Origin of the sequence: Paraburkholderia sp. GAS42 (assembly GCF_050436565.1) — a bacterium.
Taxonomy (GTDB): Bacteria; Pseudomonadota; Gammaproteobacteria; order Burkholderiales; family Burkholderiaceae; genus Paraburkholderia.
Map to the genome: position 1 here is coordinate 57672 of NZ_JBNDML010000008.1, position 55590 is coordinate 113261.

Genomic DNA, 55590 nt, shown 5'->3' on the forward strand with positions numbered 1-55590 from the left:
AGGTGCGCAGTTGTACGGTCTGATTGACGGTGTGCTGACGACGCGCACCGAGCTGCAGAGGGATGTGAAGCACAGCGAGATGTGACGGGCCGGCTGGCGGGTTTCGGGCGCACCCGTGTGCGGCCCGAAGCGTCTGTCGCCTTTACCGCTTACGCGAGCCGCGATTCCAGATACGACGCCACGACCTGTTTGTATTCGACGAGCAGCAGCTTGCGCTCTTTGGGTTTCGCGACGGCGTACAGCGGATTCATACTTTTCACCACCTGAAGCGTGACCTCAGCGATGCGAAAGGCCTCGTCGCCTGAAAGCGCCGGCTGATAACGCTGGAACAGTTCGGCGAAACGGCCGCGCAGCCGGTTGCGCGCTGCCGCATCGCGTTTGAAATTCAGCGAAACCGACAGCAGTGGAATATAGGCGGGACGGGTCGCCATGAACGCCGCCATCATCTCGAACAGGCTGCCGACCAGTTCCGGCACCGTCATCCCTTCAGCCGCGACGCTGAGCGCGGTCCAGCGCTCTTCCATCTCGTTGGCATAACGCGTGCGCAGCGCGAACACGAGCGCTTCCTTGTTCGGAAAGTACTGATACACGGCACCGATCGACGCGCCCGCGCGCTCCGCGATGGCGGTCATGGTCGCGGCGTCGAAACCGCGCTCGGCAATTACCGCGCCCGCCGCTTCGAGCAGCGCATCGACGCGCCGCGCGGCGCGCTCCTGTTGCGGCACCCGCCGCGCGGTTCCAGACAGAGCTGAGGACATTCTCACATTCTGAGCGTATGATTATATGAGGCCATCCTCACATAAAGGCGACATATGACGCAAGCACTTTCACTCGATCCGAAGACCACCGCGCTGGTTCTGATCGACCTCCAGCATGGCATCGTCGGCCGCGAACTGGCGCCGTATCCGGGCAGCCAGGTCGTCGAAAATTCGGTGCGTCTTGCCGAGGCAACGCGCGCCGCGGGCGGCACCGTCGTATTCGTGCGCGTGCTGCTGACAGAACTGCTGCAGCGCTTGACGGACGCCGCGCCGCAGGCGCCGAACACCCCGCCGCCGCCCGCGATTGCATCTGAGCTGGTGCCGGAAGCCGGCGTACAGCCTGGCGATCTGGTGGTGACGAAGCGCCAATGGGGCGCGTTCTACGGCACCGATCTCGAACTGCACCTGCGTCGCCGTGGCATTCGCACGGTCGTCATGGCCGGCATCGCGACGAATTTCGGCGTCGAGTCGACGGCGCGCGCGGCGTTCGACCAGGGCTACGACCTTGTCTTTATCGAAGACGCCATGTCGAGCATGAGCGCCGAGGCGCACAAATCCAGTACCGAAGGCGTGTTCCGGGTGATGGGCCGCGTGCGCTCCACGGCTGGATATGTCGAAGCGCTGGGTCAGGCGTCGTAACAGGCCTCGAGCCGGCTGTTTCGGCAGCCGGAGCCGGCACGCGCCATGGAGGAAGCTCGCGAACGAAAAACCGCAGGGCGAAATTCAGGAAAGAACCTTGTCGACAAAAGTCTGTACCGCGCCATTGAACAGTCCGGGCCTTTGCAGCGGCGCGAAATGACTCACGCCAGGCAGCAGGACGAGTTCCGCACCGGGGATGCTCCGCGCGAGATATTCGGCGTGTTCCGGCTTGATGAATTCATCGTGCTCGCTCTGCACGATCGCGACGGGCACACGGATCGCAGCCAGCTCGTGCGCGGAATAGTTGGGTTGCGTCCGCATCATCTCGCTGACCGCGCCAACAAACGCATCGAACTGATCCGGTGTGGCGGACAGCTGTTCGTAGTCTCTGCGATGTCGTCCGAAACACCGGTCGATGAGCGGCGTGGGCACGAATGCCTTTGTGCCGCTCGGGTCCATGTTGCATCCAAAGAAGAAGACGCCCGCAACGCGTTCGGGCGCTTTCATCCCGAGGATCAACGCAGTGCATGCGCCGTCGCTCCATCCCACCACGGCGGCTTTTTCGAGCTGTAACGTGTCCATCACGGCGAGCACGTCGGACGCCATCCGTTCGTACAGGAAGGGCTTTGAATCGCGCGTGCTACGGCCGTGGCCGCGGCTGTCGATGATTACGACGCGATGGCCCGCGCCGACCAGCGCCGGCACCTGATAGCCCCAGTTGCCGCTATGGCCGAGGCCACCGTGCAGCAGGATCATCGGTGAGCCGGCACCGTACGTCGCGTACCAGATTCGGGCGCCGTCGTTGTCTACGTAGCCTTGATCGCGCGTGACGGGCAGCGGCGCTGCGCCGTGCGCTTCGAAGTGCTTGAGGTCGTCGTCTTGAGGTTCCATGTTGATCTGGCTCGAAGTACGGGTGGACGTTGCGTTGAAGTCTGGGCAGGCTCGCCGCGAACCGCAGAATGCCACCGCTTTTGCGAACGTGCATGGCTTCAGGCGACAAACTGAAAGGTTTTATCCGCTCGCCGCCGTTCCGGCCCGCGCAGATCGCGACGTGACGCGACGCGACATGATGGCCGCAGCGGATCCGACGCCCAGAAAACAGAAAGCCCTCACACAGGAGGGCTTTCATTTCAACTTCGATTCGCGAACCGCTTACGCGAAATTCTTCGAAGCAAATTCCCAGTTCACGATGTTCCAGTACGCTTCGACAAACTTCGGACGCGCATTGCGATAGTCGATGTAGTACGCGTGTTCCCACACGTCGATCGTCAGCAGCGGCTTCGCATCGGTGGTCAGCGGCGTTGCAGCGTTGCTGGTCGAAACCAGATCGAGCGAGCCGTCGGTCTTCTTCACGAGCCATGCCCAGCCCGAGCCGAACGTGCCGACTGCGACCTTCGTGAATTCTTCCTTGAACTTGTCGTAGGAGCCCCACTTCGCGTTGATCGCGTCAGCGAGCTTGCCAGTCGGCGCGCCACCACCTTGCGGCGACAGGCTGTTCCAGAAGAACGTGTGATTCCAGATTTGCGCTGCGTTGTTGAACACACCGCCCGACGACTTCTTGACGATCTCTTCCAGCGACAGGTTCTCGAACTCGGTGCCAGGAATCAGCTTGTTCAGGTTGGTCACATAGGTCTGATGATGCTTGCCGTAGTGAAACTCGAGCGTCTCTTCCGACATGTGCGGAGCGAGCGCGTTCTTCGCGAACGGCAGCGGCGGGAGCGTATGTTCCATGATTGCGTTCCTTGTATCGTGTTATGGGGAGTCTGCGGATAACGCTGTAGAGCACTCGATTGTAGGCGACCCGGAATAACCGTGCAAACCGCCGGTCTTTATGACGGGGATCGTGCAAACGCGCTGCACCTGCAGCGTAAAAGATGCTCGTGCAACCCGTGTGACGAGGTCAAAAGTACGGAATCAAAAGCCTTCAGTGAGACGCGGCTGCACGTCGGAAAGCGCGATATCGGCCGAGCCTTCAGCGAGATGAACGGTGAGACGGCGGCCCGGTTTCAGCGCTGACGGCGCGCGCACCGCACGACCGTTCTGCGCATCGAGCAACGCAGCATAGCCGCGCTCAAGCGTGCGCTGCGGGCTCAATACTTCGAGGCGCGCGGTGAGTGTCGCAACGCGCGCCGTCTGCCGCTCATGCAGACGTTGCTGCGCGCGCTCGAGCCGTTCAGCGAGCGCATCTACCTTCGCGTGATGCGCGATGAGATCGGGACGCCAGCGCTGCCAGCGCATCTGCAGCAACGAGAAGCGCCCCCTCGCGTCGCGAACCGGACGCGCACCCGCCGACGCCAGCCTTACAGAAAGCTGATGCAGATGCGTGCGCTGTCGCGCGAGCCGTTCGGCAGGCGAAACGAGGCGGCGCGCGAGCCAGTCGAGTTGTTGCGCGCGACGTTCCATCATGCGGCCGAAGCCACGTGCGAGCGTGGCGTGCCGATGATCGAGATCGCGCAGCAGCAGCACGCGTTGCGGGCTGACGAGTTCGGCGGCGCCGGTCGGCGTCGGCGCGCGCACGTCGGCGGCGAAGTCGGCGATCGTGAAGTCGGTTTCGTGCCCCACGCCGCTCACCACCGGCACCGCGCTTTCAGCGATCGCGCGTGCGAGCACTTCTTCGTTGAACGCCCACAGGTCTTCAATCGAACCGCCGCCGCGACACACGATCAGCACATCGATTTCGCGCCGTGCGCTGGCCGTCTCGACCATCGCCGCGAGCTTCGCGCTGACGCCCGCGCCCTGCACCGGCGCCGGATAAATGATCACCGGAATATGCGGCGCGCGACGCTGGAGCGTCGTCAGCACGTCGCGCAACGCGGCGGCCTGTAGCGATGTGACGATGCCGATCGCACGCGGATGCACCGGAAGCGCGCGTTTGCGTTCGGGCGCGAACAGGCCTTCGGCTTCGAGTTGCGCCTTCAGCTTCAGGAACGCTTCGTAAAGACGGCCCTGGCCCGTGCGGCGCACCGCTTCGACGTTCAGTTGCAGTTCGCCGCGCGGCTCGTACATCGTGACCAGCGCGCGCACCTCGATGCGATCGCCTTCGCGCGGCGTGAATTCGGCGTACTGCGCGCGACCGCGGAACATCACACAGCGCATCTGCGCCTGGGCGTCCTTGATCGAGAAATACCAGTGGCCGCTCGCCGCGCGCGTGAAATTGGACACTTCGCCGGCCACCCAGACGAGCGGAAACGAGCGTTCGAGCATCGAGCCGATCGCACGATTCAATGCCGACACCGGCACGACGACCTCGCCGCCGGGCTCGCCGGACGACGCAAAAGGACTTTCGGAATTCATGCGAGGAATGGGTTTTGACAGGCAGGACAGACGATAGACCGACTGGCCATTCGCGTCCAGCGCACCGCGCAGAATATGGGAAGTGTCCACATTGGCGCACTATCGTGCGGACGACCCGATTAGCATCGTCGGGAAGGCCGTAAGTTCGTAGCATGTATTTGATTTTTATGGATTTTGCATTTCCAAAAGCGTGAGCTACGCCGACGCGCAGCGAGCCAGGCGGCCCTTTGCGGGCAACGGCAGGCAGGTTCTCCACAAAGTTATCCACAGGCATGGATGCACCGTTTTGACGATCTTCGTGGGCACGTTTTGCGCTAGCCGACTTGCGGCGCACGCCGCCCGCGCGCTAGAGTGCCGGCTTCCCGAAGCGCTCAGGCGCCGACCGGTTTCGCGTCATTTTCAGGTCGTCGTCGCCCTGCGCGGCGTCCGGCTCGACCGGCCGATTGCCGTTGCCCATTCACCGCCCGGAGAATCTGCGTTGCTGCCTGCCCTGCCCGCCCTGTCTGTCCTCCGCGCCTTCCTCGTCCTGCATGCCCTTCGCGCCCTGGGTGTACGTCGTGGGTTTTGTTCCGCGCCCGTCGTGCTGTCCGTCCCGGCATTCCCATCATGAGCGGACTGAAATCCCGGATCGAAGCGCGTCTGGCGCAGGAATGGCAACGCCGCGGCCCGCTCGCGTGGGCGCTGACGCCGTTTGCCTGCCTGTTCGGCGCAATCGCCGCGTCGCGTCGCGCCGCGTTCGCGCTTGGCTGGATGAAGAGCGTGCGCGTGCCGGTGCCCGTCGTGGTGGTCGGCAACGTCACGGTCGGCGGAACGGGCAAGACGCCGACCGTGATCGCGCTCGTCGACGCGCTGCGTTCAGCAGGCTTCACGCCAGGCATCGTGTCGCGCGGCTACGGCGCGAAAATTTCGCGCCCGACGGCGGTCACACCGGCGTCGTCGGCGAATGTGGCCGGCGACGAGCCGCTCCTCATCGCGCGCCGCACGGGCGCACCGGTCTGGGTCTGTCCCAACCGCGTCGCCGCAGCGGAGGCGCTGTGCGCGGCGCACACCGATGTCGACATCATCGTCAGCGACGACGGCCTGCAGCACTACCGGCTTGCGCGCAATGTCGAACTGGTGGTCTTCGATCACCGGCTGGGCGGCAATGGTTTCCTGCTGCCTGCCGGGCCGTTGCGCGAGCCGTTGTCCCGTCAGCGTGACGCGACGCTGATCAACAATCCGTACGACCGCGCGCTGCCGCCGTGGCCCAATACGTTCGCGCTCGCGCTCACGCCGGGCGATGCATGGCATCTCGACCAGCCGGCGCTGCGCCGTCCGCTCGCGCAGTTCGCCGGTGAACGCGTGCTGGCCGCCGCCGGCATCGGCGCGCCGGAACGGTTTTTCGCGACGCTGCGCGCGGCCGGCCTTTCGCCCGCGACCCGCGCGCTGCCCGACCATTACGCGTACACCACCAATCCTTTCGCCGACGTCGAGGCCGACGCCATCCTGATAACCGAAAAGGATGCGGTAAAATTGGGGCCCTGGCATGATGCGCGGATCTGGGTTGTCCCGGTCGAAGCCGCGCTGGATCACCGCCTTATCGCTTTAGTCGTGGAGAAAGTCCGTGGACGCTCGCCTGCTTGAAATTCTCGTCTGCCCGATCTGCAAGGGCCCGCTTAGCTACGATCGCGCCGCGCAGGAACTGATCTGCAATGCCGACAAGCTGGCCTACCCGATCCGTGACGGCATCCCGGTGATGCTTGTCGACGAGGCGCGTCAGACTGTCGAAGGCACGCTGGTCGAGCCGTTGAATCCGCCGTCGGGCGCGTAACGTTCGTGCGCCTGCGGGGCCTCCGGCTCCGCTTTCTTCGCTTCAGCCTTTGCGCGTTCGCTGTCGAGCCAGCAGTTTCGAGTATCGAACATCGAACGCGCGTCCACGGTTCTCATCCGCTGTCCGCCCTTCCGATGACCCAATCCGCACCTCCTGCCGCCCAGCCGTTCATTGCCGTCGTTCCGGCACGGCTTGCCTCAACGCGTCTGCCGAATAAACCGCTCGCGGACATCGGCGGCAAGCCGATGGTCGTGCGCGTGGCCGAGCGTGCGCTCGAGTCGGGTGCACAGCAGGTGTTGATTGCGTCGGACGCGCAATCGGTGCTCGACGTCGCCCGCGCACATGGCCTCGAAGCGGTGCTGACGCGCGCCGACCATCCGTCGGGCACGGACCGGCTTGCCGAAGTCGCTGCGCATTTCGGCTGGAGCGACGACACGATCGTCGTCAACGTACAAGGCGACGAACCCCTGATCGACCCGGCACTCGTGCGCGGCGTTGCAGCGCATCTTGCAGCCAGCAGTGGCTGCGCAATCGCCACCGCGGCGCACCCGATCACCGATCCCGCCGAAGTCTTCAATCCGAACGTCGTGAAGGTCGTACTCGACGCAAAGGGCGTCGCGCTCTACTTTTCGCGCGCCCCCATTCCGTGGGCACGCGACGCGTATCAGGCGCACTGGCCCGACGTCGCGACAATGCCCTCGCCACCCGCGCCTGCGACGGTCTACCGGCACATCGGCCTCTATGCCTATCGCGCGAAATTCCTGCGCACGTATCCGACGCTGACGCTCTCGCCGATCGAACAGGCCGAAGCGCTCGAACAGTTGCGCGCGATGTGGCATGGCGAGCGCATTGCAGTGCTCGTCACGCAGGACGCGCCGTTGCCAGGCGTCGATACCCCTGCTGATCTCGCTCGCGTACAGGCGTTATTCGGGTCGCGAGCGTAAAAACCCATGGCATAATCGAACGGTTGCGCGAGCCGCCCGGAGCCATTCTTCATCAGGGTTTCCCCCCGTTTGTGCCGCTGGCTGCCTTGCAGCGCCGTCGTTGAAGACGTGCTGCGCGAGGTACGCCGCTGCATTGCGCGCGGGTTTCAGAAACGCACTGAGCGAAGTTGTGCCGATATTCCGTCTGCCTCGCGCCGCCACAGAATTCACATAGATCTGGAGATATCACCATGCGTTTGATCCTGTTGGGCGCCCCCGGCGCGGGAAAGGGCACCCAGGCAAACTTCATCAAGGAAAAGTTCGGCATCCCGCAGATTTCGACGGGTGACATGCTGCGCGCGGCCGTCAAGGCCGGCACGCCGCTCGGCCTCGAAGCAAAGCGCTTCATGGATGCAGGCGAACTCGTCACAGACGAACTCATCATCAACCTCGTGAAGGAACGTCTGTGCGAGCCGGATTGCGCGAACGGTTATCTGTTCGACGGTTTTCCGCGCACGCTGCCGCAAGCTGAAGCGATGAAGCAGGCCGGCGTCGCGATCGATTACGTGCTGGAAATCGATGTGCCGTTCGACGAGATCATCGTGCGCATGAGCGGCCGCCGCATGCATCCGGCGTCGGGCCGCACGTATCACGTGAAGTTCAACCCGCCAAAAGTCGACAACGTTGACGACGTCACCGGCGAACCGCTGATCCAGCGCGACGACGACAAGGAAGAAACCGTCAAGAAGCGTCTGGACGTGTACGTCGCGCAAACCAGGCCGCTGATCCAGTACTACAACGACTGGGCAGCTCGCGGCGACGAAAACGGTTTGAAGGCGCCGCAGTATCGCCGCATTTCGGGCCTGGGTCTGGTCGATGAAATCCGCGCGCGTGTGTTCGATGCGCTGAAGTAAGCACATTCGAATGCCACCAGAAAACCCGCCGACATGGCGGGTTTTTTGTTTCCCCTCTGGATATGCCAGCAGGCGTAGCCACCCCACCCGGGTTGTTGCGGCGGAATTTCCAGCCGTTACAATCATCGATCAAGTGAATATCGAAACGCGACCGGTCGACGACCGATACAACAGGAGCAGTCATGGAGATTCGCGACAACGTATTTCTCATCACCGGCGGTGCATCGGGTCTGGGCGCGGCCACTGCACGCCTCGTCGTTGAAAACGGCGGCAAGGTCGTGCTCGCCGACCTGAACGTGGACGCCGGCAACGCGCTCGCGAACGAGCTAAGCGGCGTGTTCGTGAAATGCGACGTCAGCCGTGAAGACGACGCGACGCACGCAGTCGTTGCCGCCACGAAGCTCGGCACCCTGCGCGGCCTGATCAACTGCGCGGGGGTCGCGCCGGCGATCAAGACCGTCGGCAAGGACGGCCCCCATCCGCTCGATTCCTTCGTCAAAACCATCTCGATCAACCTGATCGGCACCTTCAACATGATCCGCCTCGCCGCCGCGGCGATGTCGAAGAACGAGCCGAACGCGAATGGCGAGCGTGGCGTGATCGTCAACACGGCGTCGGTGGCTGCGTTTGACGGGCAGATTGGTCAGGCGGCGTACGCGGCGTCGAAGAGCGGCGTCGTCGGCATGACGCTGCCCATCGCGCGCGATCTGTCGCGCAACGCGATCCGCGTGATGACGATTGCACCGGGTATCTTCGAGACGCCGATGCTGCTCGGCATGCCGCAGGAGGTGCAGGACGCGCTCGGCGCAATGGTGCCGTTCCCGCCGCGTCTCGGCAAACCGGCGGAATACGCGATGCTCGTTAAACAGATTCTCGACAATCCGATGCTGAATGGCGAAGTGATCCGGCTGGATGGTGCGATCCGGATGCAGCCGAAGTAGGGTTTTATCGGCGTGAGGCTGTGCGTTGCGTGATGACGCGATCCGTTGCGTCGCTTTCGGAGCGTCGCGTTGCATCGGATTACGACACGTGCCGTGAAAAAAAGAACGCCTGCGATTTGAGTCGCAGGCGTTTTGTTATGTCATGTGGGAATGTGCGAACCGGGCGAACCGGGCGAACCAGAAGGATTCAATCCCGATCGTCATGCTGCGTGCGTTGCCGCAACTCATGCAGTTGCGATTCGACAACCGTCGCATCCTCCGCATCCGGACGATCGCCAAGATAACGTTCAAGATCTTCCAGCGCCGGGCGCAGGTAATCGAGTCGCGCATAAGCAAAGCCGCGATCACGCACCTCTTCGATGCTATCCGGCAGCAGGATCACCAGACGCTGTTGCACTGCAAGCAGCCGCTGCCAGCGTTCCGTCTGCAGATACGTGCTCTTCAGGTTGCGCAGCATGCGCGCGATGATTTCGCGGCGCGTGGCGGGTTGCAGCAGCATGCGCAACGCGCGCCCCACCGATTCTCCGGCTTTCGCGACGTAAGGCTCCAGCATCTCCACCATTTCCGATTCGGACAGCGAATGTCCGGTGGTCGGATCGAGCATCACGTCGCCATCTGGCATTGTCACGCGCAGCAGGAAGTGCCCGGGGAACGACACGCCGCGCACCGGCACGTCGATCTGGCTCGCCATCTCCAGATACAGCACCGCCAGCGAAATCGGAATGCCGCGACGACGCCTCAACACCATATTCAGATGACTGTTGTCGGGATCGTAATAGTCATTGAGATTGCTGGCGAAACCCAGTTCGCGGAAGAAAAAGCGGTTCAGGATGCCGACTTTCTGCTTGAGGTCCGCATCTTCCGGCATGCGACGTCGCAGACGCAGCACCAGTTCGTCGATCTCGGCGAGCGTGCCCGTCAGATCAAGATCCGGGTAGGCATCCTGAGCGAGCGACAGCGCCGCCTCGGTGAGCGGCAGGCTGTCGTCTTCGGCTACAAGCGTGCTGAAATAGTCGAGAACCCGCGTCGTCGTGATCACTTCACCCGCCTTCTGAAATACGCGTACTTGAACCCCATCAGCCAGAGCATACCGAAATATAGCGCGGCGAACAGTACGAGACACGCGGCCAGCAACGCGATGCGCCGCACCGGCTCAGCGTGCATGCCGATCCAGTCGAAGCTGATCGCGAACCAGTGCATGACACCCGCCATCACGAGACACGCGCCGAGCAGCTGCACGAAGAAACGCGTCCAGCCGCTCGACGGCATGTAAATGCCGCGGCGGCGCAACATCACGAACAGAAGCCCCGCGTTCACGCACGAACCCAGCCCGATACTCAACGTGAGCCCCGCGTGCGCAAAAATCGGCACGAACACGTAGTTGCTCATCTGCGTGATGATCAGCACGCCAACCGCGATCTTCACCGGCGTCTTGATGTCCTGCTTCGCGTAGAAACCAGGCGCCAGGATCTTGATGAGAATCAGCCCGATCAACCCGACCCCATACGCCGACAGCGCGCGACCGACCATCACGACCGAATTGCCGTCGAACTTGCCGTAGTGGAAGAGCGTGGCCGTCAGCGGCTCGGCAAAGAAAAACAGCGCGATCGCGCTCGGCGCGGCGAGCAGGAACGTAACGCGCAGCCCCCAGTCGAGCAGCGACGAATATTCGTGCGGGTCCGCATCGACGTGCGCCTTCGAGAGGCTCGGCAGCAGGATCGTGCCGAGCGCCACGCCGAGGAGCGCGGTCGGGAATTCCATCAGCCGGTCGGCGTAATTGATCCACGAGACCGCGCCCGGCCCGATATGCGACGCGATGTTCGTGTTGATGATGAGACTGATCTGCGACGCGGAGACCGCGAACATCGCCGGTACCATCTTCGCGAGCACGCGCTTGACGCCGCGATGCCGGAGCGCCCGGACCGGGTTCAGCCCGATGCGCGGCATCATGTCGATCTTCTTCAGGCCCGGCAGTTGCACGACAAACTGCAGCACGCCGCCCGCGATCACGGCCCACGCGAGCGCATAGACCGGCGTTTTCATGTGCGGCGCGACGAACACGGCCGCGACGATGAACGCGACGTTCAGCAGCACCGGCGCGAACGCGGGCAGCGAAAAGTTCTTGTACGTATTGAGCACCGCCGACGCGAGCGACGTCAGCGAGATGAAAATGATGTACGGGAACATGATCCGCGTCATCGCGACGGCGAGCGGATACGCCTGCCCGTCCGCCCTCAGACCGGATGCGACCACGAAGACGACGAACGACGCACCCGCGATGCCCAGCGCCGACAGCACCACGAGCGCCCAGGCGAGCACCGTCGACGTGGCGTCGACGAGCGCCTTGGTGGCGTCGTGGCCCTGCTGGTTCTTGAACTCGGCAAGGATCGGCACGAAGGCCTGCGAAAACGCGCCTTCGGCGGAAATGCGGCGCAGCAGGTTCGGGATACGGAAGGCGACGTAGAACGCGTCGGTGTATTGGCTGGCACCGAACGCACGGGCGATCAGCGTCTCGCGGGCCAGGCCGGTCACGCGCGACAGCAGCGTGAATCCGCTGACCGTCAGCAGGGCTCGGAATAGATTCATGGGGCGCTTATTATACGGGTGCCGCTCGCGTGAGCGGGCGGACGGGACGAGCCGGAACGCGAGTCGGACCGTTTCCGGCGATGGACGTTCGCGAAATTTTCGTCGGATGCGTGGTTTGTTGCAGTGGGCCGCCGACACGTTTGCGACCTGCCTGTGCGATCCTGCACGCCCGACCGCAGCTCACCCGCCAGAGCGCCCATACTGCGCGGCATCGGGCCCGGCGGGCTATTTCCGTTGCCACGTGTCTGATTTTGTTGCTATAATCGCCGGTTTCGAGGCTCGCTCGGCCGTCAGATCACGTCCTCGCAGGTATAGAGGCAGAGTGAAACAGACGGTAGGCAGGTGAAAAGCGGGCGAAAAGCAGACGAAGGGCAGACTGAATCAGGCACGCTTTTGCGTATCGTTTGCCTGGCGTTTTGCCTCTCAGTCGGCTTCGAAGTCAGACCCAATCGAACTCTTTTGCGCCTCTGGGCAATCGCTCTCAGAGGTTCGGATCAAAGCAGCGCCGGCCCACTTGAAGGGCGGGCTCTGGAAACAGGAACAGGATAAGGAACCGTCATGGCAAATACCGCACAAGCACGCAAGCGCGCCCGCCAGGCCGCCAAGGCCAACTCGCACAACTCGGCGCTGCGCTCGAAGTTCCGCACCGCGATCAAGGCAGTCCGCAAGGCGATCGACGCCGGCGACCAGGCCAAGGCCGCTGAACTCTTCAAGGCATCGTCGAAGACAATCGACATCATCGCCGACAAGAAAATCGTTCACAAGAACAAGGCAGCTCGCCATAAAAGCCGCCTCGCTGCAGCCATCAAGGGTCTGCAAGCGCCCGCAGCGCAGTAAATCCGGTCAGCCCGCTACGGCGGGCTACCTCCTGTTTCCGCTGCGTCATGAAAGCCCGCTTTGGCGGGCTTTTTTGTTTTTGCGCGCCGTCCGCATGCCGCCTGTTCCCACGCGGTTTTTCTCACCAGACGCGGGCACAAAAAAACCCGCTCCTGCGGGTTTTTGTTCGCTCGGGCGTTGCGCCTGCCTGCTGCCTCGTATCACCGCGCCAGCGAGGCCTGGGGTCCTGCCCGTTACGCCTTCTCTGTGATCTTCTGTTGCGTGCCGTGATTCGCGGGCAGTTCACACGCCTCGGTCACGACGAGATCGTTATCTTTCGCGAAGTTCATGACGAAGTCGAAAGCCATCGGCTCGATGTCACGCAGCCGCGAATCAAGAATGACCACCTTGAGATCGCCGAGCAAGGTCGGGCGTACGTAGAGCGAGTATTGAAGACGGGCGTTCGGCCCTTTCGCGCCCGGACCAAAACACGACATGACGCCGGCAAGCCGTTCCGACCAGTCGCTCGGACGGAACTTCCTTCCTTTCGACGTGATGCCCTGAATGAAATACTCGGTTGGAGGTGCTTCGGCCATGTAGGGATACCTGTATGACTGCCCTGGAAAGTGCGTGCCCTGTGCGGACCCTGCGTGGACTCATGAGGCTGCCTGAAGATCCGGAACAACGGGCGCAGACCGCGCTGCGACGCCCTGAAACACGCCGCCAGGCGGCGAGCACAGCACGCCACAGGAACTGCATGACTCCACGCGCGCGAGCCGTGTCCCGAAAGCTCGGCGCATGCCTGCCGGGCTTGGGAAAACCCTGAGATTATAGCGCAGCAGGTGTCTTTCCGCATTGCACACAGGGCCAGAGACACGCACGCAAGCAATGCCGCGCGCGGCATGACAGGCCTGTGTCAGGCGCGCGCCTGGCCATCCGGCCGACTCGTCAAACCAGGCAAAATCCTTTATGCTGCATTGAGTTACCACAAACGACGGCGGCGCCGTCCGGCAATTCTGCCGGGTGAGACCGCCGTATTTGTTTCATGACCGCCAAGAAAATTCGTCATTATTTGCAGTTCAAGGATTTCTCGCTCGAAGACTACGAGTACGTGCTTGAGCGCGCCCGCATTCTGAAGCGCAAATTCAAGAACTACGAGACTTACCACCCGCTGCACGACCGCACGCTCGCGATGATCTTCGAGAAAAACTCGACGCGCACGCGCCTGTCGTTCGAAGCGGGCATCTTCCAGCTCGGTGGCCACGCCGTGTTCATGAGCACGCGCGATACACAGCTCGGCCGCGGCGAGCCGATCGAAGACGCGGCGCAGGTCATCTCGCGCATGGTCGACATCATCATGATCCGTACGTTCGGCCAGGACATCATCCAGCGCTTTGCCGATAACTCGCGCGTGCCGGTCATCAATGGTCTGACGAACGAATATCATCCGTGCCAGGTGCTGGCAGATATTTTCACGTACTTCGAGCACCGCGGGCCGATTCGCGACAAGACGGTCGCGTGGGTCGGTGACGCGAACAACATGCTCTACACGTGGATCGAAGCCGCCCACATCCTCGGATTCAAACTGCGCATCTCCACGCCGCCCGGCTACAAGCTCGATCACGCACTCGTCGCGCCGGAAAGCGCGACCAGCTGGCAGGAATTCGACGACCCGAACGAAGCCTGCGCGGGCGCCGATCTCGTCACCACCGATGTGTGGACGAGCATGGGCTTCGAGGCCGAAAACGAAGCGCGCAAGCAGGCCTTTGCTGACTGGTGCGTCGACGCCGACATGATGGCGCGCGCGAATCCGGACGCGCTGTTCATGCATTGCCTGCCCGCGCATCGCGGCGAAGAAGTGAGCGCAGAAGTGATCGACGGGCCACAAAGCGTCGTGTGGGACGAAGCGGAAAACCGTCTGCATGTGCAAAAGGCGCTGATGGAATTCCTGCTGCTCGGTAAGCTCAACCACTGAGCGTTCAGACCCAAAACCGCGGGTCTGCCCGCGGTTTAGTGTCAAAATAGCGTTTTTACGTGCCCGGATCAGCCGGCGCGCCTTGTCTTCCAGCATTTTTCCAGCTACGAGTTCACCATGAGCGATATCAAGAAAGTCGTGCTCGCCTATTCGGGCGGCCTCGACACCTCCGTCATCCTGAAATGGTTGCAGGACAACTACGACGCCGAAGTCGTCACGTTCACGGCCGACATCGGCCAGGGCGAAGAGCTGGAACCGGCGCGCAAGAAAGCCCTGCAACTCGGCATCAAGCAGGACAACATCTTCATCGAAGACCTGCGTGAAGAATTCGTCCGCGATTACGTGTTCCCGATGTTCCGCGCGAACACGATTTACGAAGGCGAATATTTGCTGGGTACGTCGATCGCGCGTCCGCTGATCGCAAAGCGCCAGATCGAGATCGCGCGCGCCACCGGTGCGCAGGCCGTCTCGCACGGTGCGACTGGCAAGGGCAACGATCAGGTTCGCTTCGAACTCGGCTACTACGCGCTCGAACCGGGCATCAAGGTGATCGCGCCGTGGCGTGAATGGGATCTGCTGTCGCGCGAAAAGCTGCTCGCGTACGCCGAACAGGCCGGCATTCCGATCGAAATGAAGCACAAGCAGGGCGGCGCGCCTTATTCGATGGACGCGAACCTGCTGCACATCTCGTTCGAAGGCCGCCACCTCGAAGATCCGAAGGCCGAAGCCGAACCGGATATGTGGCGCTGGACCGTCTCGCCGGAAGAAGCGCCGGATGAGGCAGAGTACCTCGATATCGAATATGAACACGGCGATCCGGTCGCGCTGAATGGCAAGCGCCTTTCGCCGGCTGAAATGCTGACCGAACTGAACCGCCTGGGTGGCAAGCACGGCATCGGCCGTCTGGATCTGGTCGAGAACCGTTACGTCGGCATGAAGTCGCGTGGCTGCTATGAAACGCCGGGCGGCACGATCATGCTGAAGGCGCACCGTGGCATCGAGTCGATCACGCTGGATCGCGAAGTCGCACATCTGAAAGACGACCTGATGGCGCGTTACGCTTCGCTGATTTACAACGGCTACTGGTGGGCGCCGGAGCGTCGTGCGATCCAGGTGCTGATCGACCATACGCAGGAAAAGGTCAACGGCTGGACGCGTGTGAAGCTCTATAAGGGCAGCGTGTCGGTGGTGGCACGCGATTCGAAGGAAACGCTGTTCGACAAGACCATCGCGACGTTCGACGACGACGGCGGCGCCTACAACCAGGCGGACGCTGGCGGCTTCATCAAGCTGAACGCGCTGCGTATGCGCATCGCCGAGAACGCGCGTCGCAAGCGGGGTTGATGCTGGCGTTCTGCGGTGGTTGACTTCGCGCAAGCGACGTTAACTGCCGCAGACGCTCATCTCGCGAGCGGGCCAGCGGCCATTCGCGCTACAAACAAACCGGCTCCGGCTCCAGTTCCACCCCAAACCGCGCAACCACGTCCGCCTGAATGGCCCGCGCGAGCGCAAGAATGTCCGCGCCCGTCGCGCCGCCGCGATTCACCAGCACCAGCGCCTGCCTGTCGTGGACAGCCGCCGCGCCGATCGCGCGCCCTTTCCAGCCGCACTGGTCGATCAGCCAGCCCGCCGCGAGTTTCACGCTGCCATCCGGCTGACGATAAGACACGACGTCCGGCTCGCGCTGCTGCAACGCCTCGAACCGCGCGCCATCGATCACCGGATTCTTGAAGAAACTCCCCGCATTGCCGAGCATCATCGGATCGGGCAGCTTTGCGCGCCGCACGGCGACGACTGCAGAGAAGATCGCCTGCGCATCCGCTGCAGCGTCACCCAGACCGCGCGCCGCCAGTTCACGCGCAATATCCGCGTACCCGGCCCGCGGCGCCCACGCTTTCGGCAGACGGAACGTCACCGACGTGATCACGAAGCGATCACGCCCTTCCCGCTTGAAGAAGCTGTCGCGGTAACCGAAGCGGCACGCGCTGGCGTCAAGCTCGACGACTTCGCCCGTCGCCAGCTCCACCGCGCGCAGCGATGCGAAGCGCTCGCACATTTCGAGGCCATACGCGCCGATGTTCTGGATCGGCGCCGCGCCGACCGTCCCAGGGATCAGCGCCAGGTTCTCCAACCCCGGGAAACCCTGCGCGAGCGTCCACGCGACGAACTCATGCCAGTTCTCACCCGCGGCCGCTTCGACGTACCATGCGTCGTCGTCCTCGCGCGCGAGACGCCGGCCGCGCAACGCGACCAGCAGTACGAGACCGTCGAAATCGCCCGTCAGCACGACGTTGCTGCCGCCGCCCAGCACCAGCCGCCGCAACCCCGCCACGCGCGGATCGTTTACCGCATCCGCCAGTTGCGTCTCCTGCTCGATGCTGCAGGCATAGCGCGCCGCCACGTCGAAGCCAAACGTGTTGTGCGCCTTGAGCGAAAAATGCGAAACGAACGAAGCAGGAGCGGCGTGAGGCATCAGGATTGCTGGAGAGTTTGCTGCATAAGCCTGTCGCATAAGGTCACCCGACAGGCAGGATCTTCAGGACCGCGCCGCGCACTATCGCGCAACAGCCTTGGGCAAATGGGAGCGGCGTCGGTAAAATGACGTCCGGTTCGTGATTATAGCGAGTGCGTCACGCGCGGCCTGCCGGTCGCGTCCGCCTCGCAGCACTATTGGGAGAACGCAATGCCATCGTTTGACGTTGTCAGCGAAGCCAACATGATCGAAGTCAAGAACGCGATCGAGCAGTCCAACAAGGAAATTTCCACCCGCTTCGACTTCAAGGGCTCGGACGCCCGCGTCGAGCAGAAGGAGCGCGAGCTCACCGCCTACGCCGACGACGATTTCAAGCTCACGCAGGTCAAGGACGTGCTGCTGTCGAAGATGGCGAAGCGCAATGTCGACGTGCGTTTCCTCGACTACGGCAAGATCGAGAAGATCGGCGGCGACAAGGTCAAGCAGGTCATCACGGTGAAGAAAGGCGTCTCAGGCGATCTGGCGAAGAAGATCGTCAAGCTCGTGAAGGACAGCAAGATCAAGGTTCAGGCGAGCATTCAGGGCGACGCGGTACGCGTGACAGGCACCAAGCGCGACGATCTTCAGAGCACGATCGCGATGCTGCGAAAGGACGTCACCGATACGCCGCTCGACTTCAACAACTTCCGCGATTAAACGGCCCGACGCGCCGCGGCGCCACTGAGCAAGCGGTCACGCAACCGAACGCAAGGCGGCGCATCAGGACGCATCCTGAAGCTCAATGCGCCTTGCCCGCTGGGGGCGGCGCGTTGCGCTTTTTCTTCTCACCGATACGACTCTCCTGGCCGGCGAGCAGTTTCGCGATGTTCGCGCGGTGACGCCAGATCAGCAGCGCGCTCATCGCCAGCACGGCCAGCGCGACGATATTCGCACCGAACAGAAACACGTCGAACAACGGCGCGAATACCGCGGCCACCAGCGCCGCCAGCGACGAATAGCGGGAGAAGAACGCGATGATGAGCCATGTCAGCGCAGTCGCGATGCCAAGCACCGGGTGAATCGCGAGCAGCACGCCGGCTGCCGTCGCCACGCCCTTGCCGCCCTTGAAGCGGAAGAACACCGGATACAGATGGCCGAGAAATACGGCGATGGCCGCGAGCCCGATCGCAGGATCATCGAGGCCGTAGCGCGGGCCGAAGTGGCTGGTGAGCCACACGGCAAGCCAGCCCTTGAACGCGTCGCCGAGCAGCGTGAGGATCGCCGCGAGCTTGTTGCCGCTGCGCAGCACGTTGGTGGCGCCCGGATTCTTCGAGCCGTACGAGCGCGGGTCGGCGAGCCCCATCGCGTGGCTCACGATCACGGCGAACGATACCGAGCCGATCAGGTAGGCCACAACGGCGACGATCAGGTTTTCCATGCTGGGGAACTCTTTTTGTAATGCGCCGGAAAGGCGAAGGGGTTACGAAAGCAAAGCCGTCAATGCAGCACAAACAGGAAGGCGCATATTCTACCGAACGCCGTCAGCGAAACCCGCACCCGCGCCCGTTACCATCAGGTTGCCCGCGTATTGCCATCAATCGACGCTCGCGCACTGCACCGGTCTGGCAGCGAGCAGATCCGTCACCACCTTCGGCGCGATGCTGACCAGAAACCCGCGACGTCCGCCATTCAGCCAGATCTGGTCGAGTTCGAGAATCGATGATTCGATGTACACCGGCATCGCCTTCTTCGTGCCGAACGGCGACGTGCCGCCAATCAGATACCCTGAATGGCGGTTCGCGACTTCCGGCTTGCATGGCTCGACGCGCTTCGCGCCGATCTGCCGCGCGAGATTCTTCGTCGATACCGTGCGGTCACCATGCATCAGCACGATGAGCGGTTTCGCGTGTTCGTCTTCCATCACGAGCGTCTTGACGACCTGATGCTCGTCGACGCCCAGTTGACGCGCCGATTCCGCCGTGCCGCCATGGTCTACATAATCATAGGGATGCTCGCCGAACGCGACGCCGTGACGTCGCAGAAACTGCGTCGCGGGCGTTTCGGAAACGTGTCTGGATTTGCTCATCGGCGCATTGTAATGGCGTCGCCGCGCGACAGCTATTTGCTCAAACCTGAATTGTGCGCGCCAGTTGAATGTGGCACGATCGTTCGAGAATATCCCGCCGCCGCGCCACGCGACGCATCCAGGAGACAGCCGTGACGGCCGACACCGCCCAGCATGCCCACGCATTCGATATCCCCGCGCTGCTTGCCGCGTTGCCGCGACGCATCGCCGATATTCCGGCGCTGTCCGCCGCGCGCGACCCAGAGCGCGTCTCGTTGATCGAAGACGCGCGTCAGCTCACCCGCCAGCAACTCGTCGATGCAGTGGATCAAACCGCCGCACAGTTGCGCGAGATGGGCGTGCGGGCGGGCGATCGCGTGATGATCGTCGCGGAAAACAGCGTCGTGCAGGTGGTGCTGCTGTTCGCGACGGCGAAGCTCGATGCGTGGGCGCTCGTATCGAACGCGCGGCTTTCCGCGGCGGAACTCGACGCGATCCGTGCGCATGCAGCGCCGCGCGTGATTGCGTACGCGGTCGAAACCTCGCCCGATGCGCGCGAACATGCCCAGCGACACGGCGCGCAGCCGGCGCCCGCATCGGCAATCGATATCGGCGCGTGGTCGTGGCTCGCCGATGCAACCGTGAGCGCCGAACCCGTCGAATCCGCCAGCGAAAAGCAGTGCGCCGCACTGATCTACACGACGGGCACAACGGGCACGCCAAAAGGCGTGATGCTCTCGCATCGCAACCTGATGTTCATCGCAACGATTTCCAGCACGCTGCGGCGCGTCGGTCCTGATGACGTCGTGTATGCCGTGCTGCCCATTTCGCACGTGTACGGGCTTGCGTCGGTGTGCCTCGGCAGCCTGCACGCGGGCGCCACGCTGCGGCTCGCGTCGCGGTTTTCGCCGGAAGCGGTGCGCCGCGCGCTTGCCGAAGAAAACGTGTCCATCTTCCAGGGCGTGCCCGCGATGCACGCAAAGCTGCTCGAACATCTGCAGACGCATGGCCACGCGTGGTCGGCGCCGCGTCTGCGGTTCGCCTATTCGGGCGGCTCGCCGCTCGACGCCGCGCTGAAAGCGCGCGTCGAAGGCGTCTACGGCGTGGCGCTGCACAACGGCTACGGCATGACCGAAAGCAGCCCGACCATATCGCAGACGATGCTTGACGCACCGCGCGCCGACGTGTCCGTCGGACAGGTGATTCCGGGCGTCGAAGTGCGTTTCGTCGGGCTCGATGGCGTCGGGGTGGCGCGCGGCGAGATCGGCGAGCTGTGGGTGCGCGGGCCGAACGTGATGCTCGGCTACTACCGCAGCCCGGAACAGACCCGCGCGACCGTCACTGAAGATGGCTGGCTCAAGACCGGCGATCTGGCACGCGAGGAAGCGGATGGCGCGCTTTCGATCGTCGGACGCAGCAAGGAACTGATCATCCGTTCGGGCTTCAACGTCTATCCGGCCGAGGTCGAGCACGCGTTAAATGCGCATCCCGAGGTCGTGCAGTCGGCTGTCATCGGACGTGCGGTCGAGGGCAACGAGGAAGTGGTCGCGTTCGTCGAACTCGCGGCCGGTGCGAAGGTAACGCCGGCTGAGTTGATCGAATGGTGTGGCGCGCGTCTCGCGCCTTACAAGCGCCCGGCAAAAGTGCGCGTGCTGGCGGCGTTACCGGCAGCGTCGACGGGCAAGATCCTCAAGCATCGTCTTCGCGATCTGATCTGATCCGGCCTCAACGCTCACCGATCGCGCCGGGCATCACCCGCGCGGATGATGCACCGCGTGCAGCGACTTCAGCCGCTCGCGCGCGACGTGCGTGTAGATCTGCGTCGTCGAGATATCGGTGTGACCGAGCAGCAGTTGCACGACGCGCAAATCGGCGCCGTGATTCAGCAAATGCGTGGCAAAGGCATGCCGCAGCGTATGAGGTGACAGCGGCGCGCGCACATCCGCGGCGGCGGCGTGGCGCTTGATGATGTTCCAGAACTGCTGACGCGTCATGCCTTCCGCACGTGACGTCACGAAGAGCGCATCGGCCGCACGCGCGCCGAGCAAAGCGGGCCGCGCTTCACGCAAATAACGCTCGATCCAGCCGTGCGCCTCCTCACCGAACGGAATCAGCCGCTCCTTCGAGCCCTTCCCCATCACACGCACAACACCTTCGTTTAAACCTACCTCCACCGTTTTCAGCGTGACGAGCTCCGTCACACGCAGCCCGCTTGCGTACATCAGTTCGAGCATCGTGCGATCGCGCAGACCGAGCGGCGTGTCGATATCCGGCGCGCCAAGCAGTGCTTCGACCTGCGCTTCGGTGAGCGTCGAAGGAAAACGCGGCGGCTGTTTGGCAGAACGGATGCGCAGCGTCGGATCCGCCAACGCGCGATGCTCGCGCACGGCCCATCCGTAATAACGGCGAAATACCGAAAGACGCCGGTTCGCGGACGTGGATTTGTCCTTCTGCCGCACCGCGCTGTACGCGTTCAGATCGGCTTCGCTTGCGGTATCGAGCGAGCCGTTGCGCGTGCTCGCGAGCCATCCGGCAAAGAGCTTGAGGTCACGGCGATACGCATCGAGCGTATTGCGCGACAGGCCGTGTTCGAGCCAGAGCGCGTCGCAGAATGCGTCGATGGACGCGTTACTCGCGATGAATAGCGGCGACCCGGCGGGTGCATCTTCCAGGACGGTTTCACTCATGCCGGTCGTGCGATTCATGCGTAGGGGACGCCTTCGTGTGCGAGCAGCCAGCGTTTGACCTTGCGGAAATAGCCGTCGTCGTCGTGATTCGCAAAGCCGCCGATGCCGCCCGACGCCACTACACGATGGCACGGAATCACCAGTGGAAAATAATTCGCGCCGCACGCCTGACCGACCGCGCGCGGCGCGCTGCCGATCTGCTTCGCGACCTGCCCATAAGTACGCACGACGCCCGGCGGAATATCGCTGATCGCCTGCCACACGCGACGCTGAAACGCGCTGCCAACGTCAGCCAGCGGCAGATCGAAGGTCGCCGACGCACGTTCGAAATAGCGTTCGATCTGCTCGACGGCTTCTTTTGCGAGCGGCGAATCGGGTTCGACGTTGCGCACCGAATCGGGCAGATAGACGATCTCGAGCACAGCGTTCGCTTCGATCCGGATGCCGACCTTGCCGAACGGCGCATCCATGACTGCGTTGAACATGATTGCCTCCTTGACGGTGCAGGTACGGTTTCCGCATTGATTGACCAAACAGCGCGGCACGATGCACATGCCACGCCGGAATCCCGCTACTTTACGCTGCTTCGAGCGCCCATTCCACGTGCTCACGGACCAGCGCCGACGCATCGTCAGCGCGAGCACGCAACGCTTCGACAATCGCCGCGCGCGCATCGACCGAAAGACTCGCACGGTCCGCACGCAACGCGTTGCCCATGCCGACCGCCAGATTGCGCAGCCAGCATTCGTAACCGATACGGCGGATCGCGCTGCCCTGCATGCGCGTGTCGAAATCTCCGGCGCTCCAGGCAAACAGCTCAACGAGCGTCGCGCGATCGAGTCCGTGCCGCACATCGAAATCCGCGACCGGCGCCGCTTGCGCGAACTTGTTCCATGGACACACGGTCTGGCAATCGTCGCAACCATACACACGATTACCGATCAGCGGCCGCAAGTCCTGGGGAATACTGCCTTTCAGTTCGATCGTCAGATAGGAAATGCAGCGGCGCGCGTCGACCTTATACGGCTCGACGATCGCGCCCGTCGGACATACATCGATGCAGCGCGTACAGCTGCCGCAATGCGCGCCGGGCGTTTCGGGTGCGCGTTCAGGTGTCGTTTCAGCGTCGGTCGGCAACGGAATGTCGACGTAGATCTCGCCGAGAAAAAACAGCGAGCCGGCGTCGCGCTGAAGTAGCAACGTATGCTTGCCGCGCCAGCCGATGCCCGCCTTCTGCGCGAGTTCGATTTCGAGCACCGGCGCGGAATCGGTAAACACGCGAAAGCCGAATGCACCGATCTCCGCTTCGATCTTTTCCGCGAGTTGTTGCAAACGGTTACGCATCACCTTGTGATAGTCGCGGCCGCGCGCATAGATCGACACAACGGCCGCCGACGGGTCCGCGAGCCGCTGATGCTCGACCGCCCGCCAGTCGTACGGGCCTGCCTGTGCGGCGCTTTCAGCGAGTTTCGACGTGTTATCGGTATTGCTTTCGTCGCGCTTTCCGGCCATCGTTCCGGCGGGCAGATAGGCGATTCGCGCGGTAATCACGCGTCGCGTGCCGGCCACAAGCCCGGCCGGCCTCGCGCGTTTCATACCGTGTTTCGCCATATAATCCATCTCGCCGTGGCAGCCCGCTTCGAGCCATGCGGCGAGCCCCGCCTCGGCAGCCGTGAGGTCGGTATCGCTGATGCCGATCGCACTGAAACCGAGTTCGCGGCCCCACGTTTTGATGCGCTGCGCGAGCGCTTCCAGCGCCGCTTCATCGAAATGACGCATGGCACGCGCATCGTCGTGAGACGCAGGCGTGCAGGATTCAGGGGACTCCGGACTTCGGTTCATCACGCCATTTTACGAGAATGCCCGACCAGCCTGATCAAGTCACCACGCCCGCTGCTCCCGTCCTGCTCGAACGCCACTTCGCGCTCGCGGACGAAGCCGCCACAAACGCCTTCGGCGCGCGCTTCGCCAGCGCCATCGGAGGCGTGCGCGCAGCCGCCGCTGAAGCCGGCGGCACGCGTGCATTCCAGGGCTTGCAGGTGCAGTTGGCGGGCGATCTCGGCGCCGGCAAAACCACACTGGTTCGCGCGACACTGCGCGCGCTCGGTCACACCGGACGCGTACGCAGCCCCACCTACACGCTCGTCGAACCCTACGCGGTCGAACGGCCGGATGGGGAACTTGAGCTGTATCACTTCGATCTCTACCGTTTTACCGATCCGGCTGAATGGGCCGACGCGGGCTTTCGCGAATATTTCGACAGCGGCGCGATCTGCCTCGTCGAATGGCCTCAACGCGCGGGCGCGCTGCTGGGCGTGCCGGATCTCGTCTTCTCGCTCGATGTGGAGGGCGAAGGACGCCTTCTCGTCGCGCGCGCATTCAGCGAATCAGGAAAGGCATGCCTCGAAAGATGTTGATCAAACCGTTCCGCTCGATCGAATCGGCGGCGACCGCCACGCATAACTGGCGTCGCCGGCAGATTCTGCGCGCGGGTGCGTCGACGCTCGTGCTCGGACTCGTCGCGCCGCGTCTTGCGTTCGCGAGCTCGGTGCTCGGCGTGCGCGTCTGGCCGGCACGCGATTACACACGCGTCACGATCGAATCGGACCAGCCACTGGAGAATGCGCAGCATTTGCTGCAAGGTCCAGACCGGCTCGTCGTCGATCTGAACGGACTCGATCTCGACCAGGCGCTGCGCGATCTCGTCTCGAAGATCACGCCAAACGATCCGCAGATCCAGTCGGTGCGCGTTGGGCAGTATCAGCCGCATGTGGTGCGGATGGTGTTCGACCTGAAGGGTTCGGTGAAGCCGCAGGTGTTCACGCTGCCGCCGGTCGGCACGTATAAATACCGCCTCGTGTTCGATCTGTATCCGGCCGTAGCACCTGATCCGCTGATGGATCTGCTCGCGCAGACCGAACGCAAGGAGCAGAAGCTCAACGAAAACAGCGCGCCGCCCGCCACGCTCAGCGGCCCGGCCGCGACCACGCCGACGCCCGGCGACAGCGACGCGTTCTTTCAGCGTTACGCGCAGGACAACGGGCCGTCGACGCCATCGCCGGACGTGCCGCGGCCGCCTGCGCACATCACGCCGACGCCTGTGCCGCGACCCGCTGTACCGAAGCCGACGCAGCCGCCCACCGCCATCGCAGGCAACGACGATGACGACGGCGCCGACGATACCTACAGGTTCACCGCGCCGAAGTCCGGCAAGGGCGGCACCGTTCGTCTTCTGACGGTCGCGATCGATCCGGGACACGGCGGCGAAGATCCAGGCGCGATCGGTGGCGGCGGCACGTACGAAAAACACATCGCGCTCGACGTCGCGAAGAAACTGCGCGCGAAGATCGACGCGCAGCCGAACATGCGCGCGATGATGACCCGCGACGCCGACTTCTTCGTGCCGCTCAATGTGCGCGTGCAGAAGGCGCGTCGCGTTGGCGCGGACCTGTTCGTGTCGATTCATGCCGATGCGTTCACCGATCCTTCCGCACGCGGCTCGTCGGTGTTTGCGCTGTCGGAGCATGGCGCATCGAGCGCGGCCGCGCGCTGGATGGCGAACAAGGAAAACGCATCGGACCAGATCGGCGGCATCAACATCAAGTCGGCGGATGCCAGCGTGAACCGTGCGCTGTTCGATATGTCGACGACCGCGCAAATTCGCGATTCGATGCGTTACGGCAACTTCGTGCTGAAGGAAATCGGCGACATCAACAAGCTGCACAAGGGATCGGTCGAACAGGCGGGGTTTGCCGTGCTGAAGGCGCCGGATATTCCGTCGATCCTCGTCGAGACCGCGTTCATCAGCAACCCGGACGAAGAGAAGCGCCTGAACGACGACGCCTATCGCGACCGGATGGCCGACGCGATCATGACGGGCATCAAGCGTTACTTCGCCGCGAATCCGCCGCTGGCGAAGAACCGGATGACGTAGGGCGTTCGGTCTACTACCGCGCGTTGTGTGGAAACGGCTGCTCTGCGCAGCCGTTTTTTTTGCAGTACGCCTGCGCACGATGGAGCATCGAACGTGCGAGCGTGGGTTCGCCTGTTAGCCCGTCAGCGTGCTGATGCAAAGCGCTGCACGACCCATCCGCCGAACACATTCACCGCAAGTCCGGCCATCACCAGCGCGGCGCCCGCAATCTGCGCCGACGACAGATGCTCATCGAGAAGCAGCGACGCCGACGCCAGCCCGATGATCGGCACGAGCAGCGAGAACGGCGCGACCTGGCTCGCCGGATAGCGCGACAGCAAACGGCTCCACAGCCCGTAGCCGAGCAGCGTCGCGATGAACGCGAGATATACGATGGCAAAGATCGACGCGCCGCCGATGCCCGTCAGCGCGGCGGCAATCCGCTGCGGACCTTCGATGACATACGACAGCACGAAAAACGGCACGGGCGGAATCAGGCTGGCCCACACGACAAGCCCGACCAGATCGACCTTGCCGACTTTCTTCGTCACGATATTCCCGAGGGCCCACGACACCGCTGCACACAGCGTGAGCAGGAAACCCGCGACGGTCATCGAATGGCCGCCCTGCAGGCCGATCAGCGCAAGGCCACCGGCGGCGATCAACAGTCCGATAAGGTTCTGCGCGCGCAAGCGCTCGTGCAGGAACATCACCGCGAACAGCAGCGTGAAAAACGCCTGCGCCTGCAGCACGAGCGAAGCCAGCCCGGCCGGCATGCCGACATACATCGCGGTGAACAGAAACGCGAACTGCCCGAACGAAATCGTCGCGCCGTAAGCGAGCAGCCAGCGCAGCGGCAACCTCGGACGTTTGACGAAGAACACGGCGGGCACGGCGGCCAGCAGGAAACGCAACGCACCGAGTAGCATCGGCGGCACACCGTGCAGACCGACCTTGATCACGACGAAGTTGACGCCCCACGCCACGACGACGACGAGCGCCAGTAACAGATCCTTCGGCGACATACCTGCCCTCCTTCTTGTTCTGAGCCTCGAAGTGTAGCGGAGCATTCGCCGGAAATCGCCTGCTGGCGCCGGGCTCGCATGTCCATTCCTGCGCTTTTTAAAGGGTCGCGTGGCACGCGCCAGGGCGCGCGTTCCCTCCAGCCGGCATTCGACGCGGGCGGGCGTTAAAATGACCTGTCCCCTCAACCGCACCCGCCAGGAACCTACTCCATGTCTTCCTCGATCAAAGCGGTTCTCAAGCCCCATCTGCGCGACGTCGGCAACCTCACCGTGCGGCGCGTGCTGCCCGCGATGGCCGCGCGTCTCATCGGGCCGTTCATCTTCTTCGATCACATGGGTCCGGCGACGCTCGCGCCCGGCGTCGGGCTCGACGTGCGCCCGCATCCGCATATCGGCCTCGCGACCGTCACCTATCTGTTCGAAGGCGCGATCATGCATCGCGACAGTCTCGGCTCCGAGCAGAAGATCGTCCCCGGCGACGTGAACTGGATGACCGCCGGCCGCGGCATCGTCCACTCGGAACGCACACCCGAGGAGGATCGCGCCCGCGAACAGACGATGCATGGCATCCAGACGTGGGTCGCCATGCCGCTCGCGCACGAAGACGACGAACCGTCGTTCGAGCATCACGCAGCGTCCACGTTGCCGGAGATCGAACGCAATGGCGTCACGCTGCGTGTGATCGCCGGCACGGCATTCGGTCACGCTTCGCCCACGACGACCTTTTCGGGCACGCTCTATGTCGCCGCGAGCTTCACGCCCGGCAGCGCGTTCGCGCTCGAACCGGAACACGATGAACGCGGCGTGTATCTGGTCGAAGGCGATCTGCAGATCGACGGCGAGACGCTCGAAGCCGGACAGATGGCTGTGCTCACACCCGGCGAAACCGTGACGCTCGCTAGCACGGGCGGCGCGACCGTCATGCTGCTGGGCGGCGAAAAACTCGACGGCGAGCGCTTCATCGAATGGAATTTCGTCGCGAGTTCGCGTGAGAAGATCGAGCGCGCGAAAACAGCGTGGACGAATCAGGAAATGGGTCACGTGCCGGGCGAGACCGAATGGATACCGCTGCCCGAACGCAAGGCGCACTGACCCTGCATTGAATTCGGGATAAACGCCCCCAATTTCTCCCGAGACAGTTTTTCCGACGAGGATGCAATGGACACCACGCTAGCCACATTCGAAAAAGACGTGATCGCGGGCTCGACGCTTGCACCGGTGCTGGTCGATTTCTGGGCGCCGTGGTGCGGCCCGTGCAAGTCGCTCGGGCCGATGCTCGAGAAGCTCGAAGCCGAGTACGCCGGCAAATGGAAGCTCGTGAAGGTGAACGTCGATGAGAATCAGGAACTCGCCGCACACTTTCAGGTGCGCAGCATTCCGCACGTGATCGCGTTCGCAGATGGCCGCCCGATCGACCAGTTCGTCGGTGTGCTGCCCGAAGGCCAGCTGCGCGAGTTTCTCGATCGTCTCGTTCCCGATTCCGCCGACGCTGAGCGCGACAACGCGCAGATCGCGATCGCCGAAGGACGGCTCGACGACGCGCACGATCATCTGAAAGCCGCGCTCGCATTCGATCCGGGTTACGACGACGCGCGCATGGACCTGATCGAACTGCTGCTGTCGCAGAATCGCTTCGACGAAGCGCGCAACGAGGTCGATCTGCTGTCGCCGAAAACGACGCAAGGTAGCGACGCACGCTTCAATGCAATCAAGACGAGGCTCGATGCTGTCGATGCCGCCGCCGACCTGCCGCCCACCGATGCACTGGAAGCGAAAGTCGCCGGCAATCCAGACGATCTGGAAGCGCGCTTTGATCTGGCGAGCGCATTCATCGCGCGACGCAAGTACGCCGAAGCGCTGGAGCATCTGCTGGCGATCGTTCAGCGCGACCGCGCGTTCCGCGAGGATATCGGCCGCAAGACGATGCTGTCGGTGTTCGATCTGGCGGCGCATCAGCCGGAACTCGTCGCGCAGTGGCGACGCAAGCTGAGCGCGGCGTTGAACTGAGCGCCTGAACTGAACTGGGTTCGACTGACCGGATGAAAAAACGCGGCCTGATTTAATGGCCGCGTTTTTTTCGCCCTTGCTTCGCGGCGGAAACTACTTCGCCTTCGTCTGCTGCGCCAGCGCGCGCAGCACATGCGCGACCGCGGCGAATCCAAAGCTCGCCGTCACGCACACGCTGGATCCAAAACCCGCGCAATTGAGCCCGACCGGGCCCGTGTGACCTGGCGACGTCGTGACGTGCTCCGCTTCCTCGTCGATATCGCAGACGGCGGCTTCCGGATAGATGAGCGGCTCATCGGAATAGACTGCGCTCACCTTGAACTTCGCCTTCGGTCCGCGTGGAAAACCGTGCTGCTTGCGCAGCTGCCCGCGCACCTTCGACAGCAGCGGATCCTGGATCGTCAGCGCGAGATCATCGATGCGGATACGCGTCGGATCCAGCTGACCGCCCGCGCCGCCGACGGTAATCAGCGGCAGCTTCTGCTCGACGCACCAGGCGATCAGCGCGGTCTTCGTGCGCACGCTGTCGATCGCATCGACGACGTAGTCGAAATCATCGCCGCCCAGCACCGAAGCGAAATTATCCGGCTCGATAAAATCTTCGACGAGACGCACATCGCACTGCGGATTGATCAGCTTGATACGTTCGGCCATCGCTTCGACTTTCGGTTTGCCGAAGTTGCCGTCGAGCGCGTGGATCTGCCGGTTCGTGTTGCTTTCGGCGACGTTGTCGAGATCGATCAGCGTCAGCGCACCGATGGCGCTACGGGCGAGCGCCTCGGCCGCCCACGACCCGACACCGCCAATGCCGATCACCGCAATGTGCGCCCGCTCGAACGCAGCCAGCGCCGGCGCGCCGTACAGCCGCGCGATGCCGCCGAAGCGCCGCGCGCGGTCGGCGGATTCACTCCCGTCAATGCCGGTAGTAACATCGGACAAGGCGTCGGAAGAAGCGGTGGCGTGCGGCGTGGACATGATCGGGGACCTGGCGATAACTGGCTGGGACGGGCTGAAACGGCTTGGGACCGGCTGCAACGGGTTGGACAGCGAAGCCCGTATTCTGCCTGAACATGTGCTTACAGGTCGGACGCTGGCTGACCGCTTCACGCGGCTACGGCACGGCTATGGCACGGCTATGACTCCGTAGCCCGTTGACGCTGCACAACGCAGAAATTTCGTTCCTTCGCTATACTGGCCTCACTGTAGCGCTCGCATAAGAATATGACGACCCTCGCCGAACTCCGGAAGAATTACTCGCTCGGTTCGCTGGACGAAGCCGATGTCGATCGCGACCCGATCCGGCAATTCGACACCTGGTTCGCACAGGCGGTCGACGCAAAGCTCCCCGAACCGAACACAATGACACTCGCGACCGTCGACGGTCGCGGCCGGCCTTCGGCACGCATCGTTCTGATCAAGGGCGTAGACGAGCGCGGCTTCACCTTCTTTACCAATTACGAAAGCCGCAAGGGCCGCGCGCTCGCGGAGAACCCGCACGCCAGCCTTCTCTTTTACTGGATCGAACTCGAACGACAGGTGCGCATCGAGGGCACCGTCGTCAAAACGAGCGAAGCAGAAAGCGATGCGTACTTCGCGTCGCGTCCAGCCAGCTCGCGCATCGGTGCCTGGGCATCCGAACAAAGTCAGGTAATTGAAAGCCGCGCAGTGCTCGAAGCACGCGAACGCGATTTCAGCGCACGCTTTGGCGATGACCCGCCGCGTCCGCCGCATTGGGGCGGTTACCGGCTTGTGCCGGACGCCATCGAATTCTGGCAGGGCCGGCCGTCGCGACTGCACGACCGTCTGCTATACACGCGCACACCCGGCGGCGACTGGCAGATCGCGCGGTTGTCGCCTTAACTCTATATTGAACGCCGGTGCGCGGAACGCCTTGCTGGCGGCCGCGTCGACCGGCCGGATCGCGTCGCCATTCAGGCGTCGGAGTAACGCCGCGGCACGCAGCGATCCACAGGCTTTGCTTTGATTTCATTGGACACGGAGAAATCACATGTTCTGGGAGAAGAAGCTGGCGCAGTGGGTAGAAGATGTAAGAAGCACGGCCAACCTGCCCGCACGTCTCGTGCTGTGGGACGGCCAGCAACACGACTTCGGGCAGTTCGCCGCGCCCGCAGTGACGCTGCACGTGAAGAGCGCGACAGCGTTACCGTATCTGCTTGAACCGAGCCTCGACAATCTGGGCGAGGCGTACGTGAAGGGCAAGATCGACATCGAAGGCAAGCTGTCGGACATCATCAACGTCAGCTATTCGCTGGCGCGCAATACCGTCACGAGTGCCGGCAAGCTTGCGCGGGTACGCCGTTATTTCAATCACTCGAAGACGTCGGACAAGAAGGCCATCCAGTATCACTACGACGTCTCGAACGAGTTCTACAGGCTGTGGCTCGACGAGAACATGGTGTACTCGTGCGCGTACTTCGAGAACGGCGATGAAGACCTCGCCACCGCGCAGATCAAGAAGATCGATCACATCCTGACGAAGATCCAGTTGCAGCCGGGGCAGCGTCTGCTCGATATCGGCTGCGGCTGGGGCGCGCTCGTGCTGCGTGCCGCGCAGAAGTTCGGCGCGAAGTGCACGGGCGTGACGCTGTCGCAAAACCAGTTCGATCTCGCCACGGCGCGCGTGAAAGCGGCCGGACTCGAAGGTCAGATCGAGATTCGTCTGCAGGATTACCGCGACATCGCAGGCCAGTTCGACCGCATCACGAGCGTCGGGATGTTCGAGCACGTCGGGCGCAAGAATCTGCCGGGCTACTTCCAGAAGATCCACGATCTGCTCGTCGACGACGGCGTCGCGATGAATCACGGCATCACCTCGACCGACTACAACAGCGGCGAGACGGCGCTGGGCGGCGGCGAGTTCATCGACCGCTATGTGTTCCCGGACGGCGAGCTGCCGCACATCAGCCTCGCGCTCGAAGCGATGCAGCGCAGCGGCCTGGAGGCGGTTGACGTCGAAAGCCTGCGGCGGCACTATGCGCGCACGCTCGATATCTGGGCAGAGAACTTCGAAGCGCATGCGGAAGCCGCACGCAGTCTCGTCGATGACGAGAAATTCCGCATCTGGCGCGTGTATCTGGCGGGTTGCGCGTACGCTTTCGAGAACGACGACGTATCGATCTATCAGGTAGTCTGCCGCAAGGCCGGACGCAGCGCGAAAACGCTGCCGTGGTCGCGGCGCTTTATGTACGACAGGCCGCGGTGATGCGGTGACGCCGGGCGGTGCGCGGGCGCTTCCGTGGCGGGCAGCCGCAGCGCACCGCGCCTGTCCGGTGAAACAATCGTATCGCTACAGCAACCAGGTGCAGGAATCGATGGACGAGGGCGAAACCGGCGAAGTCCACGAGGCGCCGCAGGCGAATGACGACGAAACCGGCGCCGGGCAGTTCGATCTGTTTGGGATGCCGGTTGTGGTGCCTTCCGCCGCGCCTTCGCCTGCCACGAAGCCAGAACCCAAAACCCGACGCCGCACCCGCGATGTGCTCGCCGCGGAGCCCTCCGCGGACGTGCTCGCCATAGCCGGCGCGCTGCCCTCGCATGTGCATCTCGGCACGTCGTCGTGGTCATTTCCGGGCTGGCGCGGCATCGTCTACGGCGACGACTACAGCAACAGCAAGCTGTCCCGCGACGGCCTTACCGCCTACGGCGCGCATCCGCTGCTGCGCACAGTCAGCATCGACAGGTCGTTCTACGCGCCGCTGACGATCACCGACTACCTCCGCTACGCGCAACAGGTGCCGGACCATTTCCGCTTCATCGTGAAGGCACCGCAATCGGTGACCGACGCCACCGTGCGCGCCGAACGCGGCGAACCGGTCGCGCTCAACCCGTGTTTCCTGAACGCGCGGATTGCCATCGACGACTTCGTGCGGCCTTGTCTCGACGGCCTCGGCGCGAAGGCCGGCGCGCTTGTGTTCCAGATCTCGCCGCTGCCCATCGAGATGCTCGGGGAGCCATCGATCTTCATCGACCGGCTGGCGGCGTTTCTGGCTGCGCTGCCGCCACTGCCGTCGCAATCCGATGGCGGCCCGTGCTACGCGGTGGAAATACGCGATGCGTGCCTGCTGACGCCGCGTTTCATCCGCGCGTTGCGCACGACGGGCGTCCGTTACTGCGTGGGCATACATGCGCGGATGCCGGACCCACTGCGTCAGGCGGCGGCGCTCGCACTGCTCGACGGCGGCACGCCCGCCGGGCCGCTGATCGTGCGCTGGAGCCTGCATGGCGGCTTCAGATACGAGCAGGCGAAGGCGAAGTACGACCCGTTCGACCGCCTCGTCGACGAAGATCCGACGACACGCGCCGCGCTCGCCGAACTGGCCGCGCGCTACGCGATCGCCGGGCAGCCCGTGCTGGTCGCGATCAACAACAAGGCGGAAGGCTCGGCGCCGCTGACGTGCGTCGAACTGGCCCGGGGCATCGCCGAAGCATGGGAACGGCTGCGGGACGCGTCGGGCTGATTAACCCGCCTTGATCCGGTGCGCGAACTTCTGGCGGAATTTCGCAACCTTCGGCGCGACGACAAATGCGCAATAGCCCTGATCCGGATGCTGCGCGAAATAGTTCTGATGATAGGCTTCGGCCGGCCAGTAATTGCCGTCGAGCGGCAGCACCTGCGTGACGATCTTGCCGTCGTAGATGCCCTCTGCTGCGATCTCGCGGATCGCCTGTCCGGCCGTATCGCGCTGCGCATCCGAGTGCGTGAAGATCACCGACCGGTACTGCGTGCCGACGTCATTACCCTGCCGGTTCAACTGCGTCGGATCGTGGATCGCGAAGTAAATATCGAGAATCTCCCGATAGCTGATCTTCGACGGATCGAAGTCGACCTTCACGACCTCCGCATGACCGGTTTCGCCGTCGCAGATCTGTTCGTAGGTCGGCTGGTCAACCTGGCCGCCCGCGTAGCCGGATTCCACGGCGTTCACGCCGTCGACACCCAGATACACCGCTTCGAGACACCAGAAACATCCGCCGCCGAGGGTGGCGGTTTCACTTGCCTGACTCATCTGATCACTCCTTTGGTTCCCGCGTCACACGCACCGCCCGCGCAGCGATTTCGGCGGAATCTGTAGAGCTTAGCGGCTTTTGCGTGCGCCGGCAGAGGTGCGCGGCTGGCCTGCCCGCGATTCCGATAGAATTGGGGCAATTCGCCAATTTTCTACATGACTTTCGAATCAATTCTTCCCGCCCGGCTTCTTGCCCAGCTTTCCGCACCCGCGCGAGGCTGCATTGCGCGGCCGGCATCCGGAGCCTTCGTACGATGAAGCCCGCGAGCCCGCCCAATTTTGATCAGGACGCGTTCAAGCGCGCACTCAGCCAGTTCGCCACCGGCGTCACCGTCATCACGACGCGCGCGGCGTCCGGCAAGCTCATCGGCATTACCGCGAGTTCGTTCAACTCGGTCTCGCTGGCGCCGCCGCTGGTGCTGTGGAGTCTCGCGACCCGATCGGCGTCGATGCCCGTGTTCCGGGAGAACAGCCACTATGTGGTGAACGTGCTGGCAGCGTCGCAGCTCGATCTGTGCAAACGCTTCGCCACCGTGAAGGGCGACCGCTTCGAAGGCGTCTCGCACGCGGCCGGAGACTCCGGCATGCCGGTGCTCGACGGCGCGCTCGCGTGGTTCGAATGCCACAACCGCAGCCGCTATGAAGAAGGCGACCACGTGATCTTCGTCGGCGAAGTGGAACGCTGCGGCGTGATCGAGCAGGCGGGCGACACCCAGCCGCTCGTATTCCAGAACGGCGAATTTCACGGCCTCGCGCCGCTCTGAGCGGTTTTAGCCGGCCTTACTTCACCGTCGCCACACCTGCGCCCGCGCCCGCCACCAGTTCGACGGGGACGCCTGAATCTTCCTTGAGCGTCTGCAGCACGATGTTCGAGCGGATGTCCTGCACCCCGGGCGCCTTGTAGAGCCGACTCAGGACGAAATCCGAATAGTGCTTGAGGTTGTGCGCCAGCACCCGCAGCACGTAATGGCTTTCTCCCGTGACCACGAACGCGCCGACCACTTCCGGCCAGTCCCGCACCGCCGCCGCGAAACGCTCATGCCAGTTTTCCTGGTCGTTGCGCATCGATACCTGCACGAATGCTTCCAGCTCGAAACCCAGCACCTCGCGGTTCAGGCACGCCCGGTAGCGTTCGATGACGCCCTGCTCTTCCAGCAGGCGCAACCGCCTGAGACAGGCGGAAGGGGACAGCGAAATCCGTTCTGCCAGATCGAGGTTACTGATCCGTCCTTCATGCTGAAGCACCGCCAGGATACGGCAATCGGTGGCGTCGAGCGAGATCGCGTTCATATTCGGTCTCCCTTTCCCATTTATCTCAAATTATGTTCCAGGACAGGTCAAAGAAGGTGATTTTTTCGCAATCACATTTCGCGACGTCACGCCTATCATTTCAGGATTGGACTGATATGACGATGGAGACATGAACGGACTCTGGGACATCACCCCGCCGATCGACCCCGCGACGCCCGTCTGGCCGGGCGATACGCCGGTCGGCATCGAGCGCGTCTGGCGCATGGAAGCGGGGTCGCCGGTGAATGTTGCGCGGATAACACTATCGCCGCACACCGGCGCGCATACCGACGCGCCGCTGCACTACGACGCCGAAGGCGCCGCAATCGGCGTCGTGCCGCTCGATGCGTATATCGGGCGCTGCCGGGTGATTCATTGCATCGGCGCCGCGCCGCTGGTGACGCCCGCGCATATTGCCGGCGCGCTTGATCTCGACGAAAGCCTCCCGCCGCGCGTGCTGCTGCGCACCTACGCACGCGCGCCGACACGCGAGTGGGACAGCGCGTTCTGCGCCGTCGCGCCGGAGACGATCGATCTGCTCGCTTCGCGTGGCGTCCAGCTGATCGGTATCGACACGCCTTCGCTCGATCCGCAGGAATCGAAAACGATGGACGCCCATCACCGCATCCGCGCGCACCGGATGGCAATCCTCGAAGGCATCGTGCTGGATGCCGTCGAGGAAGGCGACTACGAACTCATCGCGCTGCCGCTCAAATTCACGACGCTCGATGCGAGCCCGGTACGCGCCGTGCTGCGTGCCCTTTGAGCACCCAACGCTGAATAACCTGATTCCTTTCGACTGGACCACCATGAATACCCGTGAAGAAGCCCTGGCGCTGGACAGCGCCGACCCGCTGGCCGCCTTGCGCAACGAATTCGCGTTGCCGGCAGCGACGATCTACCTCGACGGCAACTCGCTCGGCGTGGCGCCGGCCGCTGCCGCGCAACGCGCGCAGACCGTCATCGCCGCCGAATGGGGCGAAGGGCTGATCCGCAGCTGGAACAGCGCCGGCTGGTTCGCGCTGCCGCGTCGTCTTGGCGACAAGCTCGCGCCGCTGATCGGCGCGGCGGAAAACGAAGTCGTCGTCACCGATACGATTTCGATCAACCTCTTCAAGCTGCTGTCGGCGGCTTTGAGGCTGCAGAACCAGCGCGATCCGAAGCGTCGCGTGATCGTGTCCGAGCGCTCGAATTTCCCGACCGATCTGTATATCGCGCAAGGTCTGATCGAACAGCTCGATCGCGGCTACACGCTGCGTCTGATCGACGATCCGTCCGAACTGCCCGCCGCGCTCGGCGACGACACAGCCATCGCGATGATCACGCATGTGAATTACCGCACCGGCTACATGCACGACATGGCCGCATTGACGAATCTGATCCACGAAGCGGGTGCGCTCGCGCTGTGGGATCTCGCGCATTCGGCGGGCGCGGTACCGGTCGACCTGAACGGCGCGGACGCGGACTATGCGGTGGGCTGCACGTACAAGTATCTGAACGGCGGGCCGGGCTCGCCGGCTTTCGTGTGGGTCGCGCAACGACATCAGAACGCGTTTTCGCAGCCGCTGTCCGGCTGGTGGGGCCATCGCGCGCCCTTCGAGATGAACCCGACGTATCGTCCGGACGACGGCATCGGCCGCTTTCTGTGTGGCACGCAGCCGATGGTGTCGATGGCGCTCGTCGAATCCGGTCTCGACGTGTTTCTGCAGACTGACATGCAGGCGATCCGCAAAAAATCGCTGGCGTTGACGGATCGCTTCATCGAGCTGGTCGAGTCGCGTTGCAGTGAATTCCCGCTCACGCTCGTCACGCCGCGTGACCACAAACAGCGAGGCTCGCACGCGAGCTTCGAGCATCCGAATGGTTATGAAGTGATGCAGGCGCTGATCGCGCGCGGCGTGATCGGCGATTATCGCGAGCCGCATGTGCTGCGATTTGGATTCACGCCGCTCTATACGCGCTATGTCGACGTGTGGGACGCAGTCGAAACGCTGCGCGATGTGCTCGCAAACGAAATCTGGCGCGCGCCCGAATTCGCGACGCGCGGCGCGGTGACCTGAGGAGAGCGCAATGACCGATCACATGCAGTTGCCTGGCGATGAACCTTCGCAAGGCTGTCCCTTCGGGCATGGTGCCGGCGCTTCGGGTGCCGCCGCAGGTGCGCATGCGCCTCACGTTCCGCCTTCAAACGCAGAAGGCTGGCACGAAGCGCAACTCGATTTCTCGCAGTCGATGAGCTATGGCGACTATCTGTCGCTCGGTTCGATCCTGTCGGCGCAGCATCCGCTTTCGCCGGATCACAACGAGATGCTCTTCATCATCCAGCATCAGACGAGCGAACTGTGGATGAAGCTCGCGCTATACGAACTGCGTGGAGCGCTTGGCTCCGTGCATCGCGACGACCTGCCGCCTGCGTTCAAGATGCTGGCGCGGGTGTCGCGGATTCTCGAACAGCTGGTGCAGGCGTGGAGCGTGCTCTCGACGATGACGCCATCCGAATACACGGCGATGCGGCCTTATCTTGGCGCGTCGTCCGGGTTTCAGTCGTATCAATACAGGCAGCTGGAATTTCTGCTCGGCAACAAGAATGTGCAGATGCTCAAGCCGCATGCGCACCGGCCGGAGGTGCTCGCCGAAGTGCAGGCGACGCTCGAAGCGCCTTCGTTCTATGACGAAGTGATCCGTCTCCTTGCGCGACGCGGCTTCGCGATCAACCCGGAGCGGCTAAACCGCGACTGGACGCAGCCCACGGCGCACGATGAGTCGGTCGAAGCCGCGTGGCTCGAGGTGTATCGCAATCCGTCGCAACACTGGGAGCTGTACGAGATGGCCGAAGAGCTGGTGGATCTGGAAGACGCGTTCCGCCAATGGCGCTTCCGGCATGTCACCACCGTCGAGCGGATCATCGGATTCAAGCAGGGCACGGGAGGCACGACCGGCGCACCGTATCTGCGCAAGATGCTCGACGTCGTACTGTTTCCGGAGTTGTGGCACGTGCGGACGGTGCTTTAGCCGTTAGCTTCAATCCTTACCGCGCCGTATAACCACCATCGATCGGCAAAGTGATGCCGCTGATCATCGAAGCGGCATCGCTCAACAAAAACAGGCCGATACCACTCGACGCGGCCGTCACAAGAATCGCGCGGTCCGGGAAATCGAAGATCGTGTTCATGTCGGCTGGAGACGGTGCATGAGCGGCTTCAACGCCGGATAAAGATCGGTATAGACCTTGAAGCGCCCGGCATACACCTGCTTTCGCGCGTCATCCGGCTGCGCGCGTTCCACGAGCGTCACCCAGCCTTCGTGCGCGGCTTCATGCGTCACGAGCTTCGCGCCTAAAGCAGCCAGCAACGCGGCGCCCATCGCGGCTTCGACTTCCTCCTTGATCGTGTACACCGGATAACCCGTGATATCCGCGATGATCTGCATCCACAGATCCGAATGCGCCGCGCCGCCGACGACGATCAGCTTGTCATCAAGCGATTTCGCGCCTTTGCGGCCGGCTTCGATATTGTGTTGCAGCGCAAACGACACGCCTTCCAGCACCGCGCGATACAGATGCGCGCGCGTATGAAAGAGGCTCAGTCCAATGAATGCGCCGCTCGCCTTCGCGTCCCACACGGGGCTACGTTCGCCCATCAGATACGGCAGGAACATCACGCCGTCGGAGCCTGCAGGAATGCGCGCGGCCGCGTCTTCGAGCAGACGGTGCGGATCGCCGTGCGACGTCGCGCGTGCGGCTTCGATCTCGGCCTGACAGAACTGGTCGCGAAACCATGTCACCGATGCGCCCGCCGTGATCGCGCCGCCGAACACGTAGATATCCTGCATGCCGTTGAACACGTGCGGCATGCTGATGAGCCCATGCCGCGCATCGACACTCTGGTTGATGTAGCCCCAGCACATGCTGGTGCCGATCATCGCGACGTGTTGCCCGGCGCGCGTCACGCCTGCAGCGAACGTCGCGACCGCTGCGTCGACGCCGCCCGCCACGATCGACGTGCCCGCCTCAAGCCCAAGGTGTTCGCACCACTGCGACAGCAGGCCGCCCACCACTTCCGACGAATCGACGAGCCGCTCCGGCATCATCGTCGCGGGAATGCCGAGCATGTCGAGCGCTTCGTCGGACCAGTCGCGTCGCGCGATGTCGTACACGCCGCCGATATTGCCCGCCGAACTGTGATCGACAGCGACTTCGCCGGTCAGCAGATAGATCACGTACGCGTTCGGCGGCAGGAAGTAGCGCGTATTCGCCCATACGTCCGGCTCCTGCTCACGCAGCCACAACATCTTCGTGTAGCCGTAATAGCTGTCGACGCTGTTACCGGTAATCGCGTACAGACGGTCCAGATCGACCGTGTTGCGCACCCAGTCGACTTCTGCGGTGGCGCGCCGGTCCATCCAGATCAGACACGGATACAACGGCCGCATTTCGCTATCGACAGGAATGCCCGAGCCGCCGTACAGGCTGCTCACGCACACGGCCTTGATTGTTCGCGCCGCTATACCCTTCGCTTTCGCATCGCTCACGCAGCGCGCAATGCACTCCGTCACGGCGTTGAACCACACCGAAGGCCACTGCTCGGCCCATAGCGGTTTCGGCGTATCCGGGTGATAGCTCGCGGCGTGCTGCGAGATTACCGCCCCGTTCCGGTCGACCAGAAGCGCCTTGGTGCTCTGCGTACCAATATCGACGCCGATAACGTATTCCATACACTCTCCAGTTAACCGCGTGCGAACTGGCGCGGCTTCATCAACACCTTGATCGGATCGAGCGAATTCGCTAGCTGGATCGCTTCATTCCATTCTTCCTGCGAAAACCCGCGCGTGACAATCCCACCGACCCGGAAAAAATCAAATTTGATGCAACGCAGCAGCAAGGTTTGTCGCCGATGTGGCGCACTGCACGCCGCCCCCTCATCGGTCGCGAAAGCCTTTCACGCCGCGCTGCGCCACAGAAAGCATCCCGCATTGCCTTGACTTTCGATTCGCCGGATACGATCATTCGTTCACACACAGAGCAAATGCTCCACATCGAAAAAGTGCCCGTGCAAGACGTGCGCACCAGTCTTCAGGAGACGAATATGAGCAGCGACGCGAACGTCCAGGTGATCCTGCACATCGGCGCGGGATCGTTTCATCGCGCGCATCAGGCATGGTATCTGCACCGGCTCAACGAGGCGCGCGCCGCAGATGAACCGCGCTGGTCGCTCACGGTCGGCAATATCCGCAGCGACATGAATGCGGTGCTCGAGGCGCTCGCCGCGCAGGACGGCGTCTACACGCTCGAAACCGTCACGCCGCACGGCGAACGCGCCTACGAAACCATCCGCTCGATCGAACGCGTACTGCCGTGGTCGGCCGATCTCGCCGGGCTGATCGAAGCCGGTTCGGATCCCGCCTGCAAGATCATCGCGTTCACCGTGACCGAGGGCGGCTATTATCTCGACGAACACGACCATCTCGACACCGCCAACGCCGACCTCGCCGCCGACCTCAAGGGCGGCCGCACGACGATCTACGGCGCGCTCGCCGCGATCCTCGAAGCGCGGATGAAGCGCAACGCCGGCCCGGTCACGCTGCAAACCTGCGACAACCTGCGCAGCAACGGCGAGCGTTTTCACGCGGGCATGAGCGAATTCCTCGACCGACGCGGCGACACCGCATTTCGCACATGGTTCGACGCAAACACGACATCGCCGAATTCGATGGTCGACCGCATCACGCCGCGCCCGACTCCCGATGTCCGCGAACGCGTGCTCGCGGCGACCGGTTTCGACGATGCCTGCCCGGTGATGGGCGAAGCGTTCATCCAGTGGGTCATTGAAGACAATTTCCGTGCGGGACGTCCCACCTGGGAGAAGGTTGGCGCGGAGCTGGTCAAGTCCGTGCTGCCGTATGAAGAAGCCAAGATCCGCATCCTGAACGCGACGCACAGCTGCATCGCGTGGGCGGGGACACTCGTCGGGCTGCGCTATATCCACGAAGGCACGATCGACGTCGACATCCAGAAGTTCGCGTACGAGTACGTCACGCAAGACGTGATTCCGTGTCTCACGCCAAGTCCGCTCGATCTCGAACGCTATCGCGATGTCGTGCTGGAACGCTTCAGCAATCCGTTCATCCAGGATACGAACCAGCGCGTCACCGCCGACGGCTTCTCCAAGATTCCCGGCTTCATTGCGCCGACGCTGTCGGAATGCTTCGCACGCGGCGTCGAACCGGCGGCCACCGCCATGCTGCCGGCGCTGTTCTTCCGTTTCCTCGACCGCTGGCAATCCGGCAAGCTGCCGTACGCGTATCAGGATGGCGTGATGGACGAGCGCGTCGCACGCGGTTTCTTTACCGCGCCGGACCCGTTAAAGGCGTTCTGTGCCGATCGCCTGCTGTGGGGCAGCATGGCGCAGACAACGGCACTGGAAAGCGCGCTGAGGGCCGCTGTGGGCCGCGTCGATGCATGGCTTGCGAAGCGCGGGTGAGCACGGATGAGCGTGGATGAACGCACGTTGTTAAAAGCCTTCCAGCGGGCCACGCACGTGAGCCAGGTCTAATGCGCATGGCCTTGCGCGCCGCGTGCGGCTAAAGTAGCGCATCCTAATGACGAAGGTTCCGCGCCCATGTATCTCGGCATCGACCTCGGCACGTCCGAAGTAAAAGTCCTGCTGCTCGCGCCCACCGGGCGCGTGATCGGCACCGCCGGCTCACCGTTTACCGTTTCGCGTCCGCATCAACGATGGGCCGAGCAGAATCCGGCCGACTGGTGGAACGGCACGCGCGCCGCCCTCGCCGCGCTGCGCGAACGCCATCCCGACGAATTCGCGCAGATCCGCGGCATCGGCCTTTCCGGCCAGATGCACGGTGCGGTGCTGCTCGACGCGGAAGATCGCGTGTTGCGCCCGGCGATCCTGTGGAACGACATGCGCAGCGTCGAGGAATGCGACGAACTGACCGCGCGCGCGCCGGATCTGCATCGCATTGCGGGCAATCTCGCGATGCCCGGCTTCACGGCGCCGAAGCTGTTGTGGGTGCAACGGCACGAGCCGGAGATTTTCCGCAAGACCGCTTGCGTGCTGCTGCCGAAGGATTACCTGCGTCTGATGCTCACCGGCGAGAAGGTGTCCGATCCGTCGGATGCGGCCGGCACGCTGTGGCTCGACGTCGCGAAGCGCGACTGGTCGGACGCCCTGCTCGCCGCGTGCGACATGCGTCGCGCGCAGATGCCGCGGCTTGCCGAAGGCAGCGCGCCGTCCGGCACGCTGCGGCCGAACGTGGCGCGTGAATCTGGCTTGCAGGACGGCGTCGTGGTCGCGGCAGGCGGCGGCGACAACGCGACCAGCGCGATCGGCATCGGTGCGATCCAGCCGGGCGACGGCTTCGTGTCGCTCGGGACGTCGGGCGTGCTGTGCGTCGTCGGCGACCGGTTCCGGCCGAATCCGGCTTCTGCCGTGCACGCGTTCTGTCACGCGATTCCCGACCGCTGGCATCAGATGAGCGTGGTGTTGTCGGCGGCAAGCTGCTTGCGCTGGGTCTGCAAGCTCACCTCGACCGACGAACCGACCTTGCTCGCCGAAGTCGCCGCGCTCGAACCGGAAGCGCTGGCCACTGCGCCACTGTTTCTGCCGTATCTCTCTGGCGAACGCACGCCGCACAACGATCCGTACGCGCAGGGCGTGTTTTTCGGCATGACGCACGCGACTGATCGCGCGCTGCTCGGCTACGCCGTGCTCGAAGGCGTGACGCTCGCGCTCACCGATGGCCTCGACGCGCTGCGTGCCGCGGGCACCGAGGCGCGCGCACTGTCGCTGATCGGCGGCGGAGCGCGCAGCAGCTACTGGGCGCAACTGCTCGCCGACGCGCTCAATACACCGACGCGCAAGCACGGCGGCGGCGAAACCGGCGCGGCGCTGGGCGCGGCGCGGCTGGGCTGGCTGGCAGCGGGTGGCGACCCGGCGACGGTGCTGACCAAGCCGCCCGTCGAAATCGAATTCATACCGGATGCCGCGCGCCACGCGGCGTTGCGCGCGCGGCTCGATACGTATCGCGCGCTGTACCGCCACGTGCGTCCGCTGTTCGATCCCGCGCGCGAGCGCCTGGTGTGAGCGCGTTCGCAGTCTGAACGCGCGCCTGGTTTTAGACAAGCGACTGCTATCATCCGCGCGCGATCCATTCACGTTCGTCGACGCACCGAACCCTGTCACGCGGCGCAAGCCGCTCACGTCAAAGATCCATCGTGTCCAGGTCTACCGAAAAACTCGATCTCGCCACCCGCGCTGCGTGGCTCTACTACGTCGCGGGCAATACGCAGAACGAGATCGCGGAAAAGCTGCAGGTGTCGCGCCCGGTCGCGCAACGGCTCGTCGCGTTCGCGGTCGAGAAGAACCTGATCCGCGTGCGTGTCGATCATCAGCTGGCCGATTGCCTGGCGCTTGCTGATCAGTTGTCGAAGCGCTATGGACTGACGTCCTGCGAGATCGTGCCGATCGACGACGACAGTCCCGAAGAGATCGACCGCAAACTCGCAGTGGCCGGCGCGCAGGTGATGGAGCGCTATCTGCTCGAAGAAAAACCGATGATCGTCGCGGTGAGCAGCGGGCGCACGTTGAAGGCAGCCGTCGACCAGATCGCGCAGCTGGACCGGCCGCAGCATCGGCTTGTATCGATGGTCGGCGCGATCGCACAGGATGGTTCGTCGAACCGTTACGACGTCGCGCTGCATATCTCCGAGAAAACCGGCGGCAAGCATTTTCTGCTGCCAGCGCCACTGATTGCGGATAGCGAGGCCGAGCGCGCGCAGTGGGTCAATCACCGGCTGTATCGCATCGTTGAATCGCTGTCGGGATCGGCGGATGTGGCGTTTGTCGGGATCGGCAATATCGGGCCAAACTGTCCGCTTCATGAGGACGGGTTTATTACGTCGGCTGAGGTGAAAGATCTGGTGCAGCGTGGCGCGGTGGCGGAGATGCTTGGGCTGCCGATCAACGCTTCAGGTGCGCGTGTCGCGTCGCCGACGGGTAATCGCGTGACGAGTCTGTATCTTGATTCGCCGCCTAAGCGCCCGACGATTGGATTTGCAGGTGGTGAGCGCAAACGCGATGCGGTGATCGCCGCGCTGAAAGGCGGCTGGCTGTCGGGGCTGGTTACCGACGAACGATGTGCGCGGGCCGCGCTGGAAGAGGGAACACAAGGCGCGCCAAAACCCGCGCGCAAACGCTAAAAAAACTGCGCCGCCCCGGAGAAGTAAGGCGGCGCAGCAGTCAGTTGCCAGTCAGGCCGCCAACACCTCAACAATCTTCCGCTCGAACGCCTGCCCATTCGCATCGAACAGATGACAATGATCCGGTGTCGTCCCAAGCTTCAGCGTCTCACCGCGGTCATGTCTTTCCAGCGGCGGAATGCGCGCAATCACGCCATCCGGCGCCACGCTGCTTTCGGCATACAGATACGCCGCATCGCCGAGTGATTCGATCGCCATCGTCGTCACCGACACACCATTTTCACCAGAATTCACGTGCGTATGTTCAGGACGGATGCCCACCGTCACCTTGTCGCCCTCTTTTACCTTCGAAGGCTCCACCGCCACGCGCTGTGTCTCGCCAGTCTCGTAGCGCACCACCACGCCCTCCGCCGAAACAGACTGCACCGTGCCTTCGAAGAAATTCATCTTCGGCGAGCCGATGAAGCCCGCGACAAAGCGGTTCGCCGGCGCGTGATACAGCCTGTTCGGGCTGCCGACCTGCTCGATGTTCCCCGCCGACAGCACCACGATCTTGTCGGCCAGCGTCATCGCTTCGACCTGATCGTGCGTCACGTAGATCATCGTCGTCTTCAGCTCGTCGTGCAGACGCGCGAATTCGAGGCGCATCTTCACGCGCAGTGCGGCGTCGAGGTTCGACAGCGGTTCGTCGAACAGGAACACCTTCGGCTTGCGCGTAATCGCGCGGCCAATCGCAACGCGCTGACGCTGACCACCTGAAAGCTGCTTCGGCTTGCGATCCAGCAGATGATCGATGTGCAGGATCTTCGCCGCGTTGCGCACGGCTGCGTCGATTTCCGGCTTTTTCGTGCCGGCGAGCTTCAGGCCGAACGCCATGTTGTCGTACAGCGTCATATGCGGATACAGCGCGTACGACTGGAACACCATCGCAATGCCGCGCTTGGCGGGCGGAATGTCGTTGACGCGCGTGCCGTCGATGTTCAGATCACCGCTGCTGATGTCTTCGAGGCCGGCGATCATCCGCATCAGCGTCGACTTTCCGCAACCGCTCGGGCCAACGAACACGACGAATTCGCCGTCCGCGATGTCGAGGTTGATGTTGCGCATCACTTCGGTTTCGTCGTAGCGCTTCGCGATGCCGCGCAGGGTCAGGCTTGCCATGATGTGTCTCCCGATGGTGCTGCTTTATGCTTCCACTTCCACGTTAATCGTGCGCGCCGCATTCGCATCAGTGCGAACCGATGGCGACGCGCTCCATCCATTGCGTGACGAATACCGGCAGTTGCCGCATATCGTCGAACACATGCACCGCGCCCGCTGCGCGCAGCGCTTCGATCTGCGCTTCATTCGCGTGACCGCCGCCGATAAAACCCATCACCGTCATGCCCGCGGCCTTCGCGGCCGTCACACCGGTCACGCTGTCTTCGACGACAAGGCACGCGTCAGCCGTCAGATTCAGCCCACGCGCCGCGGCCAGATAGACGTCGGGCTCGGGCTTCGGTTGCGCCACGCTGTCGGCGCAAAACACCCGCTCGCCAAAAAAAGCGACGAGCCCGGTGCGCGCCAGCACGGCCTGCACATACGCCGTGTTGCTGTTGCTCGCGCAGGCCATGCGCAACGGAATCTGCCCGAGCGCCGCGACGATGCCTTCGACGAGCGGCGCCTCCATCGCACCGGCGCTGACCGCGTCCCGGATCGCGTCGACGTCGGCGGGGCTCAGCGTTCTGTCGAGATGCGCGGCCGTCGCATCGAGCACGCGCTCGGTGCGCAGGCCGAGGAGCGGCATCAGGACAGGCTCGACGTCCACACCGGGCCAGCGCGATTCCAGTTCGTGCACGAGCATCCGCGCGGCGATGGCTTCGCTGTCGATCAGTACACCATCGCAGTCGCAGATCAGCGCGTAATTCGACACGGTCATTTGACCGCACCGAACGTAAGGCCACGCACCAGTTGCTTCTGCGACAGCCAGCCGACGATCAGGATTGGCGCGACGGCCAGCAGCGAGGCCGCCGACAGCTTCGCCCAGAAGAGACCCTCAGGACTCGAATACGACGCGATGAAAACCGTCAGCGGCGCCGCGTGCGAACTCGACAGGTTGATGCTCCAGAACGCCTCGTTCCACGACAGGATCACGAGCAGCAGCGCCGTCGATGCAAGACCCGGCAGCGACATCGGCATCAGCAGGTAGACGATTTCCTGCCACGTCGCCGCACCGTCGATCCGCCCTGCTTCGAGAATGTCGCGTGGTATTTCCGCGAAGTACGTGAACGACATCCATACTGCAATCGGCAGGTTGATCAGCGTGTAGACGATCACGAGACCCGACACCGTATCGAGCAGGCCGCTGTTTTTCCACAGCAGATAGATCGGCACCAGCACGCCGACCGACGGCATCATCTTCGTCGACAGCATCCACAGCAGGACTTTCTGGGTGCGGCGAGTCGGGAAGAACGCCATCGCGTACGCGGCCGGCACGGCGAGTATCAGACACAGCACCGTCACGCCCGCCGAAATCAGGATCGAATTCCACGCGAACGAGAAGTAGTTGCTGCGTGCGAATACCTCACGAAAACTGTCGAACGTCGGGATGAAGAAGAGCGACGACGCGTACGCCTGCTGCTCCGTCTTGAATGCCGTGATCGTCATCCAGAAGATCGGGAAGAACAGCAGTAGCGCGACCAGCCACGCGAGGACGCCAGGAATGCCGCGTCGAAGCTTCGCCATCGGCGAGTTGATCGACGACGCAGGTGCAGCTGAAGTGGCAGCAAGCTGGCTCATTTTTCGTACTCCCCTTTCAGGTTCTTCGCGAGCATACGCACGAGGAAGAACGACACGATATTCGCCAGCACCACCGCGAGAATCCCGCCAGCGGAAGCCAGACCGACGTCGAACTGTTGCAGGCCGAGCGAGTAGATCAGGTACGACAGATTGGTCGTCGCCGTGCCCGGGCCGCCGCCCGTCGTCGTATAGATTTCAGCGAAGATCGACAGCAGGAAAATCGTTTCCATCATCACCACCACCGCGATCGCCCGTCGCAGGTGAGGCAGCGTGATGAAGAAGAACATCGCGAACGGACCGGCGCCGTCGATACGCGCCGCTTCCTTCTGCTCCTGGTCAAGCGACTGGATCGCCGTGAACAGGATCAGAAACGCGAACGGCAACCACTGCCACGCGACGATCATCACGACTGCCGTGAGCGGATAGTTGGCGAACCAGTCGATCGGCGTGAGCCCGATCGCGCGCATGCCCTGCGCGACGAGACCGTACACCGGGTGCAGGATCATGTTCTTCCAGATGAGCGCGCTGACCGTCGGCATCACGAAGAACGGCGCGATGGCGAGCAGCCGCGCCACGCCCATGCCGTAGAACTTGCGGTCGAACAGCACCGACATCAGGATCCCACCGACCACCGTAATGATCAGCACCGAGCCGATCAATTCCAGCGTGATCAGGATCGACGGACCGAAGGCCGGATCGCTGGCGAGGTATTTGTAATTGTCGAGGCCCGCGAAACCCTTCACATCGGGATTGAGCAGGTTGTAGCGCGAGAACGAAAACCAGATCGTCATCGCGAGCGGAATCGCCATCCACAACAGCAGCACGGCAACCGATGGCGAGACCAGCCATCGTGCGGACGCCGCCTTGCGGGTTTCGCGTTCCTGTTCGGTTTGGGGATGGACTTGCATGAGAGGAAGGCGCAGATGACGCATGATCGGACCACCTGTCTGGTAGTTCGCGGACCGCGAAGTTGCGGGCGGCCCGCTGTGCTGCTGCGATCCGGCTGGCGTTTAAACGCCAGCCGGCGCTTTTACTGCGAATTACATCGAAGTCACTTCGCGTAACCCGCCTGACGCACGGCGCGCTCGGCGGTTGCCTGACCGGCTGCGAGCGCCTGATCGACCGACATCTGGCCCGCGACGGCACCTGAGACGCTCTGACCGACCACCGTACCGAACGACTGGAACTCCGGAATGCCGACGAACTGCACGCCGGTGTACGGCACAGGCTTCGCGGTCGGACGCGTCGGGTCAGCCGACTGGATCGCCTTCAGCACGAAGCCCGCGAACGGCGCGGCCTGCTGGTACTCAGGGCGAGCGTAGGTCGACTCACGCGTTCCCGGCGGCACCGATGCCCAGCCTTCATCCTTCGCGGCGAGTTCGATGTACTGCTTCGACGTCGCCCACGAGATGAACTTCTTCGCGGCGTCCGGCTGCTTCGACGACTTCGGAATTGCCAGCGCCCACGACCACAGCCAGTGCGAACCATTCGGCGTGACAGCCGTCGGCGCCGCGGCGAAACCGATCTTGTCCGCGACCTGCGACTGCGCCTTGTTGTACAGCATGCCGGCCGCGACCGTCGCGTCGATCCACATCGCGCACTTGCCCGATGACATCAGCGTCAGGTTTTCGTTGAAGCCATTCGAGCTGGCTCCCGGCGGGCCGTCTTTCTTCAGCAGGTCGACGTAGAAGCTCACCGCCTTCTTCCATTCCGGCGAAGTCAGCTGCGCGTTCCACTTTTCGTCGAACCAGCGGCCGCCGTACGTGTTGACGAGCGTCGTCACGTAGGCCATGTTTTCGCCCCAGCCGGCCTTGCCGCGCAGGCAGATGCCGTAGACGCCGCCCGCCTTGTCGGTGAGCTTGTCGGCGAATTCCTTGATCTGGTCGTAAGTCGGCTGGTCGGGCATCTTGAGACCCTTCGCCGCGAACAGATCCTTGCGGTAGAAGGTCATCGAGCTTTCGACGTAGAACGGCAGCGCGTACAGCTGGTTGTTGTACGACAGGCCGTCACGCGCCGTCTTCACGACGTCGTTGAGATCGTAATCGGCGGAGAGGCCCGTGATCGGCGCGAGCCAGCCGCGCTTGCCCCACTGCGGCGTTTCGTACGTGCCGATCATCATCACGTCGAACTGGCCGCTGTTGGTGGTGATGTCCGTCGTGGCGCGCTGGCGCAGCACGTTTTCTTCGAGAATCACCCAGTTCAGCTTGATGTCGGGATTGGCCTGCTCGAAATTGGACGAGAGCTTCTTCAGCTCGATCATGTCAGGGTTGTTGAGGGCTGCGATCGTGACGGTCGCGGCCGATGCGTTCAACGCGACACACGCGGCCGCGCTGGCGCCAAATAGCTTGAGCGCGGTCTGGACGGCTGGTTTCATGAGTTGTCTCCTTCTGGATTAGTCGTTCTTCGAGTGATGCTTCTGGCGGATGGGTACGGTGTATTTCGGTCAGCTCATCCAGTTGCCGCCGTCGACGTTGAGCGTCTGGGCGGTGATGTAATCGGCATCGGCGGACGCGAGGAACAGCGCCGCGCCCGTCAGATCGTCCGGCACGCCCATACGGCCGAGCGGCACCGCTTCGCCGACAAGACGCTTCTTCTCGCCGAGCGGACGGTTTTCATAACGTGCGAAGAGCGCATCGACCTCGTTCCACATCGGCGTATCCACCACGCCCGGTGCGATGCCATTCACGTTGATTTTGTGCGGCGCGAGAGCCAGCGCCGCGGATTGCGTATAGCTCAGCACGGCGGCCTTGGTCGCGCAGTAGTGCGATACCAGCGCTTCACCGCGGCGGCCCGCCTGCGACGACATGTTGATGATCTTGCCACCCCGCCCCTCTTCGACCATCTTCTGCGCGACACGCTGCATCAGGAAGAACATGCCCTTCACGTTGACGGCGAAGAGACGGTCGAACACATCCCAGGATTCATCGAGGAGCGGGCGCATGTCGAACAGCGCCGCGTTATTGAAGAGAATATCGATGCGGCCGAAACGCTCAAGCGTGGCCGACACGATGCGCTCGATATCGTCACGACGCGTAACGTCGGCGGAAATCGTCAGCACGCGATCGCTGTGACTTTGCGTAAGCGCCTGCGCGAATTCGCCTGCGGGCTTCACGTCGACCAGCACGCAGCGCGCGCCTTCGTCGAGATAACGCCGGGCTACCGCTTCGCCGATTCCACTTCCTGCACCAGTCAGGATCGCTACCTTGTCCTGCAATCGCGCGTTCAATGCTGTCTCCGGTTTCATTCTGCGTTCTGCGCAGTGAGCGAACGCCCAATACGCGAACAATTGCTCTACTTGTGATCGAATGATCGGATACGCATCGGGTCATGTCAAGGCGCAATGCAGGATTTCGATGCTGCAACGCGGCAGTGTTTACCCGCTTCGCGCCATACCTGCCGGCCAGGTTAAGGTGCACGTCGTGTCATAATTTTGCGATACGTTATATCATTCCGCTCTCGCGGCGCTTTGACGCCGGAAGGCACGTCAACACCCACCTTTCAAGGACCCGACAACCATGATGAGACCAGCCGATTCGCTATGGAATCGCGTGCGCCGTGCACGCGTTGTGTCGACGTGTCTGGCGGCCGGCGCGCTCATGCTGATGACTGGCCACGCCGCCGTCGCCGCTGATACGAAGATTCCGGTCGTCGCGGCCGAGAACTTTTATGGCGACGTCGTGCACCAGCTGGGCGGCGATTACGTCAGCGTGACGAGCATCCTCAGCAACCCGGATCAGGATCCGCATCTGTTCGAAGCCAGCCCGAAGACAGCGCGCGCGTTGCAGAACGCCAGCCTTGTCGTGTACAACGGCGCCGACTACGATCCGTGGATGGCGAAGCTGCTCGCGGCATCGAAGAACGGGAAGCGCACAACGATCGTCGCCGCTGACCTTACCGGCCGGAAAAGCGGCGACAATCCGCATCTCTGGTACGCGCCTTCGACGATGCCGGCGGTTGCGCGCGCGGTGAGCGCGGCGCTCATTGCCGCTGATCCGTCGCACAAATCGGCGTACGATGCGAACCTCGCGACGTTTCTGGATTCGCTGAAGCCGCTCGATACAAAGGTTGCCGCGTTGCACGCGAGCTATGCGCACGCGCCGGTCACCGCGACGGAACCGGTGTTCGGCTATATGTCGGACGCAATCGGCCTCGACATGCGTAACCAGCGCTTCCAGCTCGCCGCGATGAACGACACTGAAGCGAGCGCGTCGGATATCGCCGCGTTCGAGCGCGATCTGCGCGAGAAGCGCGTACGCGTGCTGATCTACAACAGCCAGGCCACCGAAGCACTGACAAAACGGATGCTGAAGCTCGCGCAGCAATCGAATGTGCCGACGGTGAGCGTCACCGAGACGCAACCGGCGGGCAAGACGTTCCAGCAATGGATGCTGTCGCAACTCGACGACCTCGGTGCGGCGCTTGCAAAGAGCGGCGCTGCCGACAAGGCAAAAGGAACTACGCAATGACACCGACTGGCGCCGCGCCGCGCGGCTCCGATCCCGTGCTCGAACTCGATCACGTCACGCTCGAACTGGGCGGACGCACGATCCTGAACGACGCGAGCCTCGTCGTGAACCAGAACGAGTTCATTGGCGTGCTCGGGCCGAACGGCGCGGGCAAGACCACCCTGATGCGCGCGGTGCTCGGCCTCGTGCCGGCTGCGAGCGGCGCGATCCGCGCGCTTGGGCAGCCGGTCGAGCGCGGTAATCCGTCGATCGGTTATATGCCGCAGACGCGCAGCGCGCTCGCCGGCCGCCGCGTGCGCGGACGCGATTTCGTCGCGATGGCCGCCGACGGACACCGCTGGGGTCTGCCGCATGGCAGCGCCGCGGCGCGGACGGAAGTCGATCGCGTGCTCGATCTGGTTGGCGCACGCGATCTCGCCTTGCGGCCGTTGTCGGAGCTGTCGGGCGGTGAGCGTCAGCGTCTGCTGCTCGCGCAATGCCTGCTTGGCAATCCGCGTCTGCTGCTACTCGACGAGCCGTTGATCAGCCTCGATCCGCATCATCAGAAGAGCGTCGTCGAACTCGTGCGACGCGTACAGCAGGAACTGGGCATCACGGTGCTGTTTTCCGCGCATGAGCTGAACCCACTGCTGCATGCGCTGGATCGTGTTCTGTATCTCGGCAGCGGCGTGGCGGCGCTTGGCACCGTCGATGAAGTGATCACGAAGCCGGTGTTGTCGCGACTCTACGGTTCGTCGATCGACGTGATGCGTGTGAATGGCCGCATCTTCGTGATGTCTGGCGACGTCGAAGTCGAAAAGCACGACCACGAGCACGAAGACGATCACGGCGGTGGACATTCGCACGGGCATGACCACAACGGCCATTCGCATTCACACTCGAAGGCGCACAGCCACACAAACCGCGACGGACACACGCACGATGTTTGAATACGACTTCATGGTGAACGCATTCGCCGCTTCGGGGATCGTCGCGGTGCTGGCGGGCATCGTCGGCTATTTTCTGGTGCTGCGCGGGCAGACGTTCGCCGGCCACGCGCTGTCGCACGTCGGCTTCACCGGTGCGACGGGCGCTGTGCTGATCGGCATTTCGCCGATCTGGGGGATGATCGGCTTCACGCTTGCGGCGGGCGTCGGTATGGGCGCGCTCGGCGAACGGCTCGCCGGACGCGACGTCGCGATCGGCGTGATTCTGTCGCTCGCGCTCGGCTTCGGTTTGCTCTTTCTGCATTTCTTCACCGCGTACGCGACGCAGGTCACCGCGCTGCTGTTCGGCAACGTGCTCGGCGTGAATACGTCGACGCTCGCGGTGCTCGCCGCGCTTGGCATCGTGAGTCTGCTGGCGCTCGCGGCGATCATGCGGCCGTTGCTCTTCGCATCGTTGCAGCCGGAACTCGCCGAAGCGAAAGGCGTGTCGCTGCGGCTCGTGTCCGTGCTGTTTCTCGCGATTGCGGCGCTCGCCGTCGCGGCGTGTACGCAGATCGTCGGCGTACTTCTGGTGTTCACGCTGATGGTCGGGCCGGCTGCCGCCGCGCAGAATCTCACGACGCGCCTTTCCACCGGTCTTATCCTCGCCGCGCTGCTGGCGCTGGCGCAGGCGTGGCTCGGCGTGACGCTCGCGTTCTACACGGACTGGCCCACGAGTTTCTGGATCACCGCGCTTGCCGCGCTGGTTTACGGTGGAAGTTTTTTAGGCCGACGTTAAACGCTTCTCGCGCCCAGGGAGAAGGGACGCTGGAGAACATCCGGCGTCCCTTTTTCACGTCATCGCGAACGCAACGCTTTATCCGAGCAGCACCTTCGCGTGATGCGCGACATGATCCTGGATGAAGCTCTGGATGAAATAATAGCCGTGGTCGTAGCCTTCATGACGACGCAACGTGAGCGGCTGTCCTGCGGCACGGCACGCGGCCTCGAACACATCCGGATTCAGTTGCTCGGCCAGAAACTGGTCCGACAAACCCTGATCGACGAGAATCCCTTCGGCGAACCTGTGCGACGCACTCGCAATCAGTTCGCTCGAATCGTACTGACGCCACGCGTTGCGATCGTCGCCGAGATATCCGCTGAACGCCTTCACGCCCCACGGACATCTTGAAGGCGCGGCAATCGGCGCGAACGCCGATACCGATCGATAGATCCCGGGATTACGCAGCGCCATCATCAACGCACCGTGCCCGCCCATCGAATGGCCGAAGATGCCGAGCCGCGAGCCATCGACCGGCAGATTCGCCAGCACGGTTTCGCGCAGTTCGTCGCGCACGTACGAGTACATCCGGAAGTGCTTCGACCACGGTTCCTGCGTCGCATCGACGTAGAAGCCCGCGCCGACGCCAAAGTCCCACGCGGCGCTTTCGTTCGGAATGCCGGCGCCGCGCGGGCTGGTATCCGGCGCGATCAGCGCGATGCCGTGCTGCGCGGCGAAGCGCTGCGCGCCCGCCTTGATCGGAAACGTTTCCTCGGTGCACGTCAAACCGGCCAGATAGAACAGCGCCGGCACGTTACCGTGCGACGCCTGCGGCGGCAGAAACACCGAGAAGCGCATCGGCAGGCCGATCGTCGACGAATCGTGACGATAGAACCGCTGCACGCCGCCGAAGCATGCGTGCGAAGACAGAAGTTCGAGCATGAAACGCCCCTGGTACGTTAGTACAGTACGACCGAGCGGATCGACTCGCCCTTCTTCATCAAATCGAAGCCTTCGTTGATGCGTTCGAGTGGCAGACGATGCGTGATCAGATCGTCGATATTGATCTTGCCTTCCATATACCAGTCGACGATCTTCGGCACGTCGGTGCGGCCACGCGCGCCGCCGAATGCCGAGCCTTTCCACTCGCGGCCCGTCACGAGCTGGAACGGACGCGTGCTGATCTCTTCGCCCGCTGCCGCCACGCCGATGATGAACGACTGGCCCCAGCCCTTGTGCGTGCATTCGAGCGCCTGACGCATTACCTTCGTGTTGCCGATGCACTCGAACGAATAGTCGGCGCCGCCATCGGTGAGTTGCACGATATGGTCGACCACGTTCTCGACTTCGTTCGGGTTGATGAAGTGCGTCATGCCGAATTTCTTCGCGAGCTCGACCCGGCCCGGGTTCAGATCGACGCCAATGATCTTGTCCGCCCCAACCATCTTTGCGCCCTGAATCACGTTCAGACCAATACCGCCCAAACCAAACACGACGACGTTCGCGCCTGCTTCGACTTTCGCCGAATAGACGACTGCGCCGACGCCCGTCGTCACGCCGCAGCCGATGTAGCAGATCTTGTCGAACGGCGCGTCTTCACGCACTTTCGCCACCGCGATTTCCGGCACGACAATGTAGTTCGAGAACGTCGACGTGCCCATGTAATGGAACAGCGGCTTGCCGTCGAGCGAGAAGCGCGACGTCGCGTCGGGCATCAAGCCTTTGCCCTGCGTCGAGCGGATCGCCTGACACAGGTTCGTCTTGCGCGACAGGCAGAACTTGCACTGGCGGCATTCCGGCGTGTAAAGCGGAATCACGTGATCGCCTTTCTTCAGCGTGCCGACGCCCGGACCGACATCGACGATCACGCCCGCGCCTTCATGGCCGAGAATTGCCGGGAAGATGCCTTCCGGATCGGCACCCGACAGCGTGTAGTAGTCGGTGTGGCAGATCCCCGTTGCCTTCACTTCGATCAGGACTTCACCGGCGCGCGGGCCTTCCAGATCCACTTCTTCGATCGTCAACGGTGCGCCGGCTTTCCATGCGATGGCTGCTTTTGTCTTCATCGTGAATGCTCCTTTGAGTCTGTGAATGCGGAGATCGACCTTCAGGGTCGATCGACATGTTGCGTGTTCTGTTCAGGTTCGCGTGGAAGCCGTGGAAAGTGCGGGAAACCAGTCCTCCACGCGTCCATATAGATCGAGGAAGCGCGCATAACGCGCGGCCAGCGCACGGTCGCCTTGCGGACCCGCGACGCGTGTCGTCGCAGGCGCAAGCGCCGCGAGATCCGACGCGTGCCAGTGGCCGCTCGCGAGACCGCCTAG

General features: G+C 63.2%; 56 protein-coding genes and 1 pseudogene (2 of these 57 running past the window's edge). 29 read left to right on the forward strand and 28 right to left on the reverse strand.

Going from position 1 to position 55590, the window contains the following annotated elements; all coding sequences use genetic code 11:
• Window positions 1-85: the 3' end of an ATP-dependent Clp endopeptidase proteolytic subunit ClpP gene (gene clpP, locus P3T16_RS14025; RefSeq protein WP_429342742.1), read on the forward strand. Its footprint begins 569 nt before the window's first position; 85 of the gene's 654 nt are visible here — the last part of the coding sequence; its start codon lies beyond the left edge, outside the window; it ends in the stop codon at window positions 83-85.
• 64 nt (window positions 86-149) lie between these two features.
• Here the strand turns inward: clpP and P3T16_RS14030 are convergent, their stop codons facing one another.
• The gene (locus P3T16_RS14030; protein WP_429342743.1) at window positions 150-758 is read right to left on the reverse strand and encodes a TetR/AcrR family transcriptional regulator; all 609 of its coding nucleotides are present in this window, start codon (window positions 756-758) and stop codon (window positions 150-152) included.
• Between the two features lie 54 nt (window positions 759-812).
• Between P3T16_RS14030 and P3T16_RS14035 the strand changes: the two genes are divergently transcribed.
• Entirely contained in the window at window positions 813-1397 is a 585-nt protein-coding gene (locus P3T16_RS14035) for an isochorismatase family protein (protein WP_429342744.1), read from the forward strand.
• Between the two features lie 84 nt (window positions 1398-1481).
• Here P3T16_RS14035 and P3T16_RS14040 read toward each other — a convergent pair whose 3' ends face one another.
• From P3T16_RS14040 to xseA, 3 genes are all read right to left on the reverse strand, one after another.
• Window positions 1482-2288 carry an alpha/beta fold hydrolase gene (locus P3T16_RS14040; protein ID WP_429342745.1) on the reverse strand — a complete coding sequence of 269 codons (807 nt, stop codon included), beginning with the start codon at window positions 2286-2288 and terminating at the stop codon, window positions 1482-1484.
• Window positions 2289-2549: 261 nt separating this feature from the next.
• On the reverse strand, window positions 2550-3128 hold the full coding sequence (sodB, locus tag P3T16_RS14045; RefSeq protein WP_429254627.1) for a superoxide dismutase [Fe]: 579 nt from the start codon (window positions 3126-3128) through the stop codon (window positions 2550-2552).
• A gap of 183 nt (window positions 3129-3311) precedes the next feature.
• A complete protein-coding gene (gene xseA / locus P3T16_RS14050) occupies window positions 3312-4691 on the reverse strand; it encodes an exodeoxyribonuclease VII large subunit (protein WP_429342746.1) in 1380 nt (459 codons plus the stop codon).
• A 606-nt stretch (window positions 4692-5297) separates the two neighbouring features.
• Between xseA and lpxK the strand changes: the two genes are divergently transcribed.
• The 5 genes from lpxK to P3T16_RS14075 all read left to right on the forward strand — a co-directional run bounded on the left by lpxK (window position 5298) and on the right by P3T16_RS14075 (window position 9279).
• Entirely contained in the window at window positions 5298-6314 is a 1017-nt protein-coding gene (gene lpxK / locus P3T16_RS14055; protein ID WP_429342747.1) for a tetraacyldisaccharide 4'-kinase, read from the forward strand.
• Window positions 6295-6501 carry a Trm112 family protein gene (locus P3T16_RS14060; RefSeq protein ID WP_429254629.1) on the forward strand — a complete coding sequence of 69 codons (207 nt, stop codon included), beginning with the start codon at window positions 6295-6297 and terminating at the stop codon, window positions 6499-6501. The genes lpxK and P3T16_RS14060 overlap by 20 nt, the downstream gene beginning before the upstream one ends.
• A gap of 134 nt (window positions 6502-6635) precedes the next feature.
• On the forward strand, window positions 6636-7445 hold the full coding sequence (gene kdsB / locus P3T16_RS14065) for a 3-deoxy-manno-octulosonate cytidylyltransferase (protein ID WP_429342748.1): 810 nt from the start codon (window positions 6636-6638) through the stop codon (window positions 7443-7445).
• Between the two features lie 230 nt (window positions 7446-7675).
• The gene (gene adk / locus P3T16_RS14070) at window positions 7676-8338 is read left to right on the forward strand and encodes an adenylate kinase (RefSeq protein ID WP_429254631.1); all 663 of its coding nucleotides are present in this window, start codon (window positions 7676-7678) and stop codon (window positions 8336-8338) included.
• 182 nt (window positions 8339-8520) lie between these two features.
• Window positions 8521-9279 carry a 3-hydroxyacyl-CoA dehydrogenase gene (locus P3T16_RS14075; RefSeq protein WP_429342749.1) on the forward strand — a complete coding sequence of 253 codons (759 nt, stop codon included), beginning with the start codon at window positions 8521-8523 and terminating at the stop codon, window positions 9277-9279.
• A 187-nt stretch (window positions 9280-9466) separates the two neighbouring features.
• Here the strand turns inward: P3T16_RS14075 and P3T16_RS14080 are convergent, their stop codons facing one another.
• Together P3T16_RS14080 and murJ are read right to left on the reverse strand one after the other, a co-directional pair.
• Window positions 9467-10318, reverse strand: a complete 852-nt coding sequence (locus P3T16_RS14080) for a SirB1 family protein (protein ID WP_429254633.1) — start codon at window positions 10316-10318, stop codon at window positions 9467-9469.
• The gene (gene murJ / locus P3T16_RS14085; protein WP_429342750.1) at window positions 10315-11865 is read right to left on the reverse strand and encodes a murein biosynthesis integral membrane protein MurJ; all 1551 of its coding nucleotides are present in this window, start codon (window positions 11863-11865) and stop codon (window positions 10315-10317) included. Before murJ ends, P3T16_RS14080 begins: the two co-directional genes overlap by 4 nt.
• A 558-nt stretch (window positions 11866-12423) precedes the next feature.
• Here murJ and rpsT point away from each other — a divergent pair.
• The gene (gene rpsT / locus P3T16_RS14090) at window positions 12424-12702 is read left to right on the forward strand and encodes a 30S ribosomal protein S20 (protein WP_090528310.1); all 279 of its coding nucleotides are present in this window, start codon (window positions 12424-12426) and stop codon (window positions 12700-12702) included.
• 233 nt (window positions 12703-12935) lie between these two features.
• Here the strand turns inward: rpsT and P3T16_RS14095 are convergent, their stop codons facing one another.
• On the reverse strand, window positions 12936-13277 hold the full coding sequence (locus P3T16_RS14095; protein WP_429254635.1) for a DUF3579 domain-containing protein: 342 nt from the start codon (window positions 13275-13277) through the stop codon (window positions 12936-12938).
• Window positions 13278-13726: 449 nt separating this feature from the next.
• Here P3T16_RS14095 and argF point away from each other — a divergent pair, with 449 nt between their 5' ends.
• Together argF and P3T16_RS14105 are read left to right on the forward strand one after the other, a co-directional pair.
• On the forward strand, window positions 13727-14656 hold the full coding sequence (gene argF, locus P3T16_RS14100; protein WP_429342751.1) for an ornithine carbamoyltransferase: 930 nt from the start codon (window positions 13727-13729) through the stop codon (window positions 14654-14656).
• A 117-nt stretch (window positions 14657-14773) separates the two neighbouring features.
• Entirely contained in the window at window positions 14774-16000 is a 1227-nt protein-coding gene (locus P3T16_RS14105; protein WP_429254637.1) for an argininosuccinate synthase, read from the forward strand.
• 88 nt (window positions 16001-16088) lie between these two features.
• On the opposite strand, the gene murB is transcribed toward P3T16_RS14105, so the two are convergent.
• Window positions 16089-17129, reverse strand: a complete 1041-nt coding sequence (murB, locus tag P3T16_RS14110) for a UDP-N-acetylmuramate dehydrogenase (protein ID WP_429342752.1) — start codon at window positions 17127-17129, stop codon at window positions 16089-16091.
• 210 nt (window positions 17130-17339) lie between these two features.
• On the opposite strand from murB, the gene P3T16_RS14115 reads away from it, so the two are divergent.
• Entirely contained in the window at window positions 17340-17825 is a 486-nt protein-coding gene (locus tag P3T16_RS14115) for a YajQ family cyclic di-GMP-binding protein (RefSeq protein ID WP_429342753.1), read from the forward strand.
• A gap of 82 nt (window positions 17826-17907) precedes the next feature.
• Here P3T16_RS14115 and plsY read toward each other — a convergent pair whose 3' ends face one another.
• Both plsY and ybaK read right to left on the reverse strand, forming a co-directional pair.
• On the reverse strand, window positions 17908-18546 hold the full coding sequence (gene plsY / locus P3T16_RS14120; protein ID WP_429342754.1) for a glycerol-3-phosphate 1-O-acyltransferase PlsY: 639 nt from the start codon (window positions 18544-18546) through the stop codon (window positions 17908-17910).
• 156 nt (window positions 18547-18702) lie between these two features.
• Window positions 18703-19194, reverse strand: a complete 492-nt coding sequence (gene ybaK, locus P3T16_RS14125) for a Cys-tRNA(Pro) deacylase (protein ID WP_429254641.1) — start codon at window positions 19192-19194, stop codon at window positions 18703-18705.
• 68 nt (window positions 19195-19262) lie between these two features.
• Between ybaK and P3T16_RS14130 the strand changes: the two genes are divergently transcribed.
• Entirely contained in the window at window positions 19263-20891 is a 1629-nt protein-coding gene (locus tag P3T16_RS14130) for a class I adenylate-forming enzyme family protein (protein WP_429342755.1), read from the forward strand.
• Between the two features lie 33 nt (window positions 20892-20924).
• On the opposite strand, the gene xerD is transcribed toward P3T16_RS14130, so the two are convergent.
• From xerD to queG, 3 genes are all read right to left on the reverse strand, one after another.
• Complete coding sequence (xerD, locus tag P3T16_RS14135) at window positions 20925-21860, reverse strand: site-specific tyrosine recombinase XerD (protein WP_429342854.1); 936 nt, start codon at window positions 21858-21860, stop codon at window positions 20925-20927.
• A gap of 14 nt (window positions 21861-21874) precedes the next feature.
• On the reverse strand, window positions 21875-22345 hold the full coding sequence (locus P3T16_RS14140; RefSeq protein WP_429342756.1) for a methylated-DNA--[protein]-cysteine S-methyltransferase: 471 nt from the start codon (window positions 22343-22345) through the stop codon (window positions 21875-21877).
• A gap of 91 nt (window positions 22346-22436) precedes the next feature.
• The gene (queG, locus tag P3T16_RS14145) at window positions 22437-23702 is read right to left on the reverse strand and encodes a tRNA epoxyqueuosine(34) reductase QueG (protein WP_429254644.1); all 1266 of its coding nucleotides are present in this window, start codon (window positions 23700-23702) and stop codon (window positions 22437-22439) included.
• A gap of 17 nt (window positions 23703-23719) precedes the next feature.
• Here queG and tsaE point away from each other — a divergent pair, with 17 nt between their 5' ends.
• Together tsaE and P3T16_RS14155 are read left to right on the forward strand one after the other, a co-directional pair.
• Window positions 23720-24277, forward strand: coding sequence for a tRNA (adenosine(37)-N6)-threonylcarbamoyltransferase complex ATPase subunit type 1 TsaE (gene tsaE, locus P3T16_RS14150; protein ID WP_429254645.1), 558 nt, complete (start codon window positions 23720-23722; stop codon window positions 24275-24277).
• A complete protein-coding gene (locus P3T16_RS14155; protein ID WP_429342757.1) occupies window positions 24259-25794 on the forward strand; it encodes an N-acetylmuramoyl-L-alanine amidase in 1536 nt (511 codons plus the stop codon). The genes tsaE and P3T16_RS14155 overlap by 19 nt, the downstream gene beginning before the upstream one ends.
• A gap of 122 nt (window positions 25795-25916) precedes the next feature.
• On the opposite strand, the gene P3T16_RS14160 is transcribed toward P3T16_RS14155, so the two are convergent.
• Complete coding sequence (locus P3T16_RS14160) at window positions 25917-26798, reverse strand: EamA family transporter (RefSeq protein WP_429342758.1); 882 nt, start codon at window positions 26796-26798, stop codon at window positions 25917-25919.
• A gap of 210 nt (window positions 26799-27008) precedes the next feature.
• Between P3T16_RS14160 and P3T16_RS14165 the strand changes: the two genes are divergently transcribed.
• Together P3T16_RS14165 and trxA are read left to right on the forward strand one after the other, a co-directional pair.
• Window positions 27009-27890 (forward strand): pirin family protein, encoded by an 882-nt coding sequence (locus P3T16_RS14165; RefSeq protein WP_429342759.1) that lies wholly within the window; start codon window positions 27009-27011, stop codon window positions 27888-27890.
• A gap of 66 nt (window positions 27891-27956) precedes the next feature.
• Window positions 27957-28805, forward strand: a complete 849-nt coding sequence (trxA, locus tag P3T16_RS14170; protein ID WP_429342760.1) for a thioredoxin — start codon at window positions 27957-27959, stop codon at window positions 28803-28805.
• Between the two features lie 93 nt (window positions 28806-28898).
• Here the strand turns inward: trxA and tcdA are convergent, their stop codons facing one another.
• On the reverse strand, window positions 28899-29780 hold the full coding sequence (tcdA, locus tag P3T16_RS14175) for a tRNA cyclic N6-threonylcarbamoyladenosine(37) synthase TcdA (protein WP_429342761.1): 882 nt from the start codon (window positions 29778-29780) through the stop codon (window positions 28899-28901).
• A 246-nt stretch (window positions 29781-30026) separates the two neighbouring features.
• Here tcdA and pdxH point away from each other — a divergent pair, with 246 nt between their 5' ends.
• The 3 genes from pdxH to P3T16_RS14190 all read left to right on the forward strand — a co-directional run bounded on the left by pdxH (window position 30027) and on the right by P3T16_RS14190 (window position 33283).
• Window positions 30027-30665 (forward strand): pyridoxamine 5'-phosphate oxidase, encoded by a 639-nt coding sequence (gene pdxH, locus P3T16_RS14180; RefSeq protein WP_429342762.1) that lies wholly within the window; start codon window positions 30027-30029, stop codon window positions 30663-30665.
• A 148-nt stretch (window positions 30666-30813) separates the two neighbouring features.
• On the forward strand, window positions 30814-32028 hold the full coding sequence (locus P3T16_RS14185; protein WP_429342763.1) for a class I SAM-dependent methyltransferase: 1215 nt from the start codon (window positions 30814-30816) through the stop codon (window positions 32026-32028).
• Window positions 32029-32137: 109 nt separating this feature from the next.
• On the forward strand, window positions 32138-33283 hold the full coding sequence (locus P3T16_RS14190; RefSeq protein ID WP_429342855.1) for a DUF72 domain-containing protein: 1146 nt from the start codon (window positions 32138-32140) through the stop codon (window positions 33281-33283).
• On the opposite strand, the gene msrA is transcribed toward P3T16_RS14190, so the two are convergent.
• The gene (msrA, locus tag P3T16_RS14195; protein WP_429254653.1) at window positions 33284-33832 is read right to left on the reverse strand and encodes a peptide-methionine (S)-S-oxide reductase MsrA; all 549 of its coding nucleotides are present in this window, start codon (window positions 33830-33832) and stop codon (window positions 33284-33286) included.
• Between the two features lie 254 nt (window positions 33833-34086).
• Between msrA and P3T16_RS14200 the strand changes: the two genes are divergently transcribed.
• The gene (locus P3T16_RS14200; RefSeq protein WP_429254654.1) at window positions 34087-34596 is read left to right on the forward strand and encodes a flavin reductase family protein; all 510 of its coding nucleotides are present in this window, start codon (window positions 34087-34089) and stop codon (window positions 34594-34596) included.
• Window positions 34597-34612: 16 nt separating this feature from the next.
• Here P3T16_RS14200 and P3T16_RS14205 read toward each other — a convergent pair whose 3' ends face one another.
• Window positions 34613-35122, reverse strand: coding sequence for an Lrp/AsnC family transcriptional regulator (locus P3T16_RS14205; RefSeq protein WP_429254655.1), 510 nt, complete (start codon window positions 35120-35122; stop codon window positions 34613-34615).
• 130 nt (window positions 35123-35252) lie between these two features.
• On the opposite strand from P3T16_RS14205, the gene kynB reads away from it, so the two are divergent.
• From kynB to kynA, 3 genes are read left to right on the forward strand one after another with little or no spacing between them, the layout of a single operon-like run.
• Window positions 35253-35888, forward strand: coding sequence for an arylformamidase (gene kynB, locus P3T16_RS14210; RefSeq protein ID WP_429342764.1), 636 nt, complete (start codon window positions 35253-35255; stop codon window positions 35886-35888).
• 43 nt (window positions 35889-35931) lie between these two features.
• The gene (gene kynU, locus P3T16_RS14215) at window positions 35932-37182 is read left to right on the forward strand and encodes a kynureninase (protein ID WP_429342765.1); all 1251 of its coding nucleotides are present in this window, start codon (window positions 35932-35934) and stop codon (window positions 37180-37182) included.
• 10 nt (window positions 37183-37192) lie between these two features.
• The gene (kynA, locus tag P3T16_RS14220) at window positions 37193-38134 is read left to right on the forward strand and encodes a tryptophan 2,3-dioxygenase (protein WP_429254658.1); all 942 of its coding nucleotides are present in this window, start codon (window positions 37193-37195) and stop codon (window positions 38132-38134) included.
• Between the two features lie 16 nt (window positions 38135-38150).
• Here the strand turns inward: kynA and P3T16_RS14225 are convergent.
• Together P3T16_RS14225 and P3T16_RS14230 are read right to left on the reverse strand one after the other, a co-directional pair.
• Window positions 38151-38228: pseudogene (locus P3T16_RS14225) on the reverse strand (SDR family oxidoreductase); the annotation flags it as partial.
• A gap of 62 nt (window positions 38229-38290) precedes the next feature.
• Entirely contained in the window at window positions 38291-39835 is a 1545-nt protein-coding gene (locus P3T16_RS14230; RefSeq protein ID WP_429342766.1) for an FGGY-family carbohydrate kinase, read from the reverse strand.
• Between the two features lie 371 nt (window positions 39836-40206).
• On the opposite strand from P3T16_RS14230, the gene dalD reads away from it, so the two are divergent.
• From dalD to P3T16_RS14245, 3 genes are all read left to right on the forward strand, one after another.
• The gene (gene dalD / locus P3T16_RS14235; RefSeq protein WP_429342767.1) at window positions 40207-41601 is read left to right on the forward strand and encodes a D-arabinitol 4-dehydrogenase; all 1395 of its coding nucleotides are present in this window, start codon (window positions 40207-40209) and stop codon (window positions 41599-41601) included.
• Window positions 41602-41739: 138 nt separating this feature from the next.
• Window positions 41740-43221: a xylulokinase gene (gene xylB, locus P3T16_RS14240; protein WP_429342768.1), complete on the forward strand. Its 1482-nt coding sequence runs from the start codon at window positions 41740-41742 to the stop codon at window positions 43219-43221.
• A gap of 131 nt (window positions 43222-43352) precedes the next feature.
• Complete coding sequence (locus P3T16_RS14245; RefSeq protein WP_429254662.1) at window positions 43353-44336, forward strand: sugar-binding transcriptional regulator; 984 nt, start codon at window positions 43353-43355, stop codon at window positions 44334-44336.
• 51 nt (window positions 44337-44387) lie between these two features.
• Here the strand turns inward: P3T16_RS14245 and P3T16_RS14250 are convergent, their stop codons facing one another.
• From P3T16_RS14250 to P3T16_RS14275, 6 genes are all read right to left on the reverse strand, one after another.
• Window positions 44388-45497, reverse strand: coding sequence for an ABC transporter ATP-binding protein (locus tag P3T16_RS14250; protein ID WP_429254663.1), 1110 nt, complete (start codon window positions 45495-45497; stop codon window positions 44388-44390).
• 67 nt (window positions 45498-45564) lie between these two features.
• Complete coding sequence (locus P3T16_RS14255; RefSeq protein ID WP_429342769.1) at window positions 45565-46254, reverse strand: HAD family hydrolase; 690 nt, start codon at window positions 46252-46254, stop codon at window positions 45565-45567.
• On the reverse strand, window positions 46251-47114 hold the full coding sequence (locus P3T16_RS14260) for a carbohydrate ABC transporter permease (RefSeq protein WP_429254665.1): 864 nt from the start codon (window positions 47112-47114) through the stop codon (window positions 46251-46253). Before P3T16_RS14260 ends, P3T16_RS14255 begins: the two co-directional genes overlap by 4 nt.
• Complete coding sequence (locus P3T16_RS14265) at window positions 47111-48046, reverse strand: carbohydrate ABC transporter permease (RefSeq protein WP_429254666.1); 936 nt, start codon at window positions 48044-48046, stop codon at window positions 47111-47113. The genes P3T16_RS14260 and P3T16_RS14265 overlap by 4 nt, the downstream gene beginning before the upstream one ends.
• A 119-nt stretch (window positions 48047-48165) precedes the next feature.
• Window positions 48166-49488 (reverse strand): ABC transporter substrate-binding protein, encoded by a 1323-nt coding sequence (locus tag P3T16_RS14270; RefSeq protein ID WP_429342770.1) that lies wholly within the window; start codon window positions 49486-49488, stop codon window positions 48166-48168.
• Between the two features lie 69 nt (window positions 49489-49557).
• The gene (locus P3T16_RS14275) at window positions 49558-50358 is read right to left on the reverse strand and encodes an L-iditol 2-dehydrogenase (RefSeq protein ID WP_429254668.1); all 801 of its coding nucleotides are present in this window, start codon (window positions 50356-50358) and stop codon (window positions 49558-49560) included.
• 274 nt (window positions 50359-50632) lie between these two features.
• Between P3T16_RS14275 and P3T16_RS14280 the strand changes: the two genes are divergently transcribed.
• From P3T16_RS14280 to P3T16_RS14290, 3 genes are read left to right on the forward strand one after another with little or no spacing between them, the layout of a single operon-like run.
• Window positions 50633-51580: a metal ABC transporter solute-binding protein gene (locus P3T16_RS14280; RefSeq protein WP_429342856.1), complete on the forward strand. Its 948-nt coding sequence runs from the start codon at window positions 50633-50635 to the stop codon at window positions 51578-51580.
• A complete protein-coding gene (locus P3T16_RS14285; RefSeq protein ID WP_429342771.1) occupies window positions 51577-52509 on the forward strand; it encodes an ABC transporter ATP-binding protein in 933 nt (310 codons plus the stop codon). Before P3T16_RS14280 ends, P3T16_RS14285 begins: the two co-directional genes overlap by 4 nt.
• Window positions 52502-53284: a metal ABC transporter permease gene (locus P3T16_RS14290; RefSeq protein WP_429342772.1), complete on the forward strand. Its 783-nt coding sequence runs from the start codon at window positions 52502-52504 to the stop codon at window positions 53282-53284. The genes P3T16_RS14285 and P3T16_RS14290 overlap by 8 nt, the downstream gene beginning before the upstream one ends.
• 78 nt (window positions 53285-53362) lie before the next feature.
• On the opposite strand, the gene fghA is transcribed toward P3T16_RS14290, so the two are convergent.
• From fghA to P3T16_RS14305, 3 genes are all read right to left on the reverse strand, one after another.
• The gene (fghA, locus tag P3T16_RS14295; RefSeq protein ID WP_429342773.1) at window positions 53363-54208 is read right to left on the reverse strand and encodes an S-formylglutathione hydrolase; all 846 of its coding nucleotides are present in this window, start codon (window positions 54206-54208) and stop codon (window positions 53363-53365) included.
• A gap of 17 nt (window positions 54209-54225) precedes the next feature.
• Window positions 54226-55332, reverse strand: a complete 1107-nt coding sequence (locus P3T16_RS14300) for an S-(hydroxymethyl)glutathione dehydrogenase/class III alcohol dehydrogenase (protein ID WP_028197996.1) — start codon at window positions 55330-55332, stop codon at window positions 54226-54228.
• Window positions 55333-55404: 72 nt separating this feature from the next.
• On the reverse strand, window positions 55405-55590 hold the end of the coding sequence (locus P3T16_RS14305; RefSeq protein ID WP_429342774.1) for a xylulokinase. 1254 nt of this gene lie beyond the right edge of the window; the window shows 186 of its 1440 coding nt (coding positions 1255-1440); its start codon lies off the right edge, out of view; the stop codon is at window positions 55405-55407.

Excerpts from the sequence above, each read along its gene's own strand:
- P3T16_RS14030 (WP_429342743.1), bottom strand. The coding sequence starts at position 758 with ATGTCCTCAGCTCTGTCTGGAACCGCGCGGCGGGTGCCGCAACAGGAG.
- P3T16_RS14035 (WP_429342744.1), top strand. The coding sequence starts at position 813 with ATGACGCAAGCACTTTCACTCGATCCGAAGACCACCGCGCTGGTTCTG.
- P3T16_RS14040 (WP_429342745.1), bottom strand. The coding sequence starts at position 2,288 with ATGGAACCTCAAGACGACGACCTCAAGCACTTCGAAGCGCACGGCGCA.
- sodB (WP_429254627.1), bottom strand. The coding sequence starts at position 3,128 with ATGGAACATACGCTCCCGCCGCTGCCGTTCGCGAAGAACGCGCTCGCT.
- xseA (WP_429342746.1), bottom strand. The coding sequence starts at position 4,691 with ATGAATTCCGAAAGTCCTTTTGCGTCGTCCGGCGAGCCCGGCGGCGAG.
- lpxK (WP_429342747.1), top strand. The coding sequence starts at position 5,298 with ATGAGCGGACTGAAATCCCGGATCGAAGCGCGTCTGGCGCAGGAATGG.
- kdsB (WP_429342748.1), top strand. The coding sequence starts at position 6,636 with ATGACCCAATCCGCACCTCCTGCCGCCCAGCCGTTCATTGCCGTCGTT.
- adk (WP_429254631.1), top strand. The coding sequence starts at position 7,676 with ATGCGTTTGATCCTGTTGGGCGCCCCCGGCGCGGGAAAGGGCACCCAG.
- P3T16_RS14075 (WP_429342749.1), top strand. The coding sequence starts at position 8,521 with ATGGAGATTCGCGACAACGTATTTCTCATCACCGGCGGTGCATCGGGT.
- murJ (WP_429342750.1), bottom strand. The coding sequence starts at position 11,865 with ATGAATCTATTCCGAGCCCTGCTGACGGTCAGCGGATTCACGCTGCTG.
- rpsT (WP_090528310.1), top strand. The coding sequence starts at position 12,424 with ATGGCAAATACCGCACAAGCACGCAAGCGCGCCCGCCAGGCCGCCAAG.
- P3T16_RS14095 (WP_429254635.1), bottom strand. The coding sequence starts at position 13,277 with ATGGCCGAAGCACCTCCAACCGAGTATTTCATTCAGGGCATCACGTCG.
- argF (WP_429342751.1), top strand. The coding sequence starts at position 13,727 with ATGACCGCCAAGAAAATTCGTCATTATTTGCAGTTCAAGGATTTCTCG.
- P3T16_RS14105 (WP_429254637.1), top strand. The coding sequence starts at position 14,774 with ATGAGCGATATCAAGAAAGTCGTGCTCGCCTATTCGGGCGGCCTCGAC.
- murB (WP_429342752.1), bottom strand. The coding sequence starts at position 17,129 with ATGCCTCACGCCGCTCCTGCTTCGTTCGTTTCGCATTTTTCGCTCAAG.
- P3T16_RS14115 (WP_429342753.1), top strand. The coding sequence starts at position 17,340 with ATGCCATCGTTTGACGTTGTCAGCGAAGCCAACATGATCGAAGTCAAG.
- plsY (WP_429342754.1), bottom strand. The coding sequence starts at position 18,546 with ATGGAAAACCTGATCGTCGCCGTTGTGGCCTACCTGATCGGCTCGGTA.
- ybaK (WP_429254641.1), bottom strand. The coding sequence starts at position 19,194 with ATGAGCAAATCCAGACACGTTTCCGAAACGCCCGCGACGCAGTTTCTG.
- P3T16_RS14130 (WP_429342755.1), top strand. The coding sequence starts at position 19,263 with ATGTGGCACGATCGTTCGAGAATATCCCGCCGCCGCGCCACGCGACGC.
- xerD (WP_429342854.1), bottom strand. The coding sequence starts at position 21,860 with ATGAGTGAAACCGTCCTGGAAGATGCACCCGCCGGGTCGCCGCTATTC.
- P3T16_RS14140 (WP_429342756.1), bottom strand. The coding sequence starts at position 22,345 with ATGTTCAACGCAGTCATGGATGCGCCGTTCGGCAAGGTCGGCATCCGG.
- queG (WP_429254644.1), bottom strand. The coding sequence starts at position 23,702 with ATGAACCGAAGTCCGGAGTCCCCTGAATCCTGCACGCCTGCGTCTCAC.
- tsaE (WP_429254645.1), top strand. The coding sequence starts at position 23,720 with ATGCCCGACCAGCCTGATCAAGTCACCACGCCCGCTGCTCCCGTCCTG.
- P3T16_RS14155 (WP_429342757.1), top strand. The coding sequence starts at position 24,259 with ATGCCTCGAAAGATGTTGATCAAACCGTTCCGCTCGATCGAATCGGCG.
- P3T16_RS14160 (WP_429342758.1), bottom strand. The coding sequence starts at position 26,798 with ATGTCGCCGAAGGATCTGTTACTGGCGCTCGTCGTCGTCGTGGCGTGG.
- P3T16_RS14165 (WP_429342759.1), top strand. The coding sequence starts at position 27,009 with ATGTCTTCCTCGATCAAAGCGGTTCTCAAGCCCCATCTGCGCGACGTC.
- trxA (WP_429342760.1), top strand. The coding sequence starts at position 27,957 with ATGGACACCACGCTAGCCACATTCGAAAAAGACGTGATCGCGGGCTCG.
- tcdA (WP_429342761.1), bottom strand. The coding sequence starts at position 29,780 with ATGTCCACGCCGCACGCCACCGCTTCTTCCGACGCCTTGTCCGATGTT.
- pdxH (WP_429342762.1), top strand. The coding sequence starts at position 30,027 with ATGACGACCCTCGCCGAACTCCGGAAGAATTACTCGCTCGGTTCGCTG.
- P3T16_RS14185 (WP_429342763.1), top strand. The coding sequence starts at position 30,814 with ATGTTCTGGGAGAAGAAGCTGGCGCAGTGGGTAGAAGATGTAAGAAGC.
- P3T16_RS14190 (WP_429342855.1), top strand. The coding sequence starts at position 32,138 with ATGGACGAGGGCGAAACCGGCGAAGTCCACGAGGCGCCGCAGGCGAAT.
- msrA (WP_429254653.1), bottom strand. The coding sequence starts at position 33,832 with ATGAGTCAGGCAAGTGAAACCGCCACCCTCGGCGGCGGATGTTTCTGG.
- P3T16_RS14200 (WP_429254654.1), top strand. The coding sequence starts at position 34,087 with ATGAAGCCCGCGAGCCCGCCCAATTTTGATCAGGACGCGTTCAAGCGC.
- P3T16_RS14205 (WP_429254655.1), bottom strand. The coding sequence starts at position 35,122 with ATGAACGCGATCTCGCTCGACGCCACCGATTGCCGTATCCTGGCGGTG.
- kynB (WP_429342764.1), top strand. The coding sequence starts at position 35,253 with ATGAACGGACTCTGGGACATCACCCCGCCGATCGACCCCGCGACGCCC.
- kynU (WP_429342765.1), top strand. The coding sequence starts at position 35,932 with ATGAATACCCGTGAAGAAGCCCTGGCGCTGGACAGCGCCGACCCGCTG.
- kynA (WP_429254658.1), top strand. The coding sequence starts at position 37,193 with ATGACCGATCACATGCAGTTGCCTGGCGATGAACCTTCGCAAGGCTGT.
- P3T16_RS14230 (WP_429342766.1), bottom strand. The coding sequence starts at position 39,835 with ATGGAATACGTTATCGGCGTCGATATTGGTACGCAGAGCACCAAGGCG.
- dalD (WP_429342767.1), top strand. The coding sequence starts at position 40,207 with ATGAGCAGCGACGCGAACGTCCAGGTGATCCTGCACATCGGCGCGGGA.
- xylB (WP_429342768.1), top strand. The coding sequence starts at position 41,740 with ATGTATCTCGGCATCGACCTCGGCACGTCCGAAGTAAAAGTCCTGCTG.
- P3T16_RS14250 (WP_429254663.1), bottom strand. The coding sequence starts at position 45,497 with ATGGCAAGCCTGACCCTGCGCGGCATCGCGAAGCGCTACGACGAAACC.
- P3T16_RS14255 (WP_429342769.1), bottom strand. The coding sequence starts at position 46,254 with ATGACCGTGTCGAATTACGCGCTGATCTGCGACTGCGATGGTGTACTG.
- P3T16_RS14260 (WP_429254665.1), bottom strand. The coding sequence starts at position 47,114 with ATGAGCCAGCTTGCTGCCACTTCAGCTGCACCTGCGTCGTCGATCAAC.
- P3T16_RS14265 (WP_429254666.1), bottom strand. The coding sequence starts at position 48,046 with ATGCGTCATCTGCGCCTTCCTCTCATGCAAGTCCATCCCCAAACCGAA.
- P3T16_RS14270 (WP_429342770.1), bottom strand. The coding sequence starts at position 49,488 with ATGAAACCAGCCGTCCAGACCGCGCTCAAGCTATTTGGCGCCAGCGCG.
- P3T16_RS14275 (WP_429254668.1), bottom strand. The coding sequence starts at position 50,358 with ATGAAACCGGAGACAGCATTGAACGCGCGATTGCAGGACAAGGTAGCG.
- P3T16_RS14280 (WP_429342856.1), top strand. The coding sequence starts at position 50,633 with ATGAGACCAGCCGATTCGCTATGGAATCGCGTGCGCCGTGCACGCGTT.
- P3T16_RS14285 (WP_429342771.1), top strand. The coding sequence starts at position 51,577 with ATGACACCGACTGGCGCCGCGCCGCGCGGCTCCGATCCCGTGCTCGAA.
- P3T16_RS14290 (WP_429342772.1), top strand. The coding sequence starts at position 52,502 with ATGTTTGAATACGACTTCATGGTGAACGCATTCGCCGCTTCGGGGATC.
- fghA (WP_429342773.1), bottom strand. The coding sequence starts at position 54,208 with ATGCTCGAACTTCTGTCTTCGCACGCATGCTTCGGCGGCGTGCAGCGG.
- P3T16_RS14300 (WP_028197996.1), bottom strand. The coding sequence starts at position 55,332 with ATGAAGACAAAAGCAGCCATCGCATGGAAAGCCGGCGCACCGTTGACG.